Source organism: Micromonospora sp. NPDC049240 (assembly GCF_040647835.1).
Classification (GTDB): domain Bacteria; phylum Actinomycetota; class Actinomycetes; order Mycobacteriales; family Micromonosporaceae; genus Micromonospora.
In genome coordinates this window covers 1-57671 of record NZ_JBEZCX010000027.1, presented here as the reverse complement: position 1 = coordinate 57671, position 57671 = coordinate 1, and the positions used below count along the sequence as shown (strand labels likewise).

The 57671-nt window shown below is 69.2% G+C and carries 45 protein-coding genes (1 of these 45 running past the window's edge); 30 read left to right on the top strand and 15 right to left on the bottom strand.

Going from position 1 to position 57671, the window contains the following annotated elements; all coding sequences use genetic code 11:
• Positions 1-1128, top strand: partial view of a class I adenylate-forming enzyme family protein gene (locus AB0B02_RS29370; protein ID WP_357305802.1) — the 3' portion only. It extends 369 nt beyond the left edge of the window; 1128 of the gene's 1497 nt are visible here — the last part of the coding sequence; the start codon falls outside the window, past its left edge; the stop codon is at positions 1126-1128.
• A gap of 15 nt (positions 1129-1143) precedes the next feature.
• Here AB0B02_RS29370 and AB0B02_RS29365 read toward each other — a convergent pair whose 3' ends face one another.
• Together AB0B02_RS29365 and AB0B02_RS29360 are read right to left on the bottom strand one after the other, a co-directional pair.
• On the bottom strand, positions 1144-1389 hold the full coding sequence (locus tag AB0B02_RS29365) for an acyl carrier protein (protein ID WP_357305799.1): 246 nt from the start codon (positions 1387-1389) through the stop codon (positions 1144-1146).
• Positions 1386-2267 (bottom strand): hypothetical protein, encoded by an 882-nt coding sequence (locus AB0B02_RS29360; protein ID WP_357305796.1) that lies wholly within the window; start codon positions 2265-2267, stop codon positions 1386-1388. Before AB0B02_RS29360 ends, AB0B02_RS29365 begins: the two co-directional genes overlap by 4 nt.
• Positions 2268-2484: 217 nt before the next feature.
• Here AB0B02_RS29360 and AB0B02_RS29355 point away from each other — a divergent pair, with 217 nt between their 5' ends.
• The 7 genes from AB0B02_RS29355 to AB0B02_RS29325 all read left to right on the top strand — a co-directional run bounded on the left by AB0B02_RS29355 (position 2485) and on the right by AB0B02_RS29325 (position 11597).
• On the top strand, positions 2485-3378 hold the full coding sequence (locus AB0B02_RS29355) for a hypothetical protein (RefSeq protein WP_357305793.1): 894 nt from the start codon (positions 2485-2487) through the stop codon (positions 3376-3378).
• A 6-nt stretch (positions 3379-3384) separates the two neighbouring features.
• Positions 3385-4317, top strand: a complete 933-nt coding sequence (locus AB0B02_RS29350) for a thiamine pyrophosphate-dependent dehydrogenase E1 component subunit alpha (RefSeq protein ID WP_357305790.1) — start codon at positions 3385-3387, stop codon at positions 4315-4317.
• Entirely contained in the window at positions 4314-5312 is a 999-nt protein-coding gene (locus tag AB0B02_RS29345; protein WP_357305787.1) for a transketolase C-terminal domain-containing protein, read from the top strand. The genes AB0B02_RS29350 and AB0B02_RS29345 overlap by 4 nt, the downstream gene beginning before the upstream one ends.
• Positions 5251-6420 (top strand): 2-oxo acid dehydrogenase subunit E2, encoded by a 1170-nt coding sequence (locus AB0B02_RS29340; RefSeq protein WP_357305784.1) that lies wholly within the window; start codon positions 5251-5253, stop codon positions 6418-6420. Before AB0B02_RS29345 ends, AB0B02_RS29340 begins: the two co-directional genes overlap by 62 nt.
• Before the next feature lie 247 nt (positions 6421-6667).
• Positions 6668-8149 carry a tagaturonate reductase gene (locus tag AB0B02_RS29335; RefSeq protein ID WP_357305781.1) on the top strand — a complete coding sequence of 494 codons (1482 nt, stop codon included), beginning with the start codon at positions 6668-6670 and terminating at the stop codon, positions 8147-8149.
• An 8-nt stretch (positions 8150-8157) separates the two neighbouring features.
• The gene (locus tag AB0B02_RS29330) at positions 8158-9852 is read left to right on the top strand and encodes an ABC transporter ATP-binding protein (protein WP_357305778.1); all 1695 of its coding nucleotides are present in this window, start codon (positions 8158-8160) and stop codon (positions 9850-9852) included.
• Entirely contained in the window at positions 9849-11597 is a 1749-nt protein-coding gene (locus tag AB0B02_RS29325; RefSeq protein WP_357305775.1) for an ABC transporter ATP-binding protein, read from the top strand. Before AB0B02_RS29330 ends, AB0B02_RS29325 begins: the two co-directional genes overlap by 4 nt.
• 93 nt (positions 11598-11690) lie before the next feature.
• Here the strand turns inward: AB0B02_RS29325 and AB0B02_RS29320 are convergent, their stop codons facing one another.
• The 5 genes from AB0B02_RS29320 to AB0B02_RS29300 all read right to left on the bottom strand — a co-directional run bounded on the left by AB0B02_RS29320 (position 11691) and on the right by AB0B02_RS29300 (position 17430).
• Positions 11691-12806, bottom strand: coding sequence for an FAD-dependent oxidoreductase (locus AB0B02_RS29320; RefSeq protein WP_357305772.1), 1116 nt, complete (start codon positions 12804-12806; stop codon positions 11691-11693).
• A gap of 17 nt (positions 12807-12823) precedes the next feature.
• Entirely contained in the window at positions 12824-13822 is a 999-nt protein-coding gene (locus tag AB0B02_RS29315) for an NAD-dependent epimerase/dehydratase family protein (RefSeq protein WP_357305769.1), read from the bottom strand.
• A 32-nt stretch (positions 13823-13854) separates the two neighbouring features.
• A complete protein-coding gene (locus AB0B02_RS29310; RefSeq protein ID WP_357305766.1) occupies positions 13855-14553 on the bottom strand; it encodes a phytanoyl-CoA dioxygenase family protein in 699 nt (232 codons plus the stop codon).
• A 142-nt stretch (positions 14554-14695) separates the two neighbouring features.
• Complete coding sequence (locus tag AB0B02_RS29305) at positions 14696-15775, bottom strand: ParB/RepB/Spo0J family partition protein (protein ID WP_357305763.1); 1080 nt, start codon at positions 15773-15775, stop codon at positions 14696-14698.
• Between the two features lie 743 nt (positions 15776-16518).
• Complete coding sequence (locus tag AB0B02_RS29300; RefSeq protein WP_357305760.1) at positions 16519-17430, bottom strand: hypothetical protein; 912 nt, start codon at positions 17428-17430, stop codon at positions 16519-16521.
• Between the two features lie 318 nt (positions 17431-17748).
• Between AB0B02_RS29300 and tal the strand changes: the two genes are divergently transcribed.
• The 5 genes from tal (at position 17749) to AB0B02_RS29275 (ending at position 24863) form a co-directional block, all read left to right on the top strand.
• Positions 17749-18873, top strand: coding sequence for a transaldolase (tal, locus tag AB0B02_RS29295; protein WP_357305757.1), 1125 nt, complete (start codon positions 17749-17751; stop codon positions 18871-18873).
• Between the two features lie 42 nt (positions 18874-18915).
• A complete protein-coding gene (locus AB0B02_RS29290) occupies positions 18916-20070 on the top strand; it encodes a Gfo/Idh/MocA family oxidoreductase (protein WP_357305754.1) in 1155 nt (384 codons plus the stop codon).
• A gap of 47 nt (positions 20071-20117) precedes the next feature.
• Positions 20118-21089: a TauD/TfdA family dioxygenase gene (locus AB0B02_RS29285; protein WP_357305751.1), complete on the top strand. Its 972-nt coding sequence runs from the start codon at positions 20118-20120 to the stop codon at positions 21087-21089.
• A gap of 325 nt (positions 21090-21414) precedes the next feature.
• The gene (locus AB0B02_RS29280; RefSeq protein ID WP_357305747.1) at positions 21415-23028 is read left to right on the top strand and encodes an ATP-binding cassette domain-containing protein; all 1614 of its coding nucleotides are present in this window, start codon (positions 21415-21417) and stop codon (positions 23026-23028) included.
• A complete protein-coding gene (locus AB0B02_RS29275; protein ID WP_357305742.1) occupies positions 23025-24863 on the top strand; it encodes an ATP-binding cassette domain-containing protein in 1839 nt (612 codons plus the stop codon). The genes AB0B02_RS29280 and AB0B02_RS29275 overlap by 4 nt, the downstream gene beginning before the upstream one ends.
• 12 nt (positions 24864-24875) lie before the next feature.
• Here AB0B02_RS29275 and AB0B02_RS29270 read toward each other — a convergent pair whose 3' ends face one another.
• A complete protein-coding gene (locus AB0B02_RS29270) occupies positions 24876-25130 on the bottom strand; it encodes an acyl carrier protein (protein WP_357305739.1) in 255 nt (84 codons plus the stop codon).
• 560 nt (positions 25131-25690) lie between these two features.
• On the opposite strand from AB0B02_RS29270, the gene AB0B02_RS29265 reads away from it, so the two are divergent.
• Entirely contained in the window at positions 25691-26602 is a 912-nt protein-coding gene (locus AB0B02_RS29265) for a hypothetical protein (RefSeq protein WP_357305736.1), read from the top strand.
• 28 nt (positions 26603-26630) lie between these two features.
• Here the strand turns inward: AB0B02_RS29265 and AB0B02_RS29260 are convergent, their stop codons facing one another.
• On the bottom strand, positions 26631-28316 hold the full coding sequence (locus AB0B02_RS29260) for an AMP-binding protein (RefSeq protein WP_357305733.1): 1686 nt from the start codon (positions 28314-28316) through the stop codon (positions 26631-26633).
• A gap of 138 nt (positions 28317-28454) precedes the next feature.
• Between AB0B02_RS29260 and AB0B02_RS29255 the strand changes: the two genes are divergently transcribed.
• Positions 28455-29867, top strand: coding sequence for an AMP-binding protein (locus AB0B02_RS29255; protein ID WP_357305730.1), 1413 nt, complete (start codon positions 28455-28457; stop codon positions 29865-29867).
• Positions 29854-30105 (top strand): acyl carrier protein, encoded by a 252-nt coding sequence (locus AB0B02_RS29250; protein ID WP_357305727.1) that lies wholly within the window; start codon positions 29854-29856, stop codon positions 30103-30105. The genes AB0B02_RS29255 and AB0B02_RS29250 overlap by 14 nt, the downstream gene beginning before the upstream one ends.
• Positions 30106-30235: 130 nt before the next feature.
• Here AB0B02_RS29250 and pepN read toward each other — a convergent pair whose 3' ends face one another.
• On the bottom strand, positions 30236-32677 hold the full coding sequence (pepN, locus tag AB0B02_RS29245) for an aminopeptidase N (RefSeq protein ID WP_357305724.1): 2442 nt from the start codon (positions 32675-32677) through the stop codon (positions 30236-30238).
• Positions 32678-32686: 9 nt separating this feature from the next.
• Complete coding sequence (locus tag AB0B02_RS29240; protein WP_357305721.1) at positions 32687-33184, bottom strand: glutathione peroxidase; 498 nt, start codon at positions 33182-33184, stop codon at positions 32687-32689.
• A gap of 471 nt (positions 33185-33655) precedes the next feature.
• On the opposite strand from AB0B02_RS29240, the gene AB0B02_RS29235 reads away from it, so the two are divergent.
• From AB0B02_RS29235 to AB0B02_RS29170, 14 genes are all read left to right on the top strand, one after another.
• Positions 33656-35638 carry a prolyl oligopeptidase family serine peptidase gene (locus AB0B02_RS29235; RefSeq protein ID WP_357305718.1) on the top strand — a complete coding sequence of 661 codons (1983 nt, stop codon included), beginning with the start codon at positions 33656-33658 and terminating at the stop codon, positions 35636-35638.
• 249 nt (positions 35639-35887) lie between these two features.
• Positions 35888-36928 carry a transposase gene (locus AB0B02_RS29230; protein ID WP_357305715.1) on the top strand — a complete coding sequence of 347 codons (1041 nt, stop codon included), beginning with the start codon at positions 35888-35890 and terminating at the stop codon, positions 36926-36928.
• Between the two features lie 119 nt (positions 36929-37047).
• Positions 37048-37398: a hypothetical protein gene (locus AB0B02_RS29225; RefSeq protein WP_357305712.1), complete on the top strand. Its 351-nt coding sequence runs from the start codon at positions 37048-37050 to the stop codon at positions 37396-37398.
• 105 nt (positions 37399-37503) lie between these two features.
• A complete protein-coding gene (locus AB0B02_RS29220) occupies positions 37504-38814 on the top strand; it encodes a radical SAM protein (RefSeq protein WP_357305709.1) in 1311 nt (436 codons plus the stop codon).
• Between the two features lie 35 nt (positions 38815-38849).
• On the top strand, positions 38850-39671 hold the full coding sequence (locus tag AB0B02_RS29215; protein ID WP_357305706.1) for a radical SAM protein: 822 nt from the start codon (positions 38850-38852) through the stop codon (positions 39669-39671).
• A 7-nt stretch (positions 39672-39678) separates the two neighbouring features.
• Complete coding sequence (locus tag AB0B02_RS29210; protein ID WP_357305703.1) at positions 39679-40440, top strand: aldo/keto reductase; 762 nt, start codon at positions 39679-39681, stop codon at positions 40438-40440.
• A gap of 17 nt (positions 40441-40457) precedes the next feature.
• Positions 40458-41123, top strand: coding sequence for a phytanoyl-CoA dioxygenase family protein (locus AB0B02_RS29205; protein ID WP_357305701.1), 666 nt, complete (start codon positions 40458-40460; stop codon positions 41121-41123).
• Positions 41120-41806: a phytanoyl-CoA dioxygenase family protein gene (locus AB0B02_RS29200; protein ID WP_357305699.1), complete on the top strand. Its 687-nt coding sequence runs from the start codon at positions 41120-41122 to the stop codon at positions 41804-41806. The genes AB0B02_RS29205 and AB0B02_RS29200 overlap by 4 nt, the downstream gene beginning before the upstream one ends.
• Positions 41807-41849: 43 nt before the next feature.
• Entirely contained in the window at positions 41850-42950 is a 1101-nt protein-coding gene (locus AB0B02_RS29195; RefSeq protein ID WP_357305696.1) for an amino acid--tRNA ligase-related protein, read from the top strand.
• Positions 42947-44131, top strand: coding sequence for a cytochrome P450 (locus AB0B02_RS29190; protein ID WP_357305693.1), 1185 nt, complete (start codon positions 42947-42949; stop codon positions 44129-44131). The genes AB0B02_RS29195 and AB0B02_RS29190 overlap by 4 nt, the downstream gene beginning before the upstream one ends.
• 259 nt (positions 44132-44390) lie before the next feature.
• Positions 44391-45050, top strand: coding sequence for an MSMEG_1061 family FMN-dependent PPOX-type flavoprotein (locus AB0B02_RS29185; RefSeq protein WP_357305690.1), 660 nt, complete (start codon positions 44391-44393; stop codon positions 45048-45050).
• Between the two features lie 420 nt (positions 45051-45470).
• Positions 45471-48446 carry a glycine--tRNA ligase gene (locus AB0B02_RS29180; RefSeq protein ID WP_357305844.1) on the top strand — a complete coding sequence of 992 codons (2976 nt, stop codon included), beginning with the start codon at positions 45471-45473 and terminating at the stop codon, positions 48444-48446.
• Between the two features lie 809 nt (positions 48447-49255).
• Entirely contained in the window at positions 49256-49669 is a 414-nt protein-coding gene (locus tag AB0B02_RS29175) for a transposase family protein (protein ID WP_357305687.1), read from the top strand.
• A complete protein-coding gene (locus tag AB0B02_RS29170) occupies positions 49645-50514 on the top strand; it encodes a TIGR02679 domain-containing protein (protein ID WP_357305683.1) in 870 nt (289 codons plus the stop codon). Before AB0B02_RS29175 ends, AB0B02_RS29170 begins: the two co-directional genes overlap by 25 nt.
• 333 nt (positions 50515-50847) lie before the next feature.
• Here the strand turns inward: AB0B02_RS29170 and AB0B02_RS29165 are convergent, their stop codons facing one another.
• The 4 genes from AB0B02_RS29165 to AB0B02_RS29150 form a co-directional block, all read right to left on the bottom strand.
• Positions 50848-51756, bottom strand: coding sequence for a hypothetical protein (locus AB0B02_RS29165; RefSeq protein WP_357305679.1), 909 nt, complete (start codon positions 51754-51756; stop codon positions 50848-50850).
• 840 nt (positions 51757-52596) lie between these two features.
• On the bottom strand, positions 52597-54135 hold the full coding sequence (locus AB0B02_RS29160; RefSeq protein WP_357305676.1) for a carboxypeptidase-like regulatory domain-containing protein: 1539 nt from the start codon (positions 54133-54135) through the stop codon (positions 52597-52599).
• 2001 nt (positions 54136-56136) lie between these two features.
• Positions 56137-56664, bottom strand: coding sequence for a DUF6036 family nucleotidyltransferase (locus tag AB0B02_RS29155; RefSeq protein ID WP_357305673.1), 528 nt, complete (start codon positions 56662-56664; stop codon positions 56137-56139).
• A complete protein-coding gene (locus tag AB0B02_RS29150; RefSeq protein ID WP_357305670.1) occupies positions 56661-57047 on the bottom strand; it encodes a hypothetical protein in 387 nt (128 codons plus the stop codon). The genes AB0B02_RS29155 and AB0B02_RS29150 overlap by 4 nt, the downstream gene beginning before the upstream one ends.
• Between the last annotated feature and the right edge of the window lie 624 nt (positions 57048-57671).

Sequence of the window (57671 nt, the reverse complement as noted above, 5' to 3'; positions counted from 1 at the left end):
TTGGCGGACTGGCCGGAGGTGGCCGGCTCCGCGGCCCGGACACCACGATTCCCGACGCCGCCGGTGCCCACGGGCACCGGGCCAGACGACCTGTGCATGCTGCTCTACACCTCCGGTACGACGGCTGTTCCGAAGGGCGTCATGTGCCCGCACCGCAGCGTGCGCTACGCCGTCGAGGCCATTCAGGAGCGGCTGCGGTACACCGCCGAGGACGTCGTGTTCAACCGGTTGCCGCTTGCCTTCGACTACGGCCTGTACCAGGCGTTGCTGGCGGCTCACGCGGGTGCGTGCCTGGTGCTGGCCGGCCCGGGCAGCGACACGATGCTGCTGCGCTCGATCAGCACCACCGGGGCGACGGTGCTGCCGCTGCTGCCGACGATCGGCGGCATGATCGAACGGCTGCGTCGACGGTCCGCTCCGCTCACCGGCATACGACTGATCACCAACACCGGGGCGGCGATGCCGGAGCAGATGCGCCGGAGCCTGCGGGACATCTTCCCCGCGGCCCGCCTGGCGCTGATGTACGGCATCACCGAGTGCAAGCGGGTCACCATCATGGAGCCGGACGGCGACCTGGCCCGCCCCCGCTCCACCGGCCGGCCGCTGGACGGGCTCGAGGTCCTGGTCAGAGATGCCGACGGTCGGCCGGTGCCGCCGATGGCCACGGGTGAGATCTTCGTCCGCGGACCGTCGGTCATGGCCGGTTACTGGCAGGACGACGAACAGACCGACGCCAGGTTCGTCCGGCTCGCCGACAGCTCCGAGCGGATCCTGCGCACCGGCGACTTCGGCCATCTCGACCACGAGGGATATCTGTACTTCGAGGGGCGCCGGGACGACATCTTCAAGCACAAGGGCGCCCGGATGAACTGCCGGGAGATCGAGTCGGCGGCGGAACGAGTATCCGGCGTCGACCTGGCCGCGTTGCTCATCCCGGCCGAAGACGACGAGCCGATGGTGCTGGTGGTCGCCGGCGAGTCGGTGGATTCAGCTTCGGTCCTGGCGGGGATGCGGCAGCGCCTGGAGGCAGTCAAGATCCCGGAGGTGTGTGTGGCGGTTCCGATGATGCCGATTACACTGAACGGGAAGATCGACAAGCGGAGGCTCCGCGAGGCGCACTGCCGGTGAGCGACGCCACACGGGTCACGTGCCGTCCGGCCGGGCCGCGGTCAGCTGCTCCTCCAGTGCACCGAGAGTCGGTGCCGCCAGCAGTGTCGAGAGTTCCACAGAGATCCCGAACTCGCCCTCGATGGCCATGCTGAACTGCAGGATCTTCAGCGAACTCAGACCGAGCGCCAGCAGATCGTCGGCGGCGGTGACGTGCGCGACCCCGAGGCCGTGCAGGAGCTCCACGAGCCGTCCGGGGCCGGGCTGTGCCTGCACGGTCATGCGCCCCTCACCTCCACGTCGATCAACGCCCACGAGTGGGGTCCGGTCGCCGACAGCGCGAGCCGATCCCCCGGCTCGACGTCGCCGGCCCTGGCCAGGAGATCACAGTTGACCAGCAGATCCGCCGCGAACGTGTGGGCGTGTTCGGCGACCGGGCCGACGAGCAGCTGCTGCGCGGTGAACCCCGCTGCGCCCCCCATGAACTTCTGTGCGGACAGCCGATAGTTGCTGAACAGCGCCCGGGTGAAGTCCTTCGGGCTGCGGGAGGACTGCGCGACGGCCTTGCGTGCCAGTTGCACGACCCGTCGTTGCGCGCCCAGGCCGGCCGAGCCCGTACTGCCGGTGATGTTCACGCTGATGGACACGCCGTGGACGGCGAAGGTGGGCGATCCGGCGGCCGGAGCGTCTCGCGTGGCCAGCGCCGCGGCGGCGCCGTCGCTGAGAACCGACAGGCCGTCGGGCATCATGCGCCGCCGGGACCCGGCCCGGTCTACCGTGATCAGGAGAACGGTCGGTGATGTGGCGAGCAGGCCCCGCGCCGCCTGTACCAGCAGTCCCAGGTTGCCGCAGGCGTGGCCGCCCACGAGCAGCACAACGGAGGACGGACATCCCAGCGAGCCGGCCAGGCGTGCGCCCGCATCCGCCGCCGAACCACCCAGATCCGACTCGGTCGCCCAGACGACGACGTCCGGGACCGCATTCGCCGCGGCGAGGGTGCGTGTACCCACGTCGGCGGCCAGGGTGACGACGTCGCCGGCCGACTCGCGGAAGGTCTCAAGGAGATCCTCCTTCAACTGGGGGTCGGTGCACTCCGATTCGCCCAGATCCGTGACCGGTCTGGCGTCGCCGTGCAGATGCGCAATTGCCGACAGATACATAGCCAACCCTCGATAAAGTGGCGGTCCGCCGGGAGATCCTACCGGCGGCTGCCACGACGACGTCAAGCCGATCGAACCGATACACAACAGCGAAGAGCGCCGATATAATCAGCTCCGACCGAACCGGCCTGCAGGTCCACCCAGCGCCCGCTCAGTGCCGCTATTCGCGACCGGTAACGCTGCCCGGGTCAATCTCCTCAGCATCGAAGGAATCTGTATGGACTTCTATGCCGTCTCCCCCCGGCTCCGGAAGCCGGATCCATTCCTGAACGCATTCGAGCAGACCATGGAACTCGCGGACGCGCACGGCCTACGCGGCGTGCTCCTCTTCGACGGCAACTCGGTTCCCTTCAGCCCGTGGGTGCTGGCACAGCACATCCTGACCCGGACGGCATCGCTGCTGCCGTTGATCGCGGCCGGCCCGGCCTACGTCGCGGCGGAGGACGCGGCACGGACCATCGCCGGCCTGCACCGTCTCTACCGCCGCTCGGTCGCCGTCAACCTGGTGGCCGGCGCGGAGAGCCGAACCGGCTCCCACGCCAATCGTTATCAGGCTCTCCTGGATTTCTCCCTCACATTGGACGCTCGCCTTGAGCGACCGGGCGAGAGCCGGCCGATCGCGACGCGCTTCGTCGCCGGCCATTCCGCGGATGCCGGCAGACTCGCCACCAAGCTCGGTGCGTCAAACCTGCGGATGCTGTCCAGCACGCTCGACGCCGGCGTCCCGGCCGGCTGCGGGCTCAATTTCGGCGTAGTGACCCGGCCGACCAGTGATGAGGCGTGGGCCGCCGCCAACGATTTGTTCCCGCACCGTGCCGACACCGCCCGGTTGGCACGCCGCGCCGCTTCGATCACCGACTCACAATGGAAGACCGAAGTGCTATCGGAGAGCACCTCGGCACCCGGATATTGGCGGGATCCCGCCCAGTCGCTGAGAGCGGACGCGCCATTCTATGTCGGTTCGTACAACGATCTGGCCCGCCTGTTCGCGCAGTTGCGCGGCGCCGGCGTATCCGCCGCGCTGCTGGATCTGCCGCCGTCGGCGGACGAATACGCTCACCTGTCGCGGGCGTTCGCGGTCTCGGCGGACCTCAGCGCCGGGGAGAGGTAGCACACGATGTCGTCATCGTTGCACACCCGGGGTGCCGGGCCGCGGCTCTCCCCGCTCGCCGACGCGGACCTGCGGTCGATGCTGCTGATCCGGCACCTTGAGGCCAAACTGCTCGACCTGTTCGAGCGGGGCGCGCTGAACGGCACCACGCACACCTGCCTCGGGCAGGAGTACGTGCCGGTCGCCGTGCACGGGCTCCTCGACACGCGCGACTACGTCTTCAGCAACCACCGCGGCCACGGGCACTACCTTGCCCGGTACGACGATCCCCGTGGCCTGCTCGCCGAGATCATGGGCCGGCAGGGTGCCGTCTGCAACGGGGTGGGCGGCAGTCAGCACATCCTGCGCGACCGGTATCTCTCCACCGGCGTACAGGGACAGAGCCTGCCGGTCGCCGCCGGTGTGGCGATGCATCTGCGGCGCCGCGAGCCGGGCAGGCTCGCGTGCGCCTTCATCGGTGACGGTACGTGGGGCGAGGGCGCGGTCTACGAGGCGCTGAACATGGCTTCGCTGTGGCGGCTGCCGCTGCTGGTGGTGGTGGAGCACAACGGCATCGCCCAGACGACGCCCACCGGGATGCAGATGGCCGGCACGATCGCCGGCCGGGCAGCGGCGTTCGACGTCTCCCACGTGCGCATCGAGTCCAAGGACGTGGGCGAGATCCGCAGCGTGCTTCGGCCGATGGTGGACGAGGTCCGGTGGCGGGGACGGCCGGCGGTGGCCGAGTTCGTGACGCACCGGCTCGGCCCGCACAGCAAGGGCGACGACACCCGAACCACGCGGGAGATCGCCCACGCCGGTGAGCAGGACTGGTACAGCGCGTACGCGCGAGCCTTCGCCGATCACTGGCGGGTGCACGACGCGGCCGCCCGGGAACGGGTCGACGAGGTCACCGCCGAGGTGAGCGCGCTGCCGCCCTCTCAGTGGAGGCGCCGGTGAGAGTCGCCGACAACCTGAACCTGGCGCTGCGCGACCTGCTGGACGCGGACCCGGATGCGTACGTGCTCGGGGAGGACATCGTCGACCCGTACGGTGGGGCTTTCAAGGTCACCAGAGGACTGTCCCAACGGTTCCCGGACCGGGTGCTCAGCACGCCGTTGAGCGAGGGCGGGATCGTGGGTGTCGCCGCCGGGCTGGCACTGGCCGGCAACACCGCGGTCGTCGAGATGATGTTCGGGGACTTCGTGGGCCTGGCCTTCGACCAGATCGCGAACTTCGCAAGCAAATCCGTGTCCATGTACGGCCGTCCGCAGTCACTGCGGCTGCTGGTGCGCTGTCCCACCGGCGGCGGTCGCGGCTACGGTCCCACGCACAGCCAGAGCCTGCAGAAGCACTTCATCGGGCTTCCCGGCTTGTCGCTGTTCGAGGTTTCTCCGTTTCACGACAACCGGGCATACCTGCCGCAGATCCTGTCCAGCGGCGAGCCGGCCATCCTGTTCGAGGACAAGGTGATGTACGCCGAGCAGATGTTCTCCGGCGGCACCGTGGACGACCTGTTCTCGTACGACGTCGCCGACTCGGGGGTGGCCCGCGTCTTCGTCCAGGATCCGGACGCCTTCGACTGTGTGCTGATCTGCCCGGGTGGGGTCAGCCACCGGGCGCTGTCGGCTGCGCGCAGCCTGCTGCTCCAGGACGAGATCACCTGCCAGATCCTCGTTCCGCACCGTCTCCACCCGTTCGACGTGACGCCCCTGCTGCCGGCGCTGCGCCGCGCGTCGCTCGTCTGCGTCGCAGAGGAGAGCACCACGGGGGGCACCTGGGGGGCCGGGGTGGCCGAGCACATCTACCGGGCACTCTTCGCCGAGCTGCGCCGGCCGATCCGCCTGGTCAGCTCACTGGACAGCATCATCCCCACCGCCACCCACCTCGAACGTGCCGTGCTCGTGCAGGACAACACCATTCGCCAAGCCATCGTGGAGAGTCTTCGTGATTGAGATTCGCGTGCCGAAACTCAACAATAACGACCGCGCGTACATCCTCATCGACTGGCTCATCGACAACGATCAGGAGGTCGCCTCCGGGGAGGCGATCGCCGCGCTGGAGACGTCGAAGGCGGTCGAGGACCTGCTCAGCGCCGACGACGGCATCCTCCAGCACCTGCTTGCGGCCGGCGCCGAGTGCGCGCCGGGTGATGTCATCGCGCGGATCGTGCCGCCCGGCACCGGTGAGATCCCGGTTCCGGCCACCGGAGCAGTGGAACCAGCGGAGCCGGTCGGGCAGTTCGTCACCGCACCAGCCCAGGAGTTGATCGACAGGCTCGGCATCGACCCTCGGTCGGTGCGCGAACTGCCGGTCAAGGTGGTACGCGCCGCGGACGTGGAACGGCTCGCCGCGTCCCGGCCGCAGCACAGCGACGCGCGGCTGCACACCCTGCAGCAGCACCAACGGGCGGTAGCGGAGACCGTCAGCCTGTCGCATCGCACCATCCCCGCCGCGTACACGGTGATGAAGGTCGACGTCGGCGCCGCGCGGGCGGAGGTGAGGCGGCAGAGCATGAGCCTGAGGGCGCTCGTCGACCTGCCGGATCTGCTGATCGCCGCGGTCGCCCGGCTGCAGGGCGATCATCCGCTGTTCTTCGCCAGCCCGGTGGACGACCACCGGGCACGGTTGTCCGGGCAGGCGAACGTCGGCGTCACCATGGACGCCGGAACGGGCTTGTTCGTCCCGGTGGTGCACGGCGCCGCTGACCTGTCCTTCCGCGAGCTAGTCGCCGTGCTGGGCAGGTATCGGCAAGCCGCGCGTACCGGCCGGTTCCACGCGAGCGACCTGAACGGCGGCAACATCAGCGTCACCCTGCACAACGACGAGGACGTGGTGGTCGCGGTGCCGCTCATCGCGCCAGGGCAGACCTGCGCGCTGGCACTTGGTGGTCCGCAGCAGGAGGTGACGGTCGACGGCGAGGCGGGGGTGTCCGCCCGCACGGTCATCCACGTTGGCCTGGCGTACGACCATCGGTTCATCAACGGCCGCGACGCGGTGCAGTTCCTGCGCGGCGTAAAGGCGGCTGTAGAGGCGCCCGCCGATCTGGTCGGGAACCGGTGAGCCGTGCCACGCCGGCGGCGCAGAGGTGGCAGCAACCGTTTGCAACACCCCCGAGGGATCGCCAATCCGGGGACCGAAATTTTGCCTCCTCTGACCGGTAATAGGAGCTTCTTGAGGCCACCCGCCGCCGCCGGAGATGTTGACAAGTGTGCAATCGATTGCACTACTTTGGTCGTCTGCGGGCTGCGTCGTCGATCGAGGAGGCCGAGCGTGTCTGCCATCATCCGTGGCGTTGCTCATGGTTGACGTGACCCGTGTGGAACTCCTGCGGCCCCTCGACGAGGCCACCCCGGGCCGTCAGACCCTGCCGATCCGGATCCTCCAGGTCGGCGCCGGCAGATTCCTGCGCGGCTTCGCCGACTGGATGGTGCACCGGGCCAACGACGCGGGCGTACTGCGGCACGGCATCGTGGTCATGAAGATCACGCCGCGGCCCGACCTGGTCACCGGCCGGCTCGCCGAGCAGAACGGGATGTTCCATGTCGTCCTGGACGGCGTCCGCGACGGCCGCCCGTTCACCGAGACGACCCTGGTGACGGCCGTGCAGTCGGTTGTCGACGCCCATCGGGACTGGGACGCCTGCCGTGCGGTGATGCGCGGCGAGGCGCTGAGCCTGGTCGTCTCCAACACCACCGAGGCCGGCATCGCCTACGCCGCCGACGACCTGCAGGCCGCACCACCCGCCACCTTTCCCGCCAAGATGACGGCACTGCTACACGAACGCTGGCTCCACTTCGCCGGCGACCCCCGCCGAGGGCTATCGTTCCTGCCCTGTGAACTCATCGAACACAACGGTGCGGCGCTGCGGTCCCTGGTGGTGCGGCACGCCACCGAGGCGGCACTCGCGCCGGAGTTCGTCGACTGGGTCACCAGGCACTGCCGGTTCTACGACACGCTCGTCGACCGGATCGTGCCCGGCCTGCCGGAGGACGAGGCCACCGGGCTGCGCGCCGCACTGGGCTACGACGACCGCCTGATCGTGCGCGGCGAGCACTACGCCGACTGGGCGATCGCCGGCGGACCGGCCATCCGCGACGAGTTCCCGCTCGACCAGGTCGGCCTGCCCGTACGATTCATGGCCGACATCCAGCCCTACCGCGAACGCAAGGTACGCGTCCTGAACGGCGCCCACACCGCCCTCGCGGCCGTCGGCCCGCTGGTGGGCTGCCGCACCGTGCTCGACGCCGTGCAGCACCCGGCAGTCGGCGCCTACCTGCGCCACCTGCTGCACGACGAGGTACTGCCGTCACTGCCGCAGGACACGGGCGAGCGGGCGGAATCCGGCGAGTACGCCACCGCCATCCTCGACCGCTTCCGCAATCCGGCGCTGCAACACCTCCTGGCCGACATCCGGCTCAACGCGCTGTCCAAGTGGCGGACGAGGAACCTGCCGGTGGTGCTCGACGCGTGGTCGCGTGGGCGGGGCGCCGACCTCGGGCTCTTCGCGTTCGCCTGCCTGCTCACCAGCTACGTGGGCGTCTTCGGGCCGGTCGAGGTCCGCGACGACGAGGCGTTGCTGGCCCGACTGCGGGCCGGTTTCGACGCCACTCTTCCCGGCCGGTGGATCGCGGACTTCATCGCGTCACTCGGCTGGCCCGAGCTCGGTGACACCGCGACGACGCGTCTGGCCGCCGAGACCGGCGCCCACGTGCGCACGCTGCTCGCTGGCGAGCGGGCCCGCGCGTTGTCGGCACTGCTTACCGGCCGGACGGACGACAAACCCCGATAGGTGGTGCCGTGTCTCTGCTGCGCTATCTGCTCCTCGCCGGCCGGCCGTGGCTGGTGGCGGTCGCCTTGGTCGAACTGTTCCTGCTGGTGGAGCCGACCGCCGCGGCGCTGCTGACCGGCCGGTTGGTGGGCATCCTCGTGGACGGCGGCGCTGCTGGCATCGGTGGCATGCTGGCGCTGCTCGGCGGTCTGCTGGTCGCCGGCAACGTGCTGCGCGCAGTGAGCCTGCCGCTGGCCGAGCGGGTCTCCTACCAGATCGACGCCGCCGTCCGGGAGGAGCTGACCAGCCGGGTGCTGGCGCTACCCACGATGGACCGGGTGGAGGACCCCCGGCTGCAGGACGACCTGACGACCATGCGGTCACCGCTGCTGACCTGGGCGGATGAGGGGATCGGGACGGCCGCGGTGGGCCGGTTCCGGCACGGGCTGATGATGGTCGGCCTGGTGACGGCGATGCAGGTGCTCTCCCGGGTGCACTGGTGGTGGGGGCCGGCGACGGCTGCGGCGGCGTTGGCGCTCGGGCGCTACCGGGTCGGTAGCTACCGCGTCTTCCTGAGGGTGGTAGCCGGCACCATGCCGGCCATCATGCGAGGGCAGGTGTGGAGCGGGCTGATGGCCGACAGCCGCGACGCCAAGGAGGTACGCGTCTTCGGGCTCAGCAAGTGGATGGAACGCCACTCCCAGGACAACATCGAGCCGGCCCGCCGGCTGGTGGCGGCGACGCGGGCGGGACTGCTGCGGCGGGAGCTGTCGGTGTTCCTGGGCTGGGCGATGACGGCCTCGGTCGTGTACTCGGCGATAGCGACCTCCGGCGAGGTTTCGGTGGGGCGCGTGGCGGCGACGATCGGCGCGGTCTCGGCGATGTTCGTCGTCACGATGTCAAACCGGGGTGAGGACATGGACGAGGTCGCGGCCCCGGCGGTCGAGGCGGTCGGCCGGATCCGGGAATTGACCGGCGGCGATCGGCCGGCGCAGCGGCACCACGGTGGAATCGCCCTGCGAGGGGTCGAGTTCGCGTACGGAAAGGTGGAGGTGCTCCGAGGGGTTGATCTCACGCTCGCGCCGAGCGAGGTCGTCGCAGTCGTCGGCGTCAACGGGGCGGGCAAGACCACGCTCGCGAAGCTTCTCACCGGGCAGTATCAGCCGCTGCGCGGTTCGGTGATCACCGAACCGCACTCGTACGCGGTCTATCAGGACTTCAACAGATACGAACTGACGGCGTACGAGAACATCCGCATCGCCGCACCGGAAGCGACCCGGGAACAGGTCGAGGAAGCGGCGCGGGCGGTGGACGCGGCCGCGATGATCGAACGGCTGCCGGCCGGCTGGGACACCGTGCTGTCGCCGAAGTACGCCGGCGGCGGCGACCTGTCCGGCGGCCAGTGGCAGAAGATCGCGCTGGCACGGGCGGCGCTGGCGGCGGCGTGCGGCGCCCGGCTGCTGGTGCTTGACGAGCCGACCGCCAACCTGGACATCGAGGCCGAACTGGAGGCCTTCGAGCGCATCCGCCAGGTGCGCGGCGAGGCGGCCGTGGTGCTGATCTCGCACCGCTTCTCGACCGTGCGCCGGGCCGACCGCATCGTGGTGCTGTCCGGTGGCCGCATCATCGAGGACGGCACCCATGACGAACTAATGCGCGCCGGTGGCGAGTACGAGCGGATGTTCGACCTGCAGGCCCGCCAGTTCCAGGAGGATGACGCATGAGGTTCCGGGCCCTGCTCAGCGAATGCCTGCGGCGCAGGCCCCGCGGGACCTCACTGCTGCTCGCCCTCGTCCCGCTGGTCGCGGCCGCCCCCGGCCTCACCGCCCTCGGCCTGCAGTGGGTCATCGACGGCCTGCTGGCCGGCTCGTGGCAGCAATCGATCGCCGGCGCGGTCTGCGCGGCCGCCGCCGGCGCCTTCGCGCTGGCCGGCAGCCGCCTCGTCCAGGTGCAGGGCGCTCTGCTGGCCGCCGACGTCGGCGGCGAACTGGACCTGGAGATCGTCCGCTGGTGCGCGACCCTGCCCATGACCGCCCACCTCGAAAACACGACATCGCTGCACCGCATCGAGCAGATCCGCGGGATGGGCCAGCAGATCGTCTCGCTCGGGATGAACGTGCTGTACGTGGCGCAGAGTGTGCTGTGGCTGCTCATCACCGCCGCCCTGCTGGTGCGGGTCCATCCCGTCCTCGTCGCGCTGCCGCTGCTCGCCGCACCGTCGATGCTGCTCACTCGAATGGCGGCGCGCCGGACGGACGCGGCCCGCGCCTCGACCGCCGAGCACCACCGCGCCCAACTGCACCTGTTCACCCTGATCACAGAGCCCAACTCCGCCAAGGAGCTGCGGCTGGGCACCTCGGGCGCGTACGCCGCCGGCATCGCACGCCGACTGCGGGAGGAACGGGCCGCGGTCCTGTGGCGCAGCACGCTCGGTCTCGGCGCGTTCATCCTGGCCGGCTCGCTCATCTTCGTGGTGGCGTTCATCGGCGCGCTCTATCTCACCGTGCGGCTCGCGCTCGCCGGTACGGTCAGCGCGGGCGCCCTGCTGCTGGTAGCGACGCTCGGCGGCCAGGTCCGGGGGCAGCTCGACCTGCTCGCGGTCGCCGTCTCCCGCGCGACGCGTGGGCTGACGATGGTCGGCCACTACCTGTGGTTGCGCGACCTGTTTCACGCCCGCAGCAGCGGCACGCGTCCACCGCCCGCACGGCTGCGGGACGGCATCACAATCTCCGGAGTCGGTTTTTCGTACGGTGGCCCGCCGGTCCTGCACGGCATCGACCTGCACCTGCCGGCCGGCGCGACGGTGGCGCTCGTCGGCGACCACGGCAGCGGCAAGACCACAATGGTGAAGCTGCTGTGCGGCTTCCTGAAGCCGGTCAGCGGAAGCATCACCGTGGACGGCGAGCCGCTCGACGCGCTGGATCCGGCGGCCTGGCGGGCCCGCATCACCGCCGCCTTCCAGGACTTCAGCCGGTTCCCGTTCCGGGCGGGCGAGGCGGTCGGCGTGGGCGACTTGCCACACCTGGACGACTTCGCCGAGGCCGCCGCTCGTGGCGGCGCCGCCCGGGTTTTCGACCGGCTGCCCGACGGGCCGTTGACACGGCTGGGCAGGACCCTCGGCAACGGCGTCGAACTCTCGGGCGGCCAGTGGCAGAAGATCGCCCTGTCCCGCGCGTTCATGCGCGCCACTCCCCTGCTCGCGGTCCTCGACGAGCCGACCGCCGCACTCGACTCCGCCAGTGAGCAGAAGGTCTACCAGCGGTACGCGGAGGCGGCGCGGGCTTGGCAGGAGGCCACCGGCGGCATCACGCTGCTGGTCTCCCACCGCTTCGCCACGATCCGGATGGCCGATGTGATCGTCGTCCTGGACCGGGGCGAGATCATCGAACACGGCACGCACGCCGAACTCATCGACCAGGGCGGCCGCTACGCCCACCTGTACGGTTTGCAGGCCTCCGCGTACTTCTGACGCACTGGCCCGGCCAGCCGCGAAGATCAGAATCGGAGTGACGGCCAATACGCGCACCCATAAAGGATCTTGACGGCAGGCAGAGCAGCGGTGTCACGAGGCGTCGCTGACGTAGTCGGGCATGTCGTTGCGGTGCCTGGACTCGGCAGGCGTGGGCTGACCGGCGATCACCCGGACCACATCGTGGGCGGCCTCCACGCAGGTGGAGATCTTGCCACCGAAGACGGTGATGGTGCGCTCGTCGATCCGCCGGACCACGGTGGGCCGGGCGTCGGTGTCCTCCATGCCGGGCAGCACCGCGCGGGTGGTGAACAGCGAGCCGAGGTAGGCGGCTCGCTGGAAGCCGGTGAAGAACCGGGCGCCGTCGGCGACGAACGCCTTCCAGCGTCCGCTCGGCGGCCGGCGGTGCAGGCCATTGTTCAGCTGGCCGGCCAGCCCGGCGGGGATCAGCGGGTATCGCCCAACCGTGGTGGCGTGGATGGCGTGCCGGACGTTGCCGGCCAGGAAGGTGTCCTCGGTCCCGGCGACAGGGTCGAAGCACATGAACGGGCCGTCCAGGACCACCATGCTGGTCCCGCGATACTCCTGCGGCAGACGCAGCAACGGTTTCTCGCAGATCTCGAACTGGTACGCGAGGGCCGAGGCCGGCACGACGCCGGGGACACCGTTGAGCCCGGCGTACGTGGCGATTACCACCCAGTCGGCCTGATCGGGCACGGCACCAACGACCGGCCACCGGGTGTTCAGCCGGACGTCGACGCGGGCCCGCAGCAGGCGCTGCCAGCACGCCCGCCGCAGCGCGTCGACATCGATCGTGGTCTCCTGCACGCGCAGCGAGAGATCGACCATCCGGCGACGCAGGAACGGAGGGTACTCCTCCCGGAACTCCAAGCCCATCGACTGGCAGAAACGCACGTAGTCGGTGGCGCTGACCAAACTGTCGTGGCGGGCGATGGCGATGTAATGACGCTGCCCGCGTACCACGGCCTCGGGATACTCGGCGACGAACGACCCTGCGCCCTGCGCACTGGCCCGGGCCGTCGTCGTGCTCCGCGGGTAGTGGTACCCGCGATGGAGCCGTCGCTGATTGGCGTGGCTGGCCTCCATCAGCAGGTCGGCGCGGCGTTCGTACAGGGCCACCCGATGCCCAGCCCGGGCCAGCCCCAGGGCCGCCGTGACCCCGAAGATCCCACCCCCGACCACAGCCACGCGGTAACCGCCGGCCGTCACGGGAACCTCGCTTGCTCCAGCAGGGCGGTGGACGAACTCGACCTGATCCATGCCGCCTGTCTGGCCAGGCCGGACGGGAGGTCCACTCGCGGCCGGAAGCCGAGCAGCATCTGGGCTCGGGACAGGTCCGCGGAAGTGAGGGGCACGTCGCCCACCTGCGACTCGGACCGCAACAGCGGCACCGGCCGTCCAGCCGCCTTCCCGCACAGGCCCAGCACCTCGCGAAGGGTGACGGTGCCGCCGCCACCGACGTTGACCGCCACCGCACCCTCGACCGGCGCCACGCCGGCCGCGACGGTGGCATCGACCACGTCGCCTACATAGGTGAACTCGCGGGACTGCGAGGCGTCGCCGAAGACGGTGAACGGTACGCCGCCCAGCGCGGCGGTGAGCATGCGCTGAATCGCCATGTCGGGACGCTGGCGAGGACCGTAGACCGTGAAATAGCGCAGCATCACGATGGACAGGGCGTCACCGTGGTTGCCGGCGAAGGCCTGGCACAGGTGCTCACCGGCCAGCTTCGAAACGCCGTACGGCGACAAGGGCGCGGTCGTGTCGGTCTCCCGGCTCGGCCCCGTGATGAGTCCGTAGACGCTCGAGGACGAGGCGTACACCAGCCGGCGCACGCCGGTGCGTTTACAGGCCGTGAGGAGCCGGTGTGTGCCCAGCACGTTGGCCCGGGCGTAGTCCTCGAACTCCTCGCCCCAGGAGGGACGCACCCCGGGTACGGCGGCCAGATGGAAGACCTTCGTCGATCCGGTCAACAACTCCACGAGGTCGAGATCGACCAGGTCTCCTTCGACCAGGGTGAATCGGGAGTCGCTGAGCGCACCGGCCAGGTTCGCCGCGACCCGCGGATGGTCATCGGGTGATCGCCGGTCGATTCCCACCACCCGATGTCCCTGAGCGAGCAGTGCCTCGGCAAGGTGTGATCCGATGAATCCACCAGCACCGGACACCACCGCACGCGTGTCGCAAATCCCGGCCGAGCCCATGTCGATCCTCCATCTTGGTCATGCTGGCGGTGTCAGAACCGATGTCCACGGCAGAGAGCGGTCAGGCGGTCCCGGCACCGCTGATCCGGCACAGCGTCCGGCATGGAGGCCAGCAGGTCGCTGTACCCCTCGCGTTCGGGACGGGTCACCGGCGCGTTGCCGATGAAGCTGAAATTGAGGTAGTAACGGGGCTCCGTGACGTGCGACGGCGGCCGCATGTGCCAGAGCGCGGAGTGGACCAGCACCACCGTGCCGGGCCCGGCGGTGAGCGTCACATCGTCAGCCTCGACCTGGTAGCCGAGAGCATTCGGATGGTGCCGGGGAACGCGCATCCGGTGCGTCCTCGGCCGGAGCACCAGGGGCCCGTTCTCCGGCGTCAGCCCGGCCGGATAGATCATGACGTGGAGCATCACGCTCGCGGGATCGCCGTCCCACGGTGTCACGCTGTCGAAATCGTGATGCCAAGGCTTGCCCGCGCCGTCGGTGATGCGCTTGCCGTTGGCGTGGTGGAACAGCGGATCCGGCCCGAGCACGGATGTGACAAGGTCAAGGATCGCCGGTTCGACGAGCAGGTCCAGGAACGGCTGATGCGGCATGAGGCGCTTGTCCTCCGGAGCCTGGCGCCCCCGCTCGTCGAGGCCGGCAATCAGCCGCTCACACCAGTGTGGTTCCAGCCAGTCGGGCAGCACGGCGTACCCGTCGGAGTCTACTCGGGCAGAGATCGACTGCATTCCCGCCTCATCGATTAGGCGGCCTGATATGAGGGACATGGCGGCCTCTCTTCTGAGCCATTCGGCCAATATCGTCGAAATGGTTCGGCGAAACGCCCGAAGGGTGACGCCCGTTACTGGAATTCGCGTGCCTCTTGCGCGGTCACGCACATTCGCGGTGGAATCCGTCGAGTTGGTCGGCCACATCGCTCCATACCCGGGCGCATTCACGCGCCACTCGGGCGACCACCACATTGCAGTGCGGCGGCACCGAGCTGGTGGCGTCACGCCATTGAGCCACCATGCAGACCTGGGGCATCAGCCAGCGCAGGAATGTCCGGCCGGAATCGGTGTAGCGCAATGAGGGATCGCGGCGCAAGCCGTCCAGCAACATGTCGAGTTCCATCTCGGGCGTCCGCGTCGGGAGCCGGCCGGTCACGACGGGCCGGGGCTCGCGTGCCACGGCGGGGCTCGCGGCCCCGGCGTCCCTGTGCTCGATGCGGCTCTCCGACGGCACCGGGCTCTCACCGGCCCGCACCCGGGACCGCACGTCGCGGGCCGTACCCACGGAGACGCCGGATTCCCGGGCAATCTCCCGCAGCGAGGCATCCGGCCGCGCCAGGACCACCTTGGCCGCCCGGCGCCGCCCTTCGGCAGCGTTCAGCGGCCGCACCCGGCCGTCACGGCCCACGCGCACCGGCTGGGCCGTCGTGTCACCCAGACGCCGCCGCACACCCGCCACCGTCCGCGCGGCGATGCCCGTGACCAACGCGATCGCCCGATCCGACAACTCCGGGCGGGTGCGGAGGATGCGCGCCGCGGCGGCCTGCCGGTCGACCGTCGTCAGCGGGAGCCCGTGCGCCATGTTCTCCCGCACGGAAAGGCAGAACGCATCGTCCAGGCTGCCGTGGAAGAACCACGCCTCGATCACGTCGCGACCCTTGAGCCGGGCGGCCCGCACACGGTGCACGCCGTCGATGATGCGCATCGTCCCGTGGTGTACACAGATCGGCGGAAGTGGAGCCTCCACTTCCGCCAGGATGCCGACGTGGGCATCGTTGATGCCGCCCAGACGTGGGAGATCCGCTTCCACGAGATCCGCTATCCGGACGAGTACCACCTGCCGAAGGGCGCCCTCCTTGGCGCCGTCGGACGTTCGCTGCCCGGGATTCTCTCCCGCCCCCGTAAGCTTGCCAGACATTTCCTCAACGACCTCCGGTGAATTGGCGACTTCCTCCAACATGCCAACCATACGGCAATTTCGTGCATTGATGAACCGGGCACGAAAATGCATCGAGCGCTGAACAACGCCCATTTTTGTTCACTTCAGTCACGCGATGAACAGGACGGCCCCATGTGGTTGCTCGCACAAGCATGCATTGTTGCCCGACAGAGCGGCAATCGATCACGCTACATGGCTCTCACGCTCTTCCGAGACACATCATTCCGGCCGAGAACGATTCAGTTTCTATCACGACAATCGATCTTAAGCAACGCATGCTACCCCGTTCCAGTCGGGAGCGCGGCCCCGCTTCTGAACACACAGGAACGGGGATCTTGGCGGCTTCGTACGAACCTTTCGGGCCCTGACCTCCGCAGAGGACCTCCCGTTCGGCCAACCTGTCGACGCCGGAGCGGCCTCATGCGATGCCGCCTACAGGTAAGCGCTTTCTCAACCTTCCCACATTGTGGACGGCGACAGCCACCAGGCAGCCCTAAGATCACCGGCCCGCTTCACCTTCCCGGGCCGGCACGGGGTTCGGGACGGCGCCACAGGATCGGTTCCCGGCGGGGCGCCGGCAGGGCGGATAGGCACACCTGAAGGTGGCGGCTGTGCCGACCTTGGCCATGCTCAGGTCATAGGCCAGCCCCCGCGCACCCGAACTCCGCACACTGACGTTGCCGGGCGGGCTGGTCTCATGCCGGAACAAGGGACAGCGCGCCACCCGTACTCCGCCAGGGCGAAGCGCCGTGACCGGCGAATATCTAGATCGAGTTGCGCACCGCGCCGGCCTCGGAATCGAGCGCCGGCGCGCCGGGCACCGCGCTGAGCAGCGCCGAGACGCGTTCCACCGCCCACCTCTCGGTCTTCCAACCGGCCAGGTGCAGCACGGCGGCGCGGTCGAGCCGTTCGTCGGCGGGCAGCTCGGGGAGTCCTTTGGGAAGGCCGAGCATCTGGCCCGCCATGAAGTTCCACCGGTGCGGCAGCTCCCCGACACTGATCCGGTCGCGGAGCTCCCAGAGCGTCACCCAGAACGGGAGCTGGTCGCGTGCGATGAGGACGTCTCGCCAACGAGGGTCGAATGCGCGGCGGTATAGGTCCAGCCAGCGCCGGCCGACGACACGCAGGGCTCGCGTCCGGCCGTAGATGATGCCGCTGTTCCAGCAGACCAGTTCGTCGAGGGAGTCGACGGTCAACTCGATGCCGAACACGTCGTTGAGCAGCCGTACCGCGTCGGGCCGCTGGATCGACGGGTCCTTGAAGTAGAGGAGCCGGTCGCCCCACAGGGTCGGCGCGGTGGGCCTGCGCAGCAGCAGCATCAAGTCGTGCCCGGAATCCAGCGCCGGGGCCAGCTCGGCGACGATCTTCCCGATGTCGTCCTGGAGGATCGTGTCCGAGTCGAGGTAGAGCGTCGGGTCGAACGGCGACTCGACCAGACCGGTGATCTTCGCGAGGCGGGACTGGATCAGTTGTTCCTGCGGGTGCTGGGGGCTCCCGTTCCGGCGGCCGGCCGGGCCCGTGGGGACGACCTCGATGGCGAGCGGCACGGCGACCTCACGCAGCAGTTCCGCCGCCTGCGGATCGGCAAGCACCCGGACCGGGGTCTCGCTGTTGTGCCTGCGCAACGACGCGACCGCGGCAGTCAGATAAGGCGCGAAATCTGCAGTGACGGTCATGGTTACGCCGAAGGTTCCCCGGGACTCCATGCGGTCAGGCTAATACGGCAGCCGCCTTCGGTGTCACGGCAGACTCGATACCCGTTCGAACGCCCCGGGTCACCGGCCGGTGACGGTTGTCGCCGGGCCGTTCCGCACGTATGTTTCCCGACAGCCGACGGAGGTCGCGACAGCCGCGGTCTCCCGGTGAATCCCGTTCGATTCATTGGCGGGCGCGAGAGCTGAATTCTGAGCAGTTCCGCCGCTTCCCGTCATCGGGCATCCATTTCCGTAATGTGTGCTCACGGCCTTGATGAGTGCGTGGGAAAGGAAGACACGATGAGCGATCCACTGACCGAGCTCGCGGCCGCCGGCACGACTGTCTGGCTGGACGATCTCTCCCGTTCCCGGCTCAGCTCCGGCGAGCTCGAACGGCTGTGCCGGGAACGAAGCATCGTCGGTGTGACGACGAACCCGGCGATCTTCGCGGCCGCGCTGGAGCGGGACGAGCAGTACGCGGCGCCCCTGCGCGAACTGGCGGCGCGCGGCGTGTGCGCCGACGAGGCCGCCCGCACGTTGACCGCGTTCGACGTGCGGTGGGCCGCGAACGTGTTGCGGCCGTCCTTCGACGCCTCCGCAGGCGCGGACGGCCGGGTGTCCCTCGAGGTCGATCCGCGCCACGCCCACGACACCGAGGCAACGATCGCGGACGCGAAGGCGCTGTGGTGGCTGGTGGAGCGGCCCAACGTCCTCATCAAGATTCCGGCCACGCTGGAGGGGCTGCCGGCGGTCACCGAGGTGGTGGCGGCCGGGGTGAACGTCAACGTGACGCTGATCTTCTCGCCCGAACGCTACGAGGCGGTTCTGACGGCGTTCCTGGACGGCGCGGAGCGGGCGGTGGCGGACGGCATCGACCCGGCCACGATCGGGGCGGTCATGTCCTTCTTCGTCTCGCGTACCGACACCGAGGTCGACCGGCGGCTCGAGAAGATCGGCTCGCCGGGCGCCAAGGCATTGCAGGCCCAGGCATCCATCGCCTACGCGCGGCTCGCCTACGAGAGGCACACCGCCTTCCTGGCCGGTGAGCGGTGGGCGGCGCTGGCCCGGGCCGGTGTGTCACCGCCGCGCCTGCTGTGGGCCTCCGTGCCGGTCAAGAACCCGGCCTTCCCGGCGATGATGTACGTCGAGGCACTGGTCGCACCGGGCACGGTCATGACGCTGCCGGAGTGGCTCATCGACCAGATCGCGGACAGCACGCTGAACGGCGACGACGTCATCACGGGCAACCTCGCCGAGGCGCACCGTGTCGCCGCGGAGCTCGAAGCGCTCGGTGTCGACTTCGACGACGTGACCCGCGTGCTCGAAGCGGAGGGTGTCGCCGACTTCAAGGGCAGCTGGCTCAAGGGGCTGGACCGGCTGCAGGCGTCGCTGCGGCCGGTGACGGCGGAGGCAGCCGCGCGGTGACACCGGTGAGCCCGAGTCGCACCGGATCGCGGGGGTGATCGCATGAGCGGCGCGGTGAGAGTCGCCCTGATCGGCGCCAACGGCTTCGGCCTGCAGCACCGGCGCGCCATTCACCGGCTTCAGCAGTCCGGCCGGGTGCGCCTCGTCGCCATCGCCAACCGGCGGCCGGTTGCTGCGGCGGACGGCGCACCGCTCGACGGCGTGGCCGTGTTCGACGATTCCCGCATCATGCTCGCCCGCTGCGAACCGGACATCACCGTCATCGCGACGCCGCCGCACACCCACCTCGGCCTCGCCGCCGAATCGGTACGGGCAGGCTCCGACGTCCTCGTCGAGAAACCGCCGGTGGTGACGCTCGACGAGTACGCATCGCTCATCGATCTGGTGCATCAGCACGAGGCCCGGTGCCAGGTCGGCTTTCAGGCGCTCGGCTCCCGCGCGCTGCCCGCACTCGTGTCGGCGGTGCGCGGCGGTGCGCTCGGCGAGGTCACCGCGATCGGCTGCACCGGGTCGTGGTGGCGGCCGGACAGCTACTACCGCCGTTCGCCGTGGGCTGGCCGGCGCACCATCGAGGGCTGTCCGACCGGTGACGGGGTGCTGTCCAACCAGTTCGCGCACGGCTTGGCGCAGGCGCTGGTCTTCGCGGCGCAAGCCCTGGACGCGGTCCCCGAGGCGGTCGAGGTCGAGCGTTACCGCACCCGGGACATCGAGGTCGAGGACACCGCACGCCTGACGGTCACGCTCACCGGCGGCCGGCGGATCCAGGTGGCGGTGACGGTGGCCTCGGACAGGTTCACCGACGGCACGCTGACGTTCTTCGGCGGGCGCGGGCAGGCCCGCTGGCAGTACCGGCACGACCGGATCGAGGTGGGCGGCGACCCCGCGCGTCGGATCGAGACCGGGCGGGCCGGTCTGCTGGAGAACCTGCTCGACCATCGAGACGATCCGCGCGTACCGCTGGTGGCACCCCTGTCCGCCACCCACGGCTTCGTCGCGGTGCTGGACGCGCTGCACCGGTCGCCGGCACCGGCAGCGGTACCGGCCGCGTTCCTGCGGCCGCACCCCGGCGGCGACGGGTCGGTGGTCGACAGGATCAACGGGGTGCTCGCGGAGTCGCACCGCCGGCGGGTCTCCCTGGCCGAGGCCGGTGCCCCCTGGGCGGTGCCCCCGTTCCGCACGCTCGTGTGCAAATGCTGAAGTCCGCAGATGAACACCCTGCTCCGCTGCTCACCGGAAGGAACACGATGACGGACACTCTGCCGGATTCGCCCACGACCATCTCGGTAAGACCTGCCGCCACCCATATCGGCGCCGACATATCCGGGGTCGACATCTCGCAGCCGCTGGACGGGCGGACCGTCCAGGAGATCACTGACGCCCTTCACCGCTACAAGGTGATCTTCTTCCGTGGACAGAGTCTCGATCACGCCAGCCACATCGCCTTCGGCCGGCAGTTCGGTGATCTTACGTACGCCCATCCCCACGACGAGGCACCGCCGGACGGCTTTCCCGAGATCTTCACGGTGGACCCGCAGTGGCACCGTGCCCGCTACGGCGACGGATACATCAAGCAGAAGCAGCGCCGCCAGTTCCACTACGTCACCGGCTGGCACACCGACATCACCCCGGCGGTGAACCCGCCGGCCGGTTCGATCCTGCGCGCCGAGGTCGTCCCGGAGTACGGCGGAGACACCATGTGGACGAACCTGGCCGCGGCGTACCAAGGCCTGTCCGCGCCGATGCGGGCCTTCCTGAACCAACTGCGGGCCGAGCACCGTTACGGTGGCCCGGACAACCCGCCGCCGGACAGCCCGTACGCGAAACGCATCATGGCCAACCCGCTGGTGGCCATCCATCCCGTCGTCCGGGTCCACCCCGTGACCGGTGAGCGGACCCTCTTCGTGAACCCGGGCTTCACCAGTCACATCGTCGACGTGTCGCACCGCGAGAGCGTGGCACTTCTCGACATGCTGTACGACGAGATCACCCGGACCGAGTACACCGTCCGGCTGCGGTGGGAGCCGGGCACGGTGGCTTTCTGGGACAACCGGGCCACGGCGCACCTGGCGCCGACCAACGTCGAGGATCTCACCGGCCGGCGCACGCTCTACCGGGTCACACTCATCGGCGAGTGCCCAGTCGGCCCGAACGGCCAGGAGTCCGAACTGGTAGCCGGCGAGCCGTTCACCGCGACCCGCAACGTCGCCACCGCCTGAAGCGGCCGGACGATCGTCCGCCCCGCTCGTCGTGCCCGAGAGCTGGGCGGACCGACAGACCGATAAGTGAATTGGTGAGAGGCGGAGCCTGACCGTGTACTCCCGCATTCGCCGATCTCGATCATCGGCCGATCGACAGCTGCTGCTCGCGACCCTGCGGTCCGTTCGACCCGCGCTGCTCACCCGGTCGGTGTGCCTACACCTCCTCGAAGCGCTGACCCCGGCGGGGACCGCGATCGCCACCGCATGGCTGGTGGCCCGGCTGACACAGGCCCACGACGACCGGCTGACGACGATATCGTGGCCCCTGGCCGTCTTCGGTCTCGTGCTGCTCGCGGGCTGGATGGTGCAGGAGAGCCTCGTTCCGGTCGACTTCCTGATCGCCCAGACGGTCGACGGTGCGCAGCGCGCCGAACTGACCCGTCTCGCGGCGGCGAGCCCCACCATCGAGCCGCTGGAACGCCCGCACGTGCAGGAGTTGCTGCGGATCGGTCGGGCGGACCCCGACACGTGGGCCGAGCGCACTCCCGGACAGGGCGTCGTGGCGCAGCTGCGGGTCCTGTCGCGCTATGCCGGCATCGTCGCGTCGAGCGCCCTGCTTTTCGCGTACGCCTGGTGGCTGGCGCTGCTCGTGCTGGTGCCGGCGCTCATGGTCCGGGCGATGTGGCGGCGGCAACTGCTCGAGCACCTCAGCATGCAGCGTGTCGGCGTCGCCGAAGGACTTCAGGCCGACGACTGGAAACGGCTGGCCATCGAGTGGACCGACGGCAAGGAGGTGCGCAGCTTCGGCCTGGCCGGGTGGGCAGTCGATCGCCTGGTGCGGCACCGGCTGGCGATGCTCGCGCCGCGGTGGGCCTCGGAGGCGCACGCCAACAAGGCCCAGTGGAAGGCCGCGGCCGTCGTCGGTCCCCCGCTGCTTCTCGCGTACGGGCTGGTGGCGCTGCAGGCCGCGCGAGGGGAGGTGTCGGTGCCCGTGCTGACCGCCGTACTCGCGGCGGGCTGGTCCACACTCCAGCTGACCGGCGGCGGCGAGGCGCTGGACGTGGAGGCTTCGCTTCCCGCTGTGCGCGCCGCCCAGGAGTTGCGCCAGGAGCTGCGGACCCCCGGGGTGGGCGCTGCCCGGCCAGCCGCAATCGCGCCGGGCGTGGTGCGGTTCGAGGGCGTCTCGTTCCGCTATCCGGCCATGTCCTCGCCGGTGCTGGACCGGCTGGACCTGGAGATCAGGCCGGGTGAGCTGCTGGCGATCGTCGGGCTCAACGGCGCCGGCAAATCCACGCTCATCAAGCTGCTCGCCGGGCTCTACACGCCGACCGGGGGCCGCATCACGGTGGCCGGAACCGACATCCGACAGCTGGGTGCGCAGGCGTGGCGACAGCATCTGTCCGTTGTGTTCCAGGACTTCGTGCGCTACCAGTTGCCCGCGTGGGACAACGTGGCCCTGGGCGGGGCGTCGGTGCCGGTGAGCGAGCCGGACATCATGGCTGCCGCTGGTGCGGCCGGGCTGAACCCGGTGCTGGACCGGTTGCCCGAGGGTTGGTCGACGCCGCTGTCGCGAGCGCGTACCGGTGGTGTCGACCTGTCCGGCGGGCAGTGGCAGCAGGTCGTGCTGGCCCGCGCCCTGTACGCGGTGCGCCGCGGTGCCTGGCTGCTGGTCCTCGACGAGCCCACCGCACACCTGGATGTGAGCACGGAGTTCGAGGTGTTCCGCCGGCTGGCCGCGCACCGGGGCGAGGCCGGCCTCGTCCTGATTTCGCACCGGCTTTCGACGGTACGGCTGGCCGACCGCATTGTGTTCCTCGAACACGGCCGGGTGGTCGAGAGCGGAACGCACGACACGCTCATGTCCGCCGGCGGCCGGTACGCACGGTTGTTCCGGATCCAGGCTGAGCGGTTCAACCGTGGCTACGACACGCGGACAGACCCGGAGGTGTCGCGGTGAGACGCTACCTCACGCTGTGGTCGGAGCTGTTGGCGACGACGTGGCGCGAGCAGCCGAAGCTGACCGCGGGCCTGTTCGGCGCGGAGTTCGGCGGGCTGATCGCCACCGTCGGGGTCGCCGCCGCCACGGGTGCCGCCGTCGCGGGCGCGTCCGACCGTTCGCCCGGTGCGGCGCTCGCCGCCGCCGGCGCCCTGGCCCTGATCTCGAGCGTCAACGTGATGGTCCGCGGTTTGCGCCCGAGCCTGATCTTCCGGGCCGTGAGCCAGGTGAGCGACGTACGGGTGGACCCGCAGATCGTCACCGACATCGCCACGACGGAGGGCACCGAGCACCTCGAGCGCGGCGACGTGCAGGCCCGGATGACCCTGCTGCGAACCGCCTCCTGGAACGTGGTGGCCAGCCTGTGGTCCGCGGTGTCGATCGTGTTCGTGCTGTTGCGGCTCGTGACCGTACTGCTCCTGCTGAGTTGGGTCAGCCCGTGGCTGCTGGCACTCATGCCGCTGGCGTGCGTACCGCTGTGGTGCGACCGGCGGGGCCGCCGGCTGGTCGCGGACGCGGAGACCGCGAACGCGGAGGCGTTCGCGCTGCAGCGGCACCTGTTCGACCTGGCGACCTCCGCGTCGGCCGGCAAGGAGCTGCGGGTGACCGGGGCGGCTGCGGAACTGGGCCGGCGGCAGCGCGCGGCGTGGGACAAGAACACCGCGGGACTACACCGGGCGCAGCTGGGCGCGTCATGGTGGCGAATGACCGGCTGGTCGGTGTTCGTGATCGGCTTCATGGGATGCCTCGCCGCCGCCATCCGCCCGCAGGCCGGTGCCGTGGTGGCCGCGCAGGTCGTGCTCGCCGTCACCGCGGCGGCAACCCTGCAGCAGTCGGTGGGCGCGGCGGTCAACCAGGTCGCCGGCGCGCTGGGTGCAAGCCGGGTGATCGAGCCGTACCTGTGGCTGCGCCGGTACGTCGCCGGCCAGCGACCCGCAGCCCGCGGCCGGCAGCCGGTTCCGGGCACCCTGCTCCACGGGATCAGCCTGTGCCATGTCGGATTCACCTACCCCGGCGCGGCCCAGCCCGCCGTGCGGGACGTGTCGGTGCACCTGCCGGCGGGTTCGGTGGTGGCCGTCGTCGGCGAGTACGGCTCGGGAAAGACCACGCTCGTGAAGCTGCTCAACAAGTTCTACCGGCCCGGCGAGGGCCAAATCCTGGTCGACGGCGCCGATCTGACGATGCTGGACACCGAAGGCTGGCGCGCCCGCACCAGCGTGGCCTTCCAGGATTTCGGCCGGTATCCGCAGACGACCCTCGCCGAGTCGGTCGGCGCGGGCGACCTGTCGCACCTCGACGACGCCGACCGGGTCGGTGACGCGATCCGGGCCGCTGACGCCGAGGCGTTCGTGCGGCGGCTGCCGGAGGGGCTGCACACCCGGCTCAGCCCGGCCTACGGCGGCGTGGACCTGTCCGAGGGGCAGTGGCAGCGGACCGCGCTCGCCCGCGCCAGCATGCGCACCGACCCGCTGCTGTTCGTCCTCGACGAGCCGACGGCGTCCATCGACGCGCCCAGCGAGCACGAGATCGTGCAGCGGTACGTGGCCCGGGCCCGGCTTCTGGCCCGCCGTACGGGTGCGGTCACCGTCGTGGTCACCCACCGCTTCTCGACGATCGACAACGCCGATCTCATCCTGGTCATGGACAAGGGTGAGCTGATCGAGCACGGCACGCACGGGCAGCTCGTCGCGCAGGGAGGCCTCTACAGCCGGTTGTACGGTCTGCAGGCGACGGCGTACCATCTGACGCCGTCGACGCCCGAGAACGCCGACGGCGGACCGGCGGATCCGTGGTGAAGCGGACCAGTGCTATTCCGCGGCGGCGCGGGCCGCCTCGACCGCCGACCACAGGGTTTTCGGGGTGGCCAGCACGTCGGCGGTCATAAGCTCGATCGGGAAGACCATGTCGTAGTGGTCCTCGAGCAGAGCGACGAGCTGCATCACTCCCATGGAGTCCAGCCCGATGCCCATCAGGTGGACGTCGGGGTGCAGCGACAAATGGCGGTCCGGCGGAATCACCTCGCGCAGCACCTCTTCGAAGCCGCTGTCCCACTCTCGTTTCATTCCCCGCACCTTCCGAGTGATGGCCAGGCCGCTCCGGTGGTGATGGCGCCGGCAGCGCGAGTCGTGTCCAACTGCGGAACGTCCGCGGTCGCACACTCGGAAATCAGCACCATGTGACGTGGCATTCACGGATTGAATCCTCGAACAACGGCGGATTCAGCCTGCGGATCGAATATCGGCACGGAAGTTATCACCGGCTCGAACTCCATGTCAACGAGGCGTACCTGCCGCGAACAGTAGGCCGGGTCGGCAGCGTGACGCCTGGAAAAAACAGCGAACGCGTTCGTCAATAGGTGTTGACAAAGCCGACAATGCGATGTCAGGGTCGGCGGAAATCACGTCTCCAGCGGCCAATTCCTGCCCGATTACGTTATTGCGCGCGCACTATTCGAGCACAGCCCCGAAGATCGATATGACCGCAGTGACCGTCACCGGCAGCGCGGCGCGGCGGTGGTCATCGCCACGGCAGGGCGCTCAGGACGACCCGCCGGCCAAGGCCGTCGGCACAGATCTCTATAGGGCGCGGCTGAGCCGCACCACGAACCCGAGGGAGCCGGCCGATGCCCGACGAAGCGGTTCGCGCCATCGTGGACAGAGTGCTTGAGGTGCCGGACGCCCATCGGGTGTTCGGCACACCGCCCAATGAGGCTCGACGGCGCTACGGTGTCCAGGCCGCCCTGCTGGACCAATTGATCGGCATGGGACTGCCGCATCGGGGCCGCGGCGACGACCTGCGCTGCGACGCGCTCGACCTCGAGAACGTCGGCATGGCGCTTCGCCTGCCGTCACCGCAGACGACGATCGTCCGGCAGTGGGCGAGATCACTCACCGGCAGCCGGCTGCGGGAACGCGGTGACTACGAACTCACCATCCATTGGCGGTGTCCGGAGCCGGGTCATGCCGGTGAGTGCGAGTTCGTGTTGAGCGAGGCGCTCGCCTCGGGCACCCAGGTCGTCAGCCAGCGGGATCCGGCGCAGGGTTTCGTCGTGCTGCGAGCTGCTCCCGTCGATGAGGAGCACGAGTTCGACGAAAGATCGCTGGCAGTCCTCGCGGCAGTCGCGAAGCTCAGCTTCCACCGGCTGCCCAACGCGCTCTCGGAGGATCTGCCGTTCCTGCGGCGGACCGGTCTGGCCGACTGCCAGCTCGCCTGCCTGCACCTGCTGCGTACGGCGTCGGAGCTCGGTGTGGTGGCCCGCCCGGCCTGCGGGCTGTTCATCGGAGTGCTCTTTCCGTTCCCGCACTCCTGGGTCGAACTGCGGGTGGGCGGTCGCTGGGTGCCGGTGGACCCGTTCTTCCTCGACACCCTGGGCAGGTGGGGCGTGGTGGACCCCGAGGTGTGGCCGCGCCACCGCTCGCCCCGCAACATCCTCTGGCGGCTCCGCTGCGCCCTGTGGCTCGGCGAGCCGCTCGTCGCACACCACGGGCTCGAAGCGCCGGTGTCGATGTCCGCCCGCTGGCTGCCCCCGGGGTAGGAGGGCACCCGGCAGGCATCGTGGCGCCTCACTCGACCGCCGTCAACAGCGGCAGTGTGCCCGCTTCGAACCGGCGGCGGACCTCGGAGACCCGCACCTTGCCGCTGGTCGTGACGGGCAGGCCCAGCGGGCCGACGAAGGCGACGTGCTGGACGAGCAGGTCGGCGCGACGGTACAGCGTCCGTTTCACCTCGCGTGCCACCCGGCGCAGCTCGCCGTCGGGGCTCTGCGGGTCCCGCAGCTCGGCGATCACGCAGACCGCCTCACCCTGGTCGGAGACGAACGGCGCGATCCGGCCCGGCCGCAGCTCGGGCACGTCGACGCAGGCGAGGAGCAGGTCGGCGACGAAGAACTTGCGACCATGGAAGACCAGCGTGTCGTCGTCGCGCCCGAGCACGAACAGTTGCCCGTCGTGGAATATCCCCACGTCGCCGGTCGGGCGCGGGCCTTCCGCCGAGGCGGCCGAAGGCACCGCGCCCTCCCAGTAGCCGGAGGCCAACTGCGGGCCGGCGATGACGATAGGGCCCAGCCGGTCGGGGGTCTCCTCGAGGTTCACGCGGGTGCCGTCCAGAGGCACCCCGGACGACAGCAGCGTGACCGCCTGATCGGTGCCTACCTCACCGGGCGCGGCCAGCACGACCCGGCCTCGTTCCAGGTCGGCGCGGCGGACGGCGAGCCGGTGCGGGCGTACCGTCGCGGTCGTCGTGGTCACGGTGAGTGTCGCCTCGGCAAGCCCGTAGGCCGGGCACAGGGCGGTCTCGGCGAATCCCGCTGCGGCGAAGTGGGCGGTGAACCGGTCCACCGTCGCGGCCCGGACCACCTCGCCGGCGTTGCGGGCGAGGCGCCAGCAGCTCAGATCGAGCTCCCGCACCGCAGCTGGCGGAACCTTGCGGACGCAGAGCTCGTAGGCGAAGTTCGGGGCGCTGGACACCGTGCCGCGGACGGCGGCGATCGCCTTCAGCCAGGTGCCCGGCGACCGGGCGAACGTACGCGGCTGCATGAGCAGGGACCGGTATCCGGAGAAGAGCGGGCGCATGACCCCGGTCACCAGACCCATGTCGTGATAGAGCGGCGCCCAGGTCACGCCGACATCGTCGACGCTCTCGTCGTACGCCCGGGCGGCCTGCCGGCAGTTGGCAACAAGCGCCTGGTGCGTGACGACGATGCCTTTGGGCCGGCCGGTGGAGCCGGAGGTGTACTGCAGGACGGCGACCGGGCAGTCCGCCGGCTCCTCTTTGATCGGCCCGGCCGACCCCCCGTGTTCACGCAACGTGTCGACGCAGACGACCTGGGCGCCGGTGCCGGAGTTCAGGGCCGCCGTCAGCTCGGGTTCGCTGTCGCGGGTCGTCACCAGGATGCGCGGTGCGGCGTCGGCCACGATGCCTCGGATGCGTTCGCCGAACGCATCCGAGCGCGTAGCGGCCGGGGTGGGCGCCGGCACCGCGATGGCCCCCACCGACACGCAGGCGAGCAGGGTCACGACGAACGTGTGGTCATTGGGCAGGGCGATCAGCACGAGGTCGCCGGAGCGGACGCCGGCCGCCCACAGTCCGCGAGCCAGGACATCGACCGCGCGGTGCACGTCGCGGTACGAGAGCCAGGCCGGTTGACCGGCGTCGTTCCAGTCGGCGACGGCCGCCACGTCGGGCCGCGTGGTCGCATGGCGAACCAGCCAACGGTACGGATTGTCGCCGTGCACCCGCGATTCAACCATCGAAAGTCACCTCGTTGTGTGCGCCTCGCACCGTTTGGTCTGCGCCGGAGGATATCTGCCGGATGAGCGCGACGCCAAAATAGGCACTCGTCTTTGCTTCTGATAATTTTGCGGCACCGCGACGGAGGGTTTCAGGTCATGCCTGCCGACTATATTTGGAATCCCTGGATGACGGCCGAGGCCGATCCGGATCGTACCGCTGTCATCGCCGACGACGGGTCCTGCACCTTCGGGGAACTGACCGCGACGGCCGACCGACTGCAGCGCGGCCTGGCCGCGGCCGGCGCGGTCGACGGCATGGTGGCCGCTACCGGGCTGAGCACCGGACCACAGCTGTTCGCCCTGGTCCTGGCGGCGCTGCGCGGCGGGTACGGGCTGTTCCCGGTGGCCGCGGAGATGGACGCGGAATCGAGGCTGCGGCTGCTGCGATCGGCCGGTGCACGCCTCGACGTGCTCGCCGGCGCAGCGCAGTTGACGTCACCGGTAACGACAATTACAGTCGATACCCTACTCGATCTCGGTGACCGCGTCAGTCCGGCGGGCGATTTTCCGCGAGCCGGCTTTCTGGTTTTCGCCACCTCCGGCACGACCGGCGAGAAAAACGTCGTGATACGCCGACGCCCGTGGTATCCGTATCGCGGGGTGGCAGTTCTGGAAGGGCTTGCCGCCGGTCTGAGCAAAGGCCCGCACATCATGGCCAATCCCACTTTTCATTTCGGCACGCTGGCACCGGCTCTGTACGCCCTGCAGGCCGGCAGCACGGTGGTGGTCATGTCGCACTGGTCGGCGGACCAGTTCAACGACGCGGTCGACACCCACCGTGCCGACAGCGCGTTCCTCTCCCCCGACCAACTCGCCGACATCGCAGCGTCGCAGCGGCCGCCCGCACACCGGCTGCGCCGCCTGTTCCACGGTGGGTCGCCGACCGCGCCGGCCGTGAAACGAGCGGTGATGGAACGGTACGGCCCGGTCCTGCACGAGTACTACGGCACCTCCATCGGCACCATCTCCGAGGTGAGCGCGGAGGAGTGGCAGTTGCGGCCTGGCACGGCAGGCCGTCCGTTGCGTGGCGTCCGGGTGACGATCGTGCGGAACGGCGCCCCGGCGGCGGCCGGTGAGATCGGCGCCATCCACGTCGGCTACCGAGCCGTCGACCTCGGCGGCGACCCCCGGTCGTTGACCGACACCGGCGACATCGGATTTCTCGACGACGACGGCTACCTCTACGTCGTGGGCCGCGGCACCGGCGACGAGGACGGGCCCGCGTTGCTCGAGCACCGGGTCCGCGCCATGCCGGAGGTCACCGACGCGGTCGTCGCGGTCGGCGGCGAGAGCATCCGCTGCTTGGTCGAGGGCAGTCTCGACGACGCGTTCGCCGACAGGGTACGCAGCCTCGCCGAGGACATGGGGTTGGCCGATGTGGAGGTCGTTACCGTGGGGTCGGGCACCCTGCCTCGCACCGACACCGGCAAGATCCGCCGCGCCGCGCTGCCGGCGGCCCTGTCCGCCCCACTTCCGCCGCGACCGAAGGGCAGCCATGCCGATCGATGACAACACCGATGCCGTCCTGGCCACCGTGCTGGCCGCCGCGGCGCAGGTGTTCGGGCGCCAGGTCCACCACGAGGACAACCTGTTCGACCTGGGCGGCGATTCCATCACGGCGGTCGAACTGGTCATGCGACTGGCAGAGGATCTCGGCGTTGTCGTCGACACCGCCGACCTCGTCGAAGCGCCGGACTTCGAGACCTTCGCACGTCACCTCAGCGTCTACGGTCAGCACACCTTTTAAACACTTTTGGGTACGGGTGGCGCCGCCCCGTCACATCGCGGGCCGTCCGCGCTGCTGCCGGCGCGCGAGCCGGCCGCACTGGGCCGGGCAACCTCGGTGATCCGGTCGCTCGGAAGAGGCTCACTGGCGGCTATCCGGCGGAGCGGGACCGCAACATACGCCACACCTCGTCGCGCCGCTCGGTCATCCGCCGTCGGGCGACCGGGGTCGCCGCCTGGGCGACCTTCTCCGCTTCGTCGAGGAAGTCGGTGCCGATGCCGAACACCGGGAACAGTGCCTGGCTGTAGTAGATCGCCGCGACCATACCGACCTCGTCGAGGCTGAGCATCAGTTGGAGGTAGCGCTCACCGAACGGCGCGAGCACCTCGCCCTGGCCGGGCTGCCAGAACGCGGCGGCGATCTCGTGGATCGCGGCGAACGACACCGTACGGTCCACGGCCACGGCCTGCCAGACCGCGGCTTTCTCGCCGGGGTCCGGCGTGGCCGCACGGACCGCGAGCGCCCGGTTGCCGGCGTCCGGGTCGGTGTCTCGCCTGAGCAGTTCCTCCACCGCGTCCTGGGTGGCGGCGCCGAGCGCGGCCGCGCGGATCAGCAGGCGCCAGGACAGGTCGATGTCGTCCTGGAAATCGGCCCGCAGGCCGGCCACGTCGTCGAGGCTCATCGCGATGCGGGCGAGCACCCGCCGGGCGGCCCGGGCCTGGGTGGGCTGGGCGGCCAACGCGGCGGCGACCGTGCGGACTTCGGAGGTCAGCGCCGCGCGCTGCTCGTCCGGCGCCCAGAGCAGCGCCGCATCACCGGCCCGCGTCAGGTAGGACTCGATCGCGGCACCCGACGTCTCCACCGCGAGCACCGAGGTGAGCGTGTGCACCGCCGCGGCGGCGGTCACGTCACCGTCGGTGAGCATGTTCCAGATGGTGGCGACGGCGACGGCACGAGAGACCGACGTCGGCAGCGAACCGGCGGCCGCGATCAGTGCCGTCCTGTCACCGGTGGCGGGGCGGACGGCGGCGAACGTCAGATCGTCGTCATTGACCAGGTAGAGGTCCGCCCCGGCAGGCAGCGGGACGGGTGTCCGGGAGCCAGCCACCTCGACCCGGGCCAGCGCGGTCCGTGAAAGCTCGCCCGACTCCCAGCGGTAGGCGCCCACCCCCAGCACCTGCGGCCGCGGCGGGCCTTGCGGCCGGTGGCCCACCAGCACCGGGCCTGCACCGTCGTGCACCAGCGTGAACCGGTCGGTGCCGGCCGTGTCCAGCCATACCTCGCGCCACGCGTTGAGGTCGCGGCCGCTGGCCTCGCCGATGGCGTCGATCAGGTCCTGCAGAGTCGTGTTGTCCCAGGCGTGGCGGGCGAAGTACGTCTGCATGCCGGCACGGAACCGGTCCTCACCCACGAAGATCATGAGCTGCCGCAGAACCGCGCTGCCCTTGACGTAGGTGATGTCGTCGAAGATCGCGGCCGCCTCGGCGACGTCACGGACGGCCTGCCGGATCGGATGGCTGCCGGGGCTCTGGTCGACGAGGTATCCGTAGATCTTGTCGGCGGCGAGCTGGCAGGCCCAGGCATCGGTGTGCTCCGTGGCGTCCGTGGCCGCCCAGTGGCACGCGAACTCGGCGAACGCCTCGTTGAGCCAGACGTCGTCCCACCATCGCATCGTGACGATGTTGCCGAACCACATGTGTGCCATCTCGTGCAGCAGCACGGTAGCCAGGTAGTGCCGTTCGGCCGGTGTCGGCGGCACGCGGCGCAACGCGTAGTCGGCCCAGGTCACGCAGCCGTAGTTCTCCATCGCTCCGCCGAACTCCGGCATGAAGACGTGGTCGTACTTCTGTTGTGGAAACGGCATCGCGAACGCCTCGGCAAAGAAGGCGAGGCCCTGCCGGGTCAGCGTGAAGATCTCGTCCGCGTCCCGTTCGAGGATGTCGGCGAGCGACCGGCGCGCGTACAGGCCGAGGTCGTAACCGCCCACGGTGCGGCGGATCTCGTGCAGTGGACCGGCATTGACGACCGTGTTGTACGGCGACAGCGGCGGGGTCGGCGCGAAGGTCCAGCGACGTGCGCCGCCATCCGGGTCGGCCCGCTCGGCCGGGCTGTTGCTCACCACGGTCCACGCCTCGGGCGCGGTCACCGTGAAGGTGTGCGGCGCCTTGAGGTCCGGCTGGTCGAAGCAGGCCCAGACGTGACGGGCGTTGTCTGGTTCGAAGGTGGTCCAGACGTACACCTCGCCGTCGGCCGGATCCACCGCCCGGTGCACACCCGCGCCTCCGGTCGTGTCGGCCTGCTCAGTCTCGACGCGCAGCGTGTTGTACGCGGCGAGGCGGGGCAACGGAATCCGACCGTCGACGGCCGCCGGTAGCGCGACGCCGTTGAGCGTCGCGCTGATGACCGGTGCGGCACAGTCGGCGAAGGACTGCGCGTCCGGTTCGCGGCAGGTGAACGTCACCGTCGACACACACCGCACCATCGGCCCCGACGGCAGGCCGGTCAGGTCGATCGCGATGTCGTAGCGCTCGACAGCCAGGATGGCGGCCCGCTGGACAGCCTCCTCGTGGGTCAGGCTCCGCAGCTTCGTCACCGGCCGCGTTCAGGCCTTCGTCGCCGAGAGGCCCGCCTCGACCGCGGACACTATCTCGTCAGCCTGCGGCTCGGTGCCGGGACGGAACCGGGCGACGACGGCGCCGTCGCGGTCGACCAGAAACTTCTCGAAGTTCCAGTCGACGTCGCCGGCCCGCCCGGATCCGTCGGCGGCGGCGGTCAGGGTGGTGAACAGCGGGTGCTGGCCGGGTCCGTTGACCTCCACCTTCTCGGTCAGGGGGAAGGTCACCTGGAACATCGTCGCGCAGAACGCCGCGATCTCCGCCGGGCTGCCGGGTTCCTGACCACCGAACTGGTTGCAGGGCACGCCGATGACCGAGAAGCCTTGAGCGGCGAAACAGTCGTGCAGGCTCTGCAGTCCCGTGTACTGCGGGGTGAGCCCGCACCGCGAGGCCACGTTCACCACCAGGGTCAGATCGCCCTTGCGGCCGGCGAGCAGGTCGGGGCTGCCGTTGAGTCCTGCGATGGAGATGTCGTATACGCCCATGCCGATCACGCTACCCCGGCGGCGGGCGTCCTTCGTGATCGTTCAGGTGCTCGATTCCACGCGCTGCTTAGGTTGAGCGCGAGTCCTCACACGAACTGGCGAGGCGCATTTGAGCCAGGCGGTCAACGCGGTGGAAAGCACCGCCCGCCCATTCTTGGGAAGAACTACCGGAGTCAGCCTCCCGGAACTATTAGCAACAGGCTATCACCTGGCATAACGAGATTTGTTCCGTTCAACTGCGGGCAAAACGCAGTTGGTCAATGGCGTATCAGCCTGCGCGCAGTGCCTCCCCGGCATAGCGCTCGACCGGTCCGCGCATGCCGGCTGGCGGCGCGACCGCGGCGGTGCGGCCGGGCCGCCGCGCGACGATCAGCTTCGTCATCGCCGGTCGACGGAGACCACCACAGCATGCAGACGTTGAACACCCGGACGACGGTGGGCCGGTACGCGGCCCGCCGGTACGGTCCGACCGTGACTGTCCATGTAACCCCGTACGGCTCCTGGTCCTCCCCCGTCTCCGAGCAGCACGCCGCGCACAGCGTGTTCCGGCTCGGGGAGATCCAGGTGGACGGCGACGACGTCTACTGGACGGAGGAGCGCCCGGAGCAGGGTGGCCGGGTCGCCCTGTTGCGCCATCGCGACGGTGCCGCCACCGACGTCGGCCCCGCCGATTTCAGCGTGCGCAGCAGCGTCTACGAGTACGGCGGCGGCAGTTTCCTCGCCCGCGACGGTGTCGTGTTCGCGGTGTCTGACGGCGATCAGCGGGTCTGGCGGTTCGATCCGGACACCGATGGCCGGCCGATCACCGGCGGCAACCCGTCGGTGCGCTACGCCGACCTGCACGCCGACCCCAGCCGGGGCCGGCTGCTCGCCCTGGTCGAACGCCACCCGGTCGGTGGCGGTCTCCCCGTGCACGAGGTCGTCGCCGTGCCCGGCGACGGCAGCGGCCCGCCGGTGCCGCTGGTCAGCGGGCCGGACTTCCTCTGCTCGCCGCGGGTGAGCCCGGACGGCCGCCAGCTGTGCTGGATCCAGTGGTCGGCGCCGAACATGCCGTGGGACGGCTCCGAACTATGGGTCGCCGACCTCGACGATGCCGGCACCCCGTACGGTGCCCGCCTGGTCACCGGCGGACCGAGCGAGTCGGTGCTGCAACCGCAGTGGGCCCCGGACGGCGTGCTGCACTTCGTATCGGACCGATCTGGCTTCTGGAACCTGTATCGGCTCACGGGTGGGCACACCGGGTCGCTGGCCCCGATGGCAGTGGACTTCGCCCGACCGCAGTGGGTACTGCACCTGATCAACTACGCGTTCCTCCCGGGCGGGCGCATCGCGGCGGCCGGCGTCGAGAAGGGACGCTGGCGGCTCTACGTCATCGACCCCGCCGCCGATACGGTGACCGCGCTGCCGATACCGTTCGTCGACTGCGGATCGGTGGTCCGGGCGCGCCGCGACCGGATCGTTCTCGACGCAGCCACCGCGTGGGAGGTCCGCTCGGTCGTCGAGGTCGACCCGGGCTCGGCCGACGTCACGGTGGTCGCCCGGGTGCAGGGCATCATCGAGGTCGACCGCCGCTACCTGTCGGAGCCGGAAACCGTGGTCTTCGACAGCGAGGGCCGGCCTACGTGGGCCTTCTACTACCCACCCCGTAATCCGGACTTCCGGGCACCGGCCGGCACACGACCGCCGTTGCTGGTCCGGGCCCACGGCGGACCGTCGGCGGGTGCCACCGCGATGCTCGACTACGGCGTCCAGTACTGGACGAGCCGCGGGGTGGCCGTGCTCGACGTCAACTACGGCGGCAGCTCCGGGTACGGACGGGCCTACCTGCGCCGGCTGTTCGGCCGCTGGGGAGAGCTGGACGCGGCCGACTGCTGCGCGGGCGCCCGTCACCTGGTGGACCGCGGCGATGTCGACCCGGAGCGCCTGATCATCCAGGGCGGCAGCGCCGGAGGCTTGACCGTGCTCAACGCCCTTGCCCGCCACGATGTCTTCCACCTGGGCATCAGCTATTTCGGGATCGCCGACCTGGAGGTGTTCGCCCAGGACACGCACAAGTTCGAGAGCCACTACTGCGAGTGGCTGGTGGGTCCCTATCCGGCCGGTCGCCGGACATACCGGGACCGCTCGCCGCTGCGCGCGGTGGGCGGCGTGACCCGGCCGTTGCTCATGTTCCAGGGACTCGACGACCCGGTCGTGCCGGCCGGTCAGGCGCGGGCGATGTTCGAGGCGGTCCGGGCCAACGGCGTACCCTGCGGCTACCTGGAGTTCAGACACGAGCGGCACGGGTTCCGCATCGACGAGAACATCCACCGGTGCACCCGGGCCGAACTCTGGTTCGCCGGCCGCGTGCTGGGCTTCGACGTGGCGTTCGACGAGCCGCCGGTCACGATCGAGAACGAGAGCGCTATCGGGAACGTGACCGGCTCCTCGCCGACGACCACCCGGCCGCGGTGAGCGCCCGCGCCACATGGTCGTACTCGCCGGCGGGAGTCGGCAGGTCGACTATCAGCTGCCGGCCGTACATCGGCAGCCACGGCAGGCAAGGTCGAGCCGGTTGAGGGTGAACCGAGCCGCGGTCTGCGTCGAGCGGCTCGCGGTGAACCGTCGACGGCCGGTGGCCGTCCACTGTGCAAGCCGCGCCCGAGATGGCTGCTTGCCCTGATCGAAGGGCTGCGGCAACCTGCAACGCCGGGAGGTCGATTCGTGTCGTCAGACATCGTCACCGACACCGGGGGGGACCGCCAGCTGGCCGAGTTCCGTGAGCAGATCGGCCGCCATTTCGTGCGTGCCGAGCCGCGGCAGCGGGTGTGGGCGTACATCACGATGCTACTTAGCGAGCAGGCCCGCAAGAACGCCTGGGCGATCTCCCTGCGGGCCGGGGAACGCTCCCCGGACGGCATGCAGCGGCTGGTGCGCAACGCCGGCTGGGACGTCGAGGGTGTCCGCGACGCCGTCCGGCAGTTCGTCGTGGAGCAGATCGGCAGCGCGGACCCCGCCGACGGTGTGCTGGTCGCCGGCGCGACCGAGTTCGTCAAGCGTGGCGACCGTACGGTGGCTGTCGAGCGTCAGTACGTGCCGGCCCGGCAGCGCCGGGAGAACTGCCAGATCGGTGTCCTGGCGGGTTATGCGACCGGGCTGCGGTGTGCGCTGATCGACCGGGAGCTGTACCTGCCCGAATCATGGGCGAGCAGCCCCGAGCGGCGGAGGACGGCCGGCATTCCGGATCACGTCACGGCTGAGCCCCAGGCCGAGTTGGCGCGCCGGATCGTGGCGCGCAGCCTGAAGGCGCGCCTGCCGGTCGGCTGTCTGGTGTCCGTCGAACCGTACGGGCGGCACGCCCCGTTGCTGGACTGGCTGGACGAACGTGGCCTGCCGTACCTGCTCGGGATGGATGGGCCCGGCCTGACGAGTGTGCGCCTGGCCGGTGACCCGGCGAACCTGCCAGACACGTTCCGGGTCTCGCCGCTGTTCTGGAACCGTACGCCAGCACCGGGTGGGGCGGGGCGCTGGATCCTGTCCAGCGGCGGTGACAGCGGCATGCGCTTCATCTGCGGCGGCCCGTCCGGGCGGGCGCCGCTGGACGTCGTGCCGGCGGTCTTCGCGAGCATGGCTTTTCGCCGTTGCATCGACGACGCCCGGGCGCGCGCGGGGTTGGACGCCTACCAGCTGCGCACCTACCAGGGCTGGTACCGGCACATCACGCTGGCGCTGGCCGCCAGCGCGTGTCTTCTGCCTTCACGCTAAGTGCCGTTGTCGACCCCGTTCAGTGGCGGAGCCCGCCGCAGACGGCTTGCACGGGTTTAACTTCAGCCACTGCCAGGGCCTAGCAGTTCCATCCATTGGTCTCTCTGGAAGGTGCGAGGATGCCGAAACCGCGCGAAAAGAAGGACAACCACCTGCTGTACGCCGACGCCGTCGCCTCCCGCGGCAAGTCCGGAGTCTGGTTCGGCGAGCGCGAGGAGTTCAAGACGACCCAGAACGAAGTGATCGAAGCCGTCAAGGAAAAGATCAACTGGGTGCCGATCGAGAACGCCATCATGGCCGTGAGCCTCGACCCGCCGGGCATCGTCGTCATGGCGCCGAACCCGTCGCTGCCGGGAATCATGGTGCTCGCCGACGGCGCCACCGCGGCCAACACGGAACACCTCAAGAAGCAGTACACCGAGGTGGTCCAGGAGGTCCTCAGGGCGGCCGACATCAAGGTCGAGAAGTAGCCACATCGAGTGTTGTCCGCCGGGCGTCCCGCCACTGTCCGAGGCGCCCGGCGGCGCCACCACCCCCGTCCGATGTCGGCATTGCCGGGCAATGAGGAGGTCATGATGACGAGCAGCCTCGCGGAGCAGGACGTGCTGCGGATATGGGACAAGTATCTGCTGTACCTGCTCGGTGACGAGGGAACAATGTTCGATCCGGTGTCGCTGGACAGCGTCAGCCTGTCGGCCGACGAGATACTGCGGCTGCACGGCCACGAGCCGGTCCTGCTCGCGGAGCTGGCAGAACTGGGCTTCACACCGCAGCCACGCCCGGCGAATCCCCGCGATGCGCTTCTCGACCGGCTGCGCATGCTGAACATGGCCGGTCAGCCGGCCCGGATCAGCGGATACCGGATCGTGGTGACCGACACCTGCAACATGAAATGCACGTACTGCTTCGTGGACACGAACACCGGCAAGGACGACATGACCGTCGCCGACCTTCGCGAGGGCCTGGAGTACCTGTTCGAGGAGAATGCCGGGCAGCCCGAGGTCACCATCCAGTGGTTCGGCGGCGAGCCGACCGTACGGTTCGATCTGATGAGGTACGGCGACGAGTACGCCCGTGAGCTCGCCGCCCGGCACCGGGTCGGCCGCGTCCAGTCCACCGTCGTCACCAACGGCGTCCTGCTCAAGGACGAGATGATTGAGCACTTCAAGGAGTACAAGTACGGCGTCGGCGTCTCCTTCGACGGGGTGCCCGAGGACAACGTCGTGGAACGCTTCCTGCTGTCCGGCAAACCCGCCGACCCGCGCATCCACCGCAATCTGCAGCGGCTGCTCGAGGCGGGCGTGCACGTCGGTTGCAACCTGACGCCAACCCCGCTCAACGTCGCGAAGATGCCCCAGACCGTCGACTACATCCTGTCGCTGGGAATCCAGTTCATCTACGTCAACACACCGATCCCGATCTCCGGCAAGTGGCACGTCGACGGCGAGGCGCTTTGCCGGGCGGTCTTCCGCTCCCGACTGCTGGCGCTGTCGCGCGGCGCCATGCTGTTCTCCTCGATGGACCGCATCTATCAGGCGCTCGACACCCGGCTGCCGAAGATGTACGAGCACATCCAGCAGGACGGCGGGCTCAATGCGGCGCTGCTTCCAGGTGGCCGGATCTCGGTGCTGGACCTGAACTGGCGCGATCCGCAGTTCACCTTCCCGATCGCGCAACTGCGGGCCGACCGGGGCCTGCTGCAGACCGCGGCCAAGCAATTGCTGCCGTCACGGGAATGCGACGAATGCCCGGCCGCGGCGGTGTGCGGGGGCCCGTCACGCAACGACGTGTCGCTGCGACACAACCCGGAACCCGACCCGCAGATGTGCGACTTCTTCCGGACCGGGGTGCGGCTGGCGCTGACCGACCACACCGCCCTGCAGTGAAGGACGGGCCCATGCCACAACTGCAAGGTGTCCTGGTGTCCACCGCGGACCAGTGCGCGGTCAACTGCCGCTTCTGCTTCCGCGCCGACACCGGGCGCGACGTGCTCAGCCTCGACACGTACGCGCGGGCGCTGTCCCGATTACGTGAGCTGGGCGTCGAGGAGCTGTGCCTGTCCGGCGGTGAACCCACTGACCACCCCGAGTTCCGGCAGCTCGTACGGGTCGCGCTCCAGTTCGGCTTTCGCGTCGCCGTCGTCACCGCGGCCCGGCCCGGCCCCCGCCTCGACGCGTTGGCCTCGGCAGCCGGCATGCTCAGCCACGTCACCGTCTCGGCGGACAGCAGGCGTGCGGACGAACTGGGGCGTACCGGCCGCACCATCACCTCTGCCCTGCCCGTGTTGGCCGCCCTCGGCCACCACCGCGCCACGCTGCACGTCACCTGTTACGAGGTGGGCGAGGACGACCTGGCCGACATCAAGCAGGTCGTCACCGCGGCCCAGGTACCGGTCGAGGTCAGCCCGCTGCTGCACTCGCCGACCTACCGGTTCGACAATCCGCACCTCGACGCCGACCTGGAGCTGATCAAGTCCTCCTTCGGGCTGAGCGACGACCTGCGCGGCATCGTCACCGAGTACCGGACGTGGCTGCGCGCGGCGCCGCAGCGGCCGTGCGGCTCCGAGCGCGTCTACCTGTCGGCCGACGGTCATCTGCGGCGCTGCCCGTACCACCGCCCGGGTCAGGTTTCGGTGCACGCGCCACGGCAGCAGATCCAGGACGGGCTCGTTGCCATGTTCACCGACCCGCCCCACACCCAGCTGTCCTGCCTGGCGATCTGCCGGCCGGAGAATCGAGGTTGAGCCAGCGATGAACACATTCGCCAAACCCGCGGCCGTCGTCGGCACGATGCTCACCTCGGGTTCGTTCAACGGTGTCATGGTGCTGGGCCGTGACCCGGAGGCGGGCCGCGAGTTCCTGCGAACGGCTATCGCTCAGGGCTTCACCGCGTTCGACACCGCACCCGTGTACGCCCGCGGGGGCGCCGAGGAGGACATCGGCAGCGTCGTACCGCGCTCGGCCACGGTCTGGACCAAGGTCGGCGTCGACATCACCACACCCCTGCCGCAGCTGGACTTCACCCTGGACGGCATGGTCAGGTCGCTGGCGGGCAGCCTGCACCGGTTGGGCCGAGACCGGGTTGAGGCCGCCCTGGTGCACAACCCCACGCCCAGAACGCTGGCCGGGCTGGACCTGGAGGGGTTCGCCCGGCACTGCGCGCAGACCGGTCAGGCGGACCGCATCGGGGTCAGTGTCCTGCTGCCCGGCGAGAGCATGCCGCTGATCGCCGGAAAGCTGCCGCCGGGCAGCGTGGTCATGTGTGAGGCCGACCAGCTCGACCCCGACGACAAGGCGACACGAGAGCTGCTGGAGCCGTACCGCCTCGTGGTGCGCAGCATGTTCAGCGGCGGCGCCCGTCTGCGTGAGGTGCCCGACGACCGCCGCCAGCAGGTGATTGCCGACCGGATCGCCGAGATCACCGACCGGTACGCCCCGGAGGCGGTCGTGATCGGAGCGCGGGCCGTGGAGCACCTGGTTGATTACCTGCCCGGCCCGGATTGGAGGTCCTGACGGTGCACGCGAGGCAGATGGCACGACACCTGGAGGTCTTCGGCTTCGGGCGGGTGCCGGCCGTGGTGGACGGCCGGGCGTTGGACAAGCTGGCGGCGGCCTGCGACTGGATGATCGGCCCGGCGTCCAGCGTGCACGCGACCGAGCGGGTCACCGAGTTCGACGTGCTGGAGAGGATGCCCGAGCTGGCCGCCATCGCGCACGGCGACGTGGTGCGCGACATCCGGGACGCCTTCTTCGGGCGCGCGTCGCACATCGTGGCGAGCGACGCGAACCTGCTCGTCGGCGACTCGTACTGGCATTCCGACGGCTCCTACCAGACCCCGTTCCTACGGTTCGTGCTCTACCTGGAGCCGGTCACCGCGAAGGACGGCGCGCTGCGGGCCTTTCCCGGCAGCCACCGGCCCGACAATGGCTGGGCGGGCGAACCCACCCGGAACATCATGCGCCACGACGCCGATCTGGGCCGCTCGGGCGCACACCTGCCCGCGGCGGTCATCGACTCGCAGCCCGGTGACCTGATCGTCTTCGACACCAACGTGCTGCACTCGGCCTGGAACGGTGGCCGCCGCCGGCAGTTGGCCTTTAACGTGGCCGGCGAACCGCGCACCGACACCGAACGAGCGGACACCAGCCGCTACGTCCTCAACCGCTACGTCTCGGGCTCGGTGCGACTGGCATGAACCATGACACGCTCTCTGTATCGGATTCCGACGTTGCGTACTTCACCACGTTCGGCTTCCTGCACATTCCCGGTATCCTCGCCGCGTCCGCGTCGGCGATCGCCGAAGCATTCGAGGCCGTCTTCGCCGCCACCACGACCGTCGGCCGCCAGGGCCGTGCCGGGGTGACCCGGGTGGCCGAGCGCAGCGACACGCTGCGCGACCTCTTGCTCGACGACCACCGCTGCCCGAACGTCGCACGCCGGCTACTGGGCGCCAAAGCGTCGTACGTCGGCGGCGACGGCGTCCGCTACGACGGCGCCACCTACTGGCACCGCGACGGCAACCACCGCGAGCTGCGCCTTCTCAAGATCGTGCAGTATCTGGAGCCGCTCGGGCCGGAAACCGGCGCACTGCGCATCATTCCGGGCTCGCATCGCCGGCCGGCCGGCTGGGACGGATTCGCCGCCGACCTGACGGACCCGGCCGAGCAACTGGGCATCGCCCAGACCGACGTGCCGGCACACATCATCGAGTGCGACCCGGGTGACCTGATCGCCTTCGACCCGCACTCCTACCACGCGTCCTTCGGCGGGCGGGACAACCGGCGCCAGCTCACCGTCACCTATGCCGCCGAGCCGGGCACCGCCCTGGCCCAGCAGGAGCTGACCAACTATCTGCTGGCCGACCGGTCTGTGTTGTGACCTGTCCTCCGGCTCAAGGACCGCGTGAAAGGAAGAACGTCTCGTGACGCATGAACAACTGATCAGCCGGCTGCGGTGGGAGGCCCATAGATGGCTGCACGAGCACGACTACGCCGAGATCGTGCTTCCGTCCATCTGGAGCCGGTCGGAGGAGTACGGCGTCGAAGAGTTCACGCTGGCACACAGCAGGAAGTCCGCCGACCTCGATCTGAGGCTGCTCCAGTCGCCTGAGTTCCCGCTGTACAACGCGATGGCCGGCGGGCTCACGCGCAGCTACACGTTCGGCCGCTGTTATCGGTACGAGCTCGACGCCGCATTCTCCGACAGGAACTACCTGATGGAGTTCGAGCAGCTGGTCTTCGCCCAGAGCGGCACGACGGTCGAGGAGATGGTGGCCCTGACCGATCAGTTGGTGATCCATCTCGCGGAGTTCGCCGGAACGCGGCTCGACGGCGAGGACTTCTTCCATCTCGGCCCGCACGGACTGGTGCCCCAGCATGTCACCAACGGCCTGGTCGTCGAGTCTCTGGTATTTCTCACCCTGTCCGAGCAGAGCACGCCGGCGGACCGCTTCCGACTGTTCAAGAACCTCGAAGAGGCCGGCGCCCGTATCCATGCGCTGAACGGGTCGGCGGACGCCGTCGCCACGGAGTCGCTCTCCACACCGCCGCGGTACCTGATCGAGACGGACTCTGCCGGCCGCGCCGCCGTCGAGGACCTCGTACGCGAACACGCCAGCACTGGCCTCAACCCGACCTGGAACATGTATCCGCCGTTCCACTGGCGGCCCACCGAGGTCACGGACTCGACCTACAACGTTCGGTCCATCACGTCGCGCCGGGAGGCGGGGACCGACGGCTCGGAATTCATCACCGACGCCGAGCTGTACCTGGGCGGCCTCGAGGTGGTGCACATCCGCGGCTACGCGGACCACGATCAATTTCTCGACAACCTTCAGCACGCGGGGCTGCCGGGCCTGCGCGACAGGTACGACTACCTGCTGCCCGCGCTGCGGACGGCACCGTCGGGGATGGTGGCCAGCTTTCTGGGATGGGAGCGGCTCATCGCGGTTCTCACCGGCCTCGGGGCCGCCTCCGAGGTCGCGTACTACCCGCGAGCCGGTAACGGGGTGCCGCGCTGGTGACGCAGACCGGACCATCCCGACAGAGCGCCCCGCTCCAGTGGTTGCGTGAGCTGCGTGAGTCCCACGGTGTGGCCTGGGACGAGAGCATGAACACGTGGTACGTCACCCGCTACGACGACGTCTACGCCCTGCTCAACGACCCCCGGCTCGGGGCGCAGGTCGAGACCTACTGCCCGCCCGGCCTGAGCGAGCGGCAGCGGCGGACGTACTGGCGTGTGACGAACTTCGTCGACCTCTGGCCGGTCTTCTCCGACCCGCCACGGCACTCCGGTATGAGACGGCTGCTCCTCCCGCTGTTCACGCCCGCGGTGATCCGGCAGGTGGTCGCCGCGGTAGCGGGTTCCGTCGCAGCGAGCAGCACCACGGTGCCGGCGGACCGGATGTTCGCCGCGGTTGTCAGGCCAGCGTTGACGGCCGGCCTGTGCCGCCTGCTCGACGAGCCCGAGGAGGCCCTGGCGGAGCTCGCGGACTGCGCCGCCCGGATCCTCGCCATCGGGGCGATCGAGTCGTACGACCCGGAGTCCGGTCTGCGCGCCGAGCAGGCCATGGACGAGCTGGTCGGCCTGGTCGCCGAGCGCTGCGCCACACCGCGGAGCGCCTTCACCTCCACGCTGAGCCGCGCGGTGTCCGAGGAGCGCTTGAACCTGCTCGACGCCGCAGCGATGTACGCCCAGATCGTCAGCGGTGCGCTGGAGCCCGCTGCCACCGCGGTCGCACGGCTGCTGGAGGCGTTGACCGGCCCGCAGGGCGCGGCAATCGACCTCGCGGAAGACCTCGACGAGGCAGTCGACGAAGCCCTGCGGCTGGCCACCCCCTTCCACCTGGCCACGAGGCGGGCGTTGACCGACCTGACCCTGCACGGCCACGCCGTACGGGCCGAGTCGCGTGTCGTGCTGGTGCTGGTCACGGCGAACAGTGACCCGAGAAGGTTCCCGGATCCGTTCACGTTCCGGGTCGACCGCACCGGCGCCCGGCACGTCGCGTTCGGGCGTGGCAGGCACGCGTGCCTGGGTGCGGTACTGACCCGGCACGTCATGAGAGAGATGATTCTCGAGCTGAACGCGCAGGGACTGCTGCGAGACCTGCCACCTCTTGAACCGGTCTGGAACGTCGAGTTCGGAAGCCGTTTCGTGTACGACGTGGTGGCGGGGGCGAGCAGCACGACCCCCCGGCCCCGTTGAGGTACGGCAGTGGCTGCGCCGGTTCTGGCACGAGGTGCTGGGCGTGGAGTTGCCGTCCGTCACCAATCCGATGGATACCGGCGCGACCTCGATGGGTGACGCTGACAGCCACACCTCCCCGGTGACCGTGGCCCGATGCTCACCTCCCGGCGCACCCGGAAGGGCGCGGGTCTGCCGAGCCACTCACTGGCCGCCCCCATGGTCCACCATGGTGTACACCGTCCGATCGCACGTCCGAACTCACGTTAGGGTCGAGGGCATGACGCAAGCACTCGTCGCCAGTGCCTTCGACTCGCTGCACGTGGACGCCGTGCCCGACCACGAAACGCTGCGCCGGGTCTACGAGCTGCCCAAGGACGCTGCCCTACGAAAGGAGATGACCGAACTCACCGAACAGACCCGGCAGTTGATCGCCTGCTCGTCCCTCGTTCTGGTCGCCAGCGTCGACGCCAGGGGCAACTGTGACGTCTCCCCGCGCGGCGGCCCCGCCGGGTTCGTCTCCGTGCTGGACTCGCAGACGCTGGCGATACCGGACGCCACCGGCAACAAGCGCCTCGACACGCTGGAGAACGTCATCGTGACCGGCCGAGCCGCGCTGTTGTTCGTCATCCCGGGACGCACCACGACACTCCGGGTGAACGGCCGGGCCTGCGTGTCCATCCGCCCCGAAATGCTCTCGCAGCTGACCGCTGTGGGCAAGCCGCCGGCCAGTGCCCTGATAGTGGGGATCGAGGAGGTCTACCCGCACTGCCCCAAGGCGCTGATGCGCGGTGGAGTCTGGATATCGGAACAGTGGCTGCCGGCGGACGCCCAGCCGACCTCCGCCGAGGTGACGTTGGCCCAGCTGCGAATACCGGAGCTGACGATCGCTGACATCGAGCAGCGGGAGGCGGACGCCCTGAGGTACCGGTACGAGTGACGAGCCGTGCGGCGATGGTGCGAGCGTCCCCGAGCCCTGCTACGGCGAAAGAATCACCGTCGTAGCTCCTCGGGATTGATTGAAGATCAAGAAGGTGAGTGCCAGCGGCCTCGCCGCCGGTACCGGAAAGCGCGATGGATTGCGAATGATGACCCGCCGGTAATGGCGACATTCGCTGCCTCAGCCGCCTGGGCCCCGCAGTTGGGCGGGGTGACCTGGCAGTATGGGAGGGTGCCGCCGTCGTTGGGGTGAGGCAGCCGGCATGTCACCCGCAAGAGTGGACGACTGCTGGAGTGTTGCCCGCTCAGGCTGCTCATAGGGGCGGTCCGCGGGTGCCGTTCAATGGCGTGTTGTCACCCCTCGCGCGGCGCCGGCCAGCACATCACATGTCCGGAATGGGGATCGTCTAGGCTCTCCTGCATGCTCACCATGCAGGAAGCGTTGGCCCGGTTGACTGATTACTGGACGGCGCAGGGTCTGCTGACCGTTCAACCGATGAACACCGAGGTCGGAGCGGGGACATTGAATCCTGCCACCTTCCTCCGCGTTCTCGGTCCGGAGCCATGGAAGGTCGTCTACACCGAACCTTCCGTGCGGCCCGACGACTCCCGCTACGGTGAGAACCCCAACCGCCTGCAGACGCATACCCAGATTCAGGTGATCCTGAAGCCGGATCCGGGCAACCCGCAGGAACTGTGCATCGGCAGCCTTGCCGCCCTCGGTATCGACGTGGCGGCGCACGACCTGCGGTTCGTCGAGGACAACTGGGCTTCGCCCGCGCTCGGCGCCTGGGGCCTGGGCTGGGAGGTGTGGCTGGACGGCCTGGAGATCGGCCAGTTCACCTACATGCAGCAGGCGGGTGGCATAAACCTCGAACCGGTCGCCGTGGAGATCACCTACGGTATCGAGCGGATCATCATGGCGCTCCAGGGCGTGCGCCACTTCAAGGAGATCGAGTACGCGCCTGGCATCAGCTATGGCGAGGTGTTCGGCCAAGGCGAGTACGAGATGTCGCGGTACTACCTGGACGACGCGGACATCGCCACGAACCGGCGGCTGCTCGAGCTGTACGCGGCGGAGGCGCAGCGGCTGATCGACGCCGGGCTGCCGGTGCCGGCCCACACATACGTGTTGAAGTGCTCGCAGACCTTCAACGTGCTCGACTCCCGCGGCGCGGTGTCCACGGCGGAACGGGCGACCGAGTTCGCGCGGATGCGTCGAATGGCCGCCGAGGTCGCCAGACTGTGGGTGGCCCGCCGTGAGGAGTTCGGCTTTCCGCTCGGCCGCGCGGAGCCGCTGCCCGTGGCCGGCCCGGTCGCCGCGGTGAGGGTGACCGACGACCGGCCCCGGACTCTGGTCTTCGAGGTCGGCACGGAGGAACTGCCGCCGTCGGAGGCGCGTGCGGCACGCGACCACCTGGCCCAGGCTGTCGCCGACGGTCTTGCTGGGACCCGGCTTACCTACGGCGAGGTGCGGGTCTACGCCACTCCGCGCCGGGTGCTGGCCGTGGTGGAGCAGGTAGCCGCTCGGGAGAGCGACTACACGAACACCGTCCGCGGCCCGCGCGTCTCGGCGGCGTACGAGGCGGACGGCAGCCCGACCAAGGCCCTGCAGGGCTTCCTGCGCGGCCAGAACGTCACCATCGACGCGCTGGGGGAGGCCGACTTCAACGGCCAGCGGCACGTGGTGGTGCACAGGCAGGAGACCGGCGGTACCGCGCCCGAGGTGCTCGCCACCGTGCTGGGCAAAGTGGTCACGGGCCTGCGCGCGTCGAAGAACATGCGGTGGAACGACTCGCAGCTGTCCTTCACCAGGCCGATCCGCTGGCTGACCGCCCTCTGGGGTGACCACCAGGTTCCGGTCGTGGCCGGGATCATGGCCGCCGGTCGCAGCACCCGCGTCCTGCGGGTCGCCGACCAGCCCGTCGTCGAGGTGGCGTCGGCCGAGGAGTTCCTGTCGACGCTGGCGTCCAACGGTTTGGTCGTTGACCCGGCCCAACGCCGTGAGCTGGTGGTTGCCGGTGCCGAGGAACTGGTTCACTCGCAGGGCCGGGTCGACGTAGCCGGCGAGGCCCCGCTGATCGACCAGATCGTCTACCTGACCGAAGCGCCGACCCCGCTGCTCGGCACGTTCGACGACCGCTACCTGACACTGCCCGACGCGGTGCTGACCACGGTGATGCGCAAGCACCAGCGCTACCTGCCGGTGTGGGACGCCGACGGCGCGCTGCTGCCGATGTTCGTCACCGTCGCCAACGGCCCGGTCGACGTGGATATGGTGCGGGCCGGCAACGAAGCGGTGCTGCGCGCCCGCTACGAGGACGCGGCCTTCTTCTACCGTGCCGACCGTACGCTCTCGCTAGACACGATGCGCGATCACCTCGACCGGCTCACGTTCACCGACAAGCTGGGGTCGATGGCCGACCGGGTGAGCCGCATCGGCGCGCTCGCGACGTCGCTGGCGGCGGACCTCGGACTGTCGTCGCCGACTCTGGACCGGGCCGCGGACCTGGTGAAGTTCGACCTCGGCTCGCAGATGGTCACCGAGATGACCAGCCTGGCTGGTGTGATGGCGCGTGACTACGCGCTCAACGCGGGCGAGACCGAGGCGGTCGCACAGGCCCTCTACGAGGCGGAGCTGCCGCGGAACACCGGCGACGACGTGCCGGCCACGCTGCCCGGTGCGCTGCTGTCGCTGGCCGACCGGCTCGATCTGTTCGCCGGCCTGGCGGCCACCGTCGGGTTGCCCACCGGAAGCAGCGACCCGTTCGCCGTACGCCGTGCCGTTCTGGGACTGCTCGCCGTGCACCGGGCCCACCCGGAGCTCGCGGGGCTGCGGCTCACCGATGCCCTCGCCGCGGCCGGCGCCCTGCAGCCGGTGGAGGTCGGCGACGACGTCCTGCACGCCAGCGGGGAGTTCCTGGCGAAGCGGTTCGAGCAGGTGCTGACTGAGGAGGGCCACCCGATCGACCGAGTCCGTGCCGTTCTCCCGCACTTCGCCCAGCCGTCGGTCGCCGACCGGCTGCTCGGCCAACTTGCCACCCTCGCGACGGACCCGGAGTTCGCCGCGGTCGCGCAGGCGATCCAGCGGGCCCGACGAATCGTGCCTGAGGGCACATCGGCCGGGTACGACCAGGGCCTGCTCAAGGAACCGGCCGAGGTGGCGTTGCACCAAGCGGTGCAGGGCGTGCTGGGCCGGCTGGGCGCGGGCCGGGAGCCCGATCTGGCCCGCTTCGCCGCCGAGACGACCGCATTGGTCACACCGCTGGAGGAGTTCTTCACCGACGTGTTCGTCATGGCCGACGACCTCGACGTCCGCGCGGCCCGGCTGGGTCTGCTCGCCACCGTACGTGATCTGAGTGCGGGACTGCTGGACTGGGCGCACCTGCGCCTCTGACGAACCGCTGCCCGGTCCCGGCCAGCAACCAGCCCTTCGCCCGTTACCTTTTTGATCGTCGCCAGCCGGGTCGCTGGTCAGGCCGGTGGCGAAGCCACGAATTTCGGGGCGTCCGGCATGGCGGGCGCGGTCGATCCAGGCGTCGAGGTGCTGCCCGGTGCCCTGGTGGCGACCAGCGGGCGAGGTCAGCGATTGTGTCGGGGTCCGGGCAGCGGCCGCGGGCCTCGGCGAGGTCGACACGGTCGTCGTCGGTGAGCTTGTGGCCAGGTCGCATGGTCCAAGCGGTGATGCGCCGGGCCGACGGCACCCGGCCTGCGGTCGCGGGGCTGGGGGCTGGACAGGCACGGTTCGTGGCAAGCCAGTCCCGCAGCACCGGCAAGCTCCCTTGATAGCCACGGGCACGATCTCGCCGTGCAGGTCAGCGGTCTGATGGACGCCGTCGGTGAGGCGTTGCCGCAGGTGGGAGTGAAGCGGGGCGAGGACGCTGGGCCGGCTGCTGGCGTTCGGGCCGATCAACACCTCGGGGGAGGAGGCGTGGGCGTACTTGCGGGCGTTTCTGACGCGGCGCACGCCTCGTCCTCCGCCTTCAACGCGGCGGCCTGGTTGGGGGACCCTGCCGCTTGTGCTGGCGACGGCGCCCGTTCCGTCGGGCGGAAGGCCGATGATGAAGAACCAGCGGGCTTGACCATTGACGAGGCGGTGGCTGTGGACAGCCATAGGGCTGCACCTTGTCGGCTCCGCCTGAAAAAACTGGCTCTGGCACACATCTTGTGAGTCGCGCTCGTCGGTGGTTCGGGTGGGGTGTCGGGATGGAGATCATCCCGGCGTTGCTGCCGCACCTGACGGGCCTGCGGTTGGAGGCGGTGGTGGTCCGGGGCGTCGGGGTCAGGATCGATGCGGCGACACAGACTGTGCAGGCGCAATGTGGCACCTGCAGCACCTGGTCGACCACTGTGCATGGTCGCTATGTGCGGCGACTGGCCGACGTCAGGTTAGGTGGTCACGAGGTGCTGGTCGCGTTGACGGTCCGCCGATTCACCTGCGTGAACTCCGAATGCGGGCGGCGGACCTTCGTTGAGCAGGTCCCCGGCCTGACTCGTCGGCATGCTCGTCACACCGTCGTGGCGGCCGGTGACTTGGAGGCCGTCGCGGTGGCGTTGGGCGGTCGACCGGACAGCAGGTTGGGCAGCGGCTGGCCGTGTCGGTCTCCCGCTCGACGTTGATCCGGATGATCCGCCGGATGCCCGACCTGCCGCCGGGGACGCCGACGGTGCTGGGCGTGGACGACTTCGCCCGTCGTGCGCGGCTGTGGCAGTACGCGACCGATGAGCTTCCCGACCTACCGCAGCTCGTCGCCCGGAAGCGGGTCACCGGCGTCGGCGAGGACGGTACCGAGATCCGGCACAGCATCGCCGCGCTCGCCGCAGCCCTGCGACGCATTCCAGTCCGGCCACCGGTACCTCTGGCGAAGCTCGCCCACGACATCACCGGCGACCCACACTACTTCGACCTGACCACCCTCAACGGCATCCGCCTCGTGGCTGCAATAGCCGAACGCGCCGGCCAAATCGAGCCGAATCGGCCGGATCTTGTACGCGCGCTGCTGTCTACCGTCGGTGTCATCGCCGACCGGCTCTCCGCGACGGTCCTGCTCTTCAACGTCGAGGCTGTCGGCGACGGACCGATCGACCGGCGACTGCGCGATTCACCGGCACCTGTGGCGCTCACATTGCTCGACTTCGTACAACATCCGCCTGTTCTCGCATTGCAAACCCTGACGGTCGTGGAGAACCCGTCGGTCCTGGAGATCGCTTTCATCGCCGGAGTGCGACAACCGATCGCCTGTACCAGCGGCCAGCTACGTGCGATCGATCATGTGCTATTTCAGCTCACTGTTTCGCACGACGTGCGCCTGCGCTATGCCGGCGACATCGACACTACGGGCAGACAGATCGCAGCGTTCGTCGCACCGACCTATGGCGCCGAATTGATTGCGATGGAAACGACAGCGCCTCCGAAGCTCGACATCGTCCGCCGACCATACCTCGCCCAGGCTGCGCCAAGGTGAGCCGCACCACACGCTCGCTGCCGCAACGGCACCATTTCGGGTGCGCATGCTCATAGATTACGGTACGGCCAGGGTTGGCTCAAGCTGGCACTCCTACTACCGTGCGTTGAGCATGGGCAGCAGTGAGGCGCACGGCTCGAGGTAATGGCCGGCGGTCCCGGCGATCAGCGCCAGACCGACTCGGTCGCCGAGACCCTTGGTGTCGGCAACGATTGGTCCGAGGGCGACAGTAGAGGATCTTTCCACCTGCTGAGGTTCCGGAATTCCGGCAGTTCCATCCCATACTCTGACCGGGCTTGGCAGCTCCGTCGCCCGCCAAGCCCGGCGAGCGTGTCACTTCGCGGGTGTGGTCTTGACGGTGGCGCGTAGCGTCTGTGCGAGGCTGGGCATCGCCTTCCAGCCGTCGGCGACTTGGGCGATTCGGGCGGTGTTGGTGGTGGTGAACTTCTGCAGGTCGTTAGCGGCGGCGTTGACGACTCCATCGAGCCGTGATTCACGGCAGGCCCAGTCGGCAGCGGCTACCTTCTTCTCGAATGCGACAGCGTCGGCCCATTCAGGGAGGGCGGTCGGGTCCGACGGACGCTCAAATGACACAGGCGGGAACTTTTGCTCGACCTTCAGGTACGCCTCGGACAGGTCACCGGCGTCGATTCCGGCCGACTTCATGCAGCTGGCGTATTGGCGAGTCAGGTCCGGTGCGACCTGCTGCTGGACGCTACCGAGCAGGTCTACCAGCTCGACTTCCAGTTCCTCCTGCCCGTCAGGAACCCTGAGCTTCTCACCCTCAGTTGCGGCGTTCTGGCAGGACTCCACAGCAGTGAACCAGCGAGCTTGCTCATCCGCGGCGGCAGGCAAACCCGGGTTGGGGGTCTCACCTCGCTTGGCCAGCATCTCGATACGGGCGGCGACCCCGAAATCGGCGCGCTGGGGCGCAAATCCGAGCAGGTCCCCGGGGGCAGGGTCGGTAGGCGGGCTCATCGGCTGATAGGGGGTGACGCCGTACACGACGCCCTTGGTCCGGGCGCAGGCGGCGATCGCGGACTGGCTGGTGAGCCACATCCGCTCCTCGCCGGCCAGGCGCTGTTGCGGCGTTCCATATACCTGGTCGATCACAGCGGACAACATGGCCGGGGCATCGACGCCGACGGGCGCGGCGGCCGGCATGCCGGGCTGGGCGCAGCCGGCCAGCGCGGCGATGGTGACGGCGGTTGCAACGGCAACGTTCCGGCGGCGGTTAACCATTGGCCGGTGGGCTCCCTTCATAGGAAATCAGGACGAGCAAGAAGTGACCGAGCCGCCCCCGTCGTACAGGTACGAGCCGGTGGAGGTGAGCCACCACGAGCGGGTGCACTTGTTCGGAATGCTCACGATGACATCAGATGGTACGCCGATCGCTATCTCGCAAGTGCCGCTGGTGGTCGCATTGTTGTTGCCATAGCAACTAAAAAGCTTGTTGAAGCCGAATACGTTAACGGGACTCGTATGGTCGGCAGGACCGTGCCATACGTGCGTCGAAGTGACCGCTCTCGCGGCTCCAGTCGTACCACATGTCCGGGCACTTACCGCTGGGCACGGCGCCGGTCGGAGCGGCCAACACGCGCAGCAGATCCGACGAGTCGTTCTGATTGTAGAACCCGTACGACGAAGATGGCCGGACATACAGGTTCCCCGCCCAACGGGACGGGGATCCCACGAAACGCGAAGAGTAATCACGCTTCGTGGGGAAATAACGTGTCCGAATCGGTATCGTCGCCCCACCCCAGACAACGCCAGCAGCGGAGGTCCTCGTTGACGACGGTTCGGCAGGGCAAGCGCCCGCCCGCGCTCGGGCGGCTGGAACCCGGCTTGACTGGCGGCGTTGTGGGCGAGCCCGATGAACAGGCGTTTGCGCCAGCCGGCCACACCGTGCGGCAGGTGCGGCGCAGCGTGTTCTTCGAAACGAAGGAGGAGACCTGGTCGAGGGCCGACCCCGTGGCGAGAGGGTGGGTGGCACCGCACCCTATGGCGGCCGGCGCCCGATCCGCACCCGAGACGCTGAACCTGGTCGGGCGTGCGGCGCACGCCCGACCAGGATGTGGCGGCTCAGACCGCCGGGAACGGGCGCAGCCCGATGTCGACCGTCAACGTGCCGCTGGACGGAACGGTTACTCGCTTCGCGGCGGCCACGTCGGCGACGCCGTCGTACCAGCCGGCATAGTCGGCGAACCCGCCCCACTGCCAGCCGACGGTGACCGTCTGCCGACCCAGCACCCGCGTCTCGTACCGGCCGTCGTTGTCCCACGTCGACCCGACCACCTCGCCGGTGGCTGCGTTGTGGAACGTCAGCACGGCACTGACCGGGCGTCCCGCGGGGTTCGTCAGCCTGCCGGTCACCAGGGTGCCGCGCTTCAGCGCCGGGCTGTACGTGGTGCTCTGGGCGGCCCGGACGGTGACCGGCTTCGCCTGGCTGCGGATCGCAACCCCGCCGGACCATTGGAGGGCGTGGTGGGACGTGGAGAACAGGAGCGGCCAACGGTAGGGGCCGAGCCAGTCGATCCGGTAGGTGCCCTGAGCGTTCAGATCCGCGTCCCAGTGGAGGTAGGACAGGCCCGAGGAGTGGGCAAGGGAGACCGTACCCGAGGTCACCGGCGTGCCGGTGGCGGCGCTGGTCACGGTGCCGGTGATGGTCCCGGCACGGTCCAGGCGGACCGGTGGGGCGATGACGGTCCCACCGGCGGCGACGGTGAGGGTCCGGGCCTTCGCGGGGTCGCCCGTGCCGCCGGTGGCGCCGACCCACTGCGCCCCGTACAACGAGCCACCCGTAGGGCGGACGAACAGCTTCCAGGAGCCGGCCTCGACGCCGTCCAGCCGGAGGTGCCCGCTCTCGTCGGAGCAGGCCAGCGGACCCACAGCAGGCAGCTCGCCAGTGCCGGACGGCGCGACGGTTGCGCAGGCTCCCCCGACCGGCGCCCCGGTGGCAGCGTCGACCACCGTCGTCTCCACGTGGGCGGCGGGCGTCAGGTCGACCACGGCAGGACCGCTGTCGCCCTCGACCACGGTCACCTCGGCGTCGGTGGCCAGGTAGTTGCCATCTTCGGTGTAGACCCGGATCGTCTGCGGGCCGGGGACGAGCCGGGGAATGGTCAGCTCGGCTTCGTCGCAGTTGCCGCCGCGATCGACGGCGTACGCGCAGACCCGGGTGAGGGGCGCGCCCGTGATCGCGTCCCGCGCCCGCACGGTGATCGGGCTGGGCGTGACCAGCCGCTCGGCGACGTCCGTCGTGCCCCCCGCGGCCACCCGGAACGCCTCGGCATCGGCGTAACGGGTCTTGCCAGGCACCCACTGCCGGAGCCCGTCGTCCGGCAGGTCGGGGTCGTAGTACGCCGGAGTGATCCTGACCTTGTAGTCGGCGGCCGGTACCTCCACGCTGAGCTGCCCGGACTCGTCGAGTTGCAGGTAGCCGGAGTAGCTGTCGTCGGTGGCGGCGAGGTCGACGACACCCCGGGCGGCGGTGCCGTCGGGCTGGGTCACGGTGAGTCGGAGCAGCCCGACATCCTGCTCCTGGGCGGAGGCGGCGGCCGGTAGAGCGGCGGCCAGAACCGCGGCGGTGAACGTGGCGAGACTTCGACGTACGAAGGACACAGGGATCCCCTCTCCGGTTCGCGCACGGGGTCCCGCGTGGCAGCCGACCAGACACGCCCCCGTGCGTCATGTGCCGCCGGCAGCGTAGGTTGCTTGGTGAGTCGCACGCTGTCCGTGATCCGGCTCACGGCCGCCGTGCCGCGCTTCCCGTGTGAACAGGCATATCGCTCGTACCCGCCTCAACCGTTCTCCGGCAGCTCGACACGCCAGTCGTTCGACACGACCATCATCGCCATCGACGGCCCGGGCGGATCAGGCAGGACGACGCTGGCGGCGACCGTCGCGGAACTGCTCAGTGGTGCGACGATCGTCCACGGGGACGACTTCTACCGCCCCATGCCAGAACATGAACGTACTCAACTCGACCCGCAGCAGGGCTACCCGCGATACTTCAACTGGCAAAGCCTCCACGACCAGGTCTTCGTGCCGTCACGCGCCCATCGGACGGCGCGCTACCAGAGCTACGACTGGGCCATTGGATCAATCAACGCCCCGGCTACCGATGCCGCCACGGCCACACCAGCACCCAACAGCCCACCAACCCCCGACGCAAGATCCTCTACCTCAGAGAAGACCACATCATCGCCCGACTCGCCGACCATCCCCGACTCCCCAGCGGCATCCAGACCCCACACGACCTGGTCACACTCCTACACAGAAGGAAGATCACCATCGTCTGCGACCAGGAACACTGCACACCAACCACAGAAAAATCCGCGCAGGTCAACCTGCGCGGATCATGATCGATATATGGTAATGATGTGTCCGAGGGGGGATTCGAACTCTTGCACGTATCATCGGTGCTCCATTTCGGGTGCACATGCTCGTAGATTACGGCACGTTCAGGGCTGGCTCAACCTCACGCGCCTATTACCGCGCGTGAGCATGAATCGAAGTCGGGCCGCGTATGGTCCAACCTTGGCCAGCTGGCTGGGTTATCGACTGACCGAAATGAACGTGCAGGCATCAAGCTTGAGCCCCACCGCAGGGGTCCTGGTGAGTTTCAGTCGACCGGCGTTGACGGCAACCCGTGCCGCTCGCGTTCTTCGGTAGCGAGCGCACCAGGTTCACCGCCTTCGTCGAACTCTGAAATTCACCACAACCGCGCACAGCGCCAGAGCATCCGGCGCCGACCAACACCATGCAACGAGGTTCCCGCAACGCGCAGATCTGCGCTCGCACCGCCAGGGCGAGGGTCTGGATCCGGATGAGTCGCCGGCGTCGCGGTATCGGAGCTGGGGTGGTACAGCCAGTCATGGCGACGGCATAAGCCCTGACGAGCAGGCTGGCATACCAGGCCGTGGCAGGCCTGGAGGCCACCCCGCACCTGCTTCTCGCAGAGCATCACCCCACGTGACCCTGTGCACTCTGATCGATACTTTCCGTGCATAACTCAACATGCGTTGTCCCTGAGTAGAGGGGACCTCGATCGGGCCTCGGGCAGCATCCGCTCATGGCCCCCCTGCGCATCAGCCCTGAAGCGTTACAGTGAATGCAGTGGCGAATCCCGTCTGGACGCCGGTCGGTGCCGGGAGCGTCCGTCACGGGAGGTCGCTACCCTTGGCTCACTGTGACGTCTGTTGTCTGCGTCTGAGGCTCACGAAGATCAAGACTTTGCCGAAGCATTACGGTGATGAGACGTTCGGCTTGTTCAGCTACGGCGCCCAGAAGGAATGCGATGGTTCGGGAACGACTCTTCACACTGCGGAGCGTGATATCTCAAGACAGTGCAGGCGTCCACGCAGCCGTCAGATCTGTCCATCCTGCCGTCGCACGTCCCTGACGCTGAACAGGAACGGCAGATTCCCGAAGCACCTCTCCCCCGACGGCACCAACTGCTCCATGTCCGCGAGGCGAACAACCGCAGGTAGGATTCTGAGCAAGCGCCGCTCTTTACGGTCACGTTTCACGCGCTTTCGGCGGACACGTGAGGATCCTGTCTAGAGCCCTAAGCTATCGGAAGTCATCACATTGCCCGCCGCGCTGCATGGGGGATCCGAATCATCCGAAAAGTTCGCGGATAACTCCCATTGCTCGTGGCGAGATCGCTTCGTCGGGGTAAAAGTCGCTGCACAGGCGTATAGCGTCGTCCACCGTCGTTACCTTGGCCAGCGCCGCTAGGGCGCGAAGGTCGTCCACGTCGCGGGTTCGCGCCGCGAGCGCCTTCATTGCGAAGATGTGCTCCGGCGAGGCGGCCATCACGCGCAGGCCAGGGTGGTCGAAGACTCGCCGCTTGCCCGGGTCGTCCTTGCCGGATACATACACGCTGGCCTGCTCGTTGAGCCACCACGGCGGTAGGCCCAGTTCGTCGGCCACTGCACGCGCCTCATCAAGAACGACTCCGTGCGGGACGAACATCGCGTCGACGTCCCTGGTAACCCGTTTCGCGTCGTAGGCGAGCGCCATCGCGGCACCACCCACAATGAAGATGTCAGCGACGACTCCGCGCCGGACAAGCCGGTCGCCCAGCTGAGCGAACGCGCGTTCGAGTTCCGCGCGCCCCATGAGGACGCCGTCTGACCCGCTCACGCCGCAGCCAGGTCGTGAACGGAGAGGTACACACCGTGCTTCCGGAACGCAGCCGGGGCCCATGCCAGGGCGTCGGCCCGATGGATGGCAAGTTCGGCCGGGAACCATGCCCGGCGCAGCACACGTGCGTCGACCCAGGCAGGCGGAGCAAGATCTGCCTGAGCTAGCAGGTGCTCCGCAAGCGCGGCAAGCAGCGCGTCCCACCGTGGGTCTCCGTTTAGCCCGGGCTCATCTCGTAACAGGTCGGTCCTGGTTTCGGCGGGTTCCCAGCGGTACTCCTCCAGAAACTCCCATACGAGTTTCCAGCGAGTCTGGTCGGTGTCCGCGGATGCCAGATGGGTGGCCAACCTGGCCAGACTCATCGGTTCGTAGCTGGTACCCATCGGGCAAGCCTCACCTTCGAGCCGACGGCTTCATCCGTTGCAGACTATCGCGGCGCCGGCCGCGAACACCGCAGAGGTGAGGTGGCGACGGGTGCCCGATTTTGGGCCGCGACCCTGCTCGGAGGGTTCACTCATGCTGCGCGCACGGCATCACCCTTGTGATCTTGGTTGTAGGCAGCGCAGTCTGTGACGTTGCCCGTCAACTAACAGGGGGTGCATGCGAGCGTGACTCTCAGTCAGGATGCGATCGAGAAGACGACGAAGTTGGTCGAGTTTCTCGCTGAGGTAACGGCCGCAGTCGAGCGGGACCCAGTGTGCGACATTCTGGAAGACCCGGACGCGCCTGATCCCGTCATCTGAATCGATGCCCTACCGCGGGGCGTTCAGCGGATGGCTAGCCCTGCCGATGATGTGATCATGCGGCTGCGTCCGTCTCGGCCACCGACGGAGCCGGCGCCGCCGGAGTTGCTCCAAGATTGGATCGACATGGACCCCGTGGGCAGGTTCGCTGGTCCTGCGCCGCACCTGTTAGTACTCCAGCAGGAGATCCGTGCTGGCCTGCGACGGCAGTGTGGTTTTGTCCGTGGGCATGGAGCAGCCACCGCTGAGTCTCGTGGTTGTGTG

Coding starts and splice junctions, on each gene's coding strand:
- AB0B02_RS29165 (WP_357305679.1), bottom strand. CDS start 51,756: ATGGTTAACCGCCGCCGGAACGTTGCCGTTGCAACCGCCGTCACCATC.
- AB0B02_RS29355 (WP_357305793.1), top strand. CDS start 2,485: ATGGACTTCTATGCCGTCTCCCCCCGGCTCCGGAAGCCGGATCCATTC.
- tal (WP_357305757.1), top strand. CDS start 17,749: ATGAGCGATCCACTGACCGAGCTCGCGGCCGCCGGCACGACTGTCTGG.
- AB0B02_RS29150 (WP_357305670.1), bottom strand. CDS start 57,047: ATGGGTACCAGCTACGAACCGATGAGTCTGGCCAGGTTGGCCACCCAT.
- AB0B02_RS29300 (WP_357305760.1), bottom strand. CDS start 17,430: ATGACCGTCACTGCAGATTTCGCGCCTTATCTGACTGCCGCGGTCGCG.
- AB0B02_RS29175 (WP_357305687.1), top strand. CDS start 49,256: ATGGAGATCATCCCGGCGTTGCTGCCGCACCTGACGGGCCTGCGGTTG.
- AB0B02_RS29260 (WP_357305733.1), bottom strand. CDS start 28,316: ATGGTTGAATCGCGGGTGCACGGCGACAATCCGTACCGTTGGCTGGTT.
- AB0B02_RS29255 (WP_357305730.1), top strand. CDS start 28,455: ATGCCTGCCGACTATATTTGGAATCCCTGGATGACGGCCGAGGCCGAT.
- AB0B02_RS29240 (WP_357305721.1), bottom strand. CDS start 33,184: ATGGGCGTATACGACATCTCCATCGCAGGACTCAACGGCAGCCCCGAC.
- AB0B02_RS29200 (WP_357305699.1), top strand. CDS start 41,120: ATGAACCATGACACGCTCTCTGTATCGGATTCCGACGTTGCGTACTTC.
- AB0B02_RS29185 (WP_357305690.1), top strand. CDS start 44,391: ATGACGCAAGCACTCGTCGCCAGTGCCTTCGACTCGCTGCACGTGGAC.
- AB0B02_RS29365 (WP_357305799.1), bottom strand. CDS start 1,389: ATGACCGTGCAGGCACAGCCCGGCCCCGGACGGCTCGTGGAGCTCCTG.
- AB0B02_RS29325 (WP_357305775.1), top strand. CDS start 9,849: ATGAGGTTCCGGGCCCTGCTCAGCGAATGCCTGCGGCGCAGGCCCCGC.
- AB0B02_RS29210 (WP_357305703.1), top strand. CDS start 39,679: ATGAACACATTCGCCAAACCCGCGGCCGTCGTCGGCACGATGCTCACC.
- AB0B02_RS29180 (WP_357305844.1), top strand. CDS start 45,471: ATGCTCACCATGCAGGAAGCGTTGGCCCGGTTGACTGATTACTGGACG.
- AB0B02_RS29270 (WP_357305739.1), bottom strand. CDS start 25,130: ATGAAACGAGAGTGGGACAGCGGCTTCGAAGAGGTGCTGCGCGAGGTG.
- AB0B02_RS29310 (WP_357305766.1), bottom strand. CDS start 14,553: ATGCAGTCGATCTCTGCCCGAGTAGACTCCGACGGGTACGCCGTGCTG.
- AB0B02_RS29350 (WP_357305790.1), top strand. CDS start 3,385: ATGTCGTCATCGTTGCACACCCGGGGTGCCGGGCCGCGGCTCTCCCCG.
- AB0B02_RS29220 (WP_357305709.1), top strand. CDS start 37,504: ATGACGAGCAGCCTCGCGGAGCAGGACGTGCTGCGGATATGGGACAAG.
- AB0B02_RS29315 (WP_357305769.1), bottom strand. CDS start 13,822: ATGGGCTCGGCCGGGATTTGCGACACGCGTGCGGTGGTGTCCGGTGCT.
- AB0B02_RS29285 (WP_357305751.1), top strand. CDS start 20,118: ATGACGGACACTCTGCCGGATTCGCCCACGACCATCTCGGTAAGACCT.
- AB0B02_RS29305 (WP_357305763.1), bottom strand. CDS start 15,775: ATGTTGGAGGAAGTCGCCAATTCACCGGAGGTCGTTGAGGAAATGTCT.
- AB0B02_RS29250 (WP_357305727.1), top strand. CDS start 29,854: ATGCCGATCGATGACAACACCGATGCCGTCCTGGCCACCGTGCTGGCC.
- AB0B02_RS29360 (WP_357305796.1), bottom strand. CDS start 2,267: ATGTATCTGTCGGCAATTGCGCATCTGCACGGCGACGCCAGACCGGTC.
- AB0B02_RS29290 (WP_357305754.1), top strand. CDS start 18,916: ATGAGCGGCGCGGTGAGAGTCGCCCTGATCGGCGCCAACGGCTTCGGC.
- AB0B02_RS29205 (WP_357305701.1), top strand. CDS start 40,458: ATGGCACGACACCTGGAGGTCTTCGGCTTCGGGCGGGTGCCGGCCGTG.
- AB0B02_RS29225 (WP_357305712.1), top strand. CDS start 37,048: ATGCCGAAACCGCGCGAAAAGAAGGACAACCACCTGCTGTACGCCGAC.
- AB0B02_RS29265 (WP_357305736.1), top strand. CDS start 25,691: ATGCCCGACGAAGCGGTTCGCGCCATCGTGGACAGAGTGCTTGAGGTG.